Raw genomic sequence first — 55,848 nt, 5'->3', positions numbered from 1 at the left:
CCCACCACCATCGGGATACCTCATTTCTCCGGCATAGCGCGGCCCACGACTGCCGTCACGACCCCACGTAACCCACACCCTTAAAGATCTCTAGCGGTCGCCTCCCCAGCGATTGCGCTTACGTCTGTCTTCTTCGTACGTCGTTCCAGCGCCGCCGCGCGCAGGGCACTGAACTTGGCCTACAAGACAGGTCAGATCAGCTACGAGACAGCTAGAGCGGCAAGCACGCCACCTGTCGATCTCTTCCTGACAGAGATCGAGTACCGAGAAGCCACTGCACGTGATCCGTCCGGCTCTTTAGGCGCAGAGGCACACCGCTGCGCTCGTCACGAGGATGCCGACTGCCTCGAAGTAGTCGTCCGCGGTCGCCTCGTCAACAACCTGCCAAGAGAGATGCTCCTAACCGTCCGCGATCACCCTAAATCGGGCAGAACAACGAGATTCCCACACCGAAACCAGTCCGTATTCGTCGTCGCGGGGACCGAGGCAGAGCACGGCGAGGTCATCCTGTCCCCTGAGCAGGAAGCAACATTCGAGTGGTTCGATCGCAGACCTCGAAGCGACTGGATCGATATCCACAATCTGCACACGCGCAACCTTTGGGATGCCCCCGAGCTACGTCTCCCGCAACTTACTTGGGGAGAGATCATCCGTGCCGTCATGCGACGCGAGCCACTGACGTGGGCACGAGGGAACAAGATCAATCGGTCAGGCTTCCGCATCGTCTGCGAGCCTCGAACCATGCAGCGCGTCGCCGCTATCTGGGACGCAGAGATCGTCAAGCCTCCGATTGAAACAGCTGGACGTGACGAAGAAGATCGAATCGTCTTCCAGGAGCGGATTGGGACAGTTGATGGCCCCCTAGATGATTCAGTCGTCCACTACCGACTGGACTTCGACTCCACGCTTGCTCAGCTCAACCCTCCCAAGCACCTACAGCTCGCCGGCCGCGCTGCGGGAGTCTCGTACCCTTCGCAACAGGGCTGACGGTCAACCCGGCAGCTTCAGCCCCCCGGGTCGAATACGTGTCGAAGTTCCCCAGAACCGCACCGTTCAGTGCGAGTTAGGGCAGGTCAGAACAGCGATACAGCAGCTTGCGCCAAGCGCCTTCTAAGCGCTTGCTCCATTGAAATCCACAGCTAACATCAACGGTGGGGAAGGATGACGTGCCGAAGCGGTCGCAGCCGGATCGCAGAGCGACCATCGAGCCGCGTTTTGGCACACCATGCCGCAGCGTGATCGAACTCCTAAAGCGGTGCTCACCTTCCGCTCCCCTCAGGGCGAGGACGTGAAGCCGACCGACAGGTCGAGGTGGAAAGGAACGCCTGAAGTCGTCGGCGTCCAGCCCTCACGCAAGGCGCGTTCGATGGCTTGGGCAACATCGGATGGAAATACCGCCTTAGCCTCGTGTCCGATGCAGTTGCTCGGATGCGGTTGATTGGTGGCGACCACGAGCGTTGTCCCCGGAGTGTCCGCAAGCTCGACCGCGAACGTGCACGGTGTCCAGGCCAAGCCCTGGGCGTAGGTCGGCCTACGTCGCAGCCGCCAGCGATAGGCCGTGCCGTCGACAACGATGCGCCGTGCGCCCTTACGTCCCAGTGCCATGGCGGCCCCCTCAATGTGGACGATGCTAGTGACTTCCACTCGCCAGCCTTAAGACGGTGGACGTGCCAGCTCCGTGCCAGATCGTGCGGGGAACAGCGGGTATCAATCCGGCAGACGATCGGATGCCTTCCCCGCTCGCAGCAGGTCAGCCGATTACACGCCCGTGAATCACCTCAGCTTCTTAAGGTGATGTCCCTGATACGCAGAGCCTGGCACCGATTCCTGCTTTCATCTCAAGCGGTCTGGGTCTGCCGTTCGTCCGGGCTGCGGCGCTGGGGCGCCGGTCCCGGCCGAGCGGCAGACCAGTAGCCAGGGAGATTGCTCGGGCAGCAGCAGGTCTCGCACATCGTTCGTCAGGGGAACGGTGACGTACGGGGCCGGGCCAGCCGGTCGGGGGAGCATGCTCATACCGCAACCGGTCGGAGTAACTGACCCAAGCCGCTCAGGCAGCCGCCGAGTCATGACGGGCGTTGCCTGCCTGTTGCGTCAGCGCTTCGGGATGCGTCGGCGACTCTGCCGCAAGGCCCGACACGATCAGTTCCGCGAGCAGCCGCGCCGCTTCCGGGCGTACAGCGCCGAGGCGGACCAGGCCGTCACCCGAGACGTTCACGTCGGCCGTGAGGCCGGGGAAGTCCGTCTCCAGGCCGAGAGCGGTCAGTTGTGCGGCCAAGGCGCCGGCACTGCGTTGTGCCTGTGCCCAGCCGCGGACGTACGGCACACCCGGCAGCAAGTTCTCGGCGCGCTTGGCGACGACTCCCCGTCGGTCGGTCATGACGTCAGCTCCTTCTCTGCGCCGTCTTCGGCGGCTTCACCACCGTTCTCTTCGAGTTGCCGCAGTCCCGCCGCGAGCGCCAGCCGCAGCAGTTCTGCCAGCCGTTCCGCGGTGGCCGGTGAGACGCGGCCCAGCTCCACAAGGCCGTGCCCGAACGCGTTCAGGTCGGCCCGGAGGTAGGGGAAGTCCTTCTCCAGACCGGCATGCAGTAGCGCGTCCCGAAGGGCGGTCGTGGCGTTGCGTGCGGCGTACCAGTCGTCGCTGTTCAGCGGCGACCATGTGGCAGCGTCATGCTGATGTGTGGCGTCATCCCGCATCGGTCGAGGTCTCCTCGAAGATGCGGATGGCGAGGACGATCGGAGACGGGTAGCGCTCGCCGTACCGGTCCACGCGTGCGAGGAGCTCGGCGGAGGCGACCAGCATGGTGGCCAGAGCTATCGGGCGCAGCGGGTTGGCGGTAGGCCGCCGGGTCGGGGCCCGGAGCCATTGGTATCGGTCATCGCTCATGGGCATCGGGCCTGGTACGACGACCACCGAGCCGTGCCCGAGGTACCGGTACGCCGGCGGGGAGCCCTCTTCCTGCGCAAGGTAGTGCGTGAAGGTCTCCGCGTTCTGCGAGCCCAGAAAGAAGCCCACTCGTCGGGCCTTGCGATCGAGCACTACGGGACGGAATGGCATTCCTTTGCGGAGTAGTTGATCGAAGGTCTCCATGCCGAGCCTCTGCTCGACCGACACCACGTCGAAGTAGCGTCCGGCCGCCAACGCGTAGGGTGCGCGGGGATCACCCGCCCAGGTTCCCCGGCATTCGGCCGGGTCGTCTGCTGCTGCGGAGAGCCATTCGACGCCTCTTGTGGTCATCCTCTGCACGTCATCCCACCTCGGTCAGACTCGGTCGCGGCCGCAATGCCGCTCTGTGTCCAGCCTTGTGGTCAGCCCCGTGGCCAGGGCAGATGACGAGAGGTGACGGGGGATGACGCGTCACGCTTGGCCGCGTCATCCCCCGTCGTGGGTCAACCGCCGGATATGTCGGCGGACTTGCCGTACTGCTCGGTGTTCCGCGCGTACATTCAGTCACGAACGCACCAAGCCATTGGCCTCAGTAAGCCACCAGTGCACGCGCGGGAGGGAGCGGTCACGTCTTCGATACAGCCGACCAGCGTTCGCATACGTCAGGCCCGTGTGGATCGGGGCTGGAGTCAGCCGCGTTTGGTGCGCGAGCTGCGTCAGGTCGCGGCTCGTCGCGGGCACCAGCTCCCGGCGGACGCCAGTGTGAAACGGCGTATCGCAAGCTGGGAGAACGGCCACAGCGTCCCGGACGATTTCTATGGCCCGTTGCTCTGCGAGGTCTTTGGACTCAGTGCTGCCGAACTCGGACTGAGTCACGAGAGCGGGCGAGACCTGTCACTCATGGACGCCAGTTATCCGGCGAGCCCCGATGACGCGATCGAGGCAGTCGGTCAACTGTGGCGTGCCGATCTCAACCGGTATGAACCGCTCTTGCAAGCCGAGCCGTCGCAGCCCGCATGGAACGAAGCGTCCCTCCGCTGGTTGGTGGCGCCCGAGCCGACGCTTCCCCGGCGCCGCAAGGACGGGGTCCATGTCGGTCTCGGAGATGTGGCCGCGATCAAGACCACCGCGGACATGTTCGCCGAGCTGGACGACCGTTTCGGCGGAGACCACGCACGGCACGCGGCCATCCAGTACCTCAGTACGGACGTGACGCCGCTCCTACGCGGGCAGTACACCGAGCAGGTCGGCCGGACGCTGTTTTCCACGGTGGCGGAAGCCACGCTGCTTGCCGGTTGGATGTCATACGACGCCTGCCGTCATGGCTTGGCACAGCGGTACTTTCTCCAAGCCCTCCGGCTGGCCCAGGACGCCAACGACCGCCGACTCGCCGGAAGCATCCTGTCCGCCATGAGCCATCAGGCGACATTCCTCGGTCGCTACACGGAGGCCGCCACACTCGCCCGCGCGGCACTCATGGGAATCTCCCCCGTGGCCACGCCGACACTGCGCGCCCAGTTCCATGCCATGGAAGCCCGAGCCCTTGCTCGTACCGGTGACGTGCGTGCCTGCGAAGCAGCCTTGAACGCGGCCACGAAGGCCCTGGAAAGCCGGAACAGCGACGACGAGCCGGAGTGGATCAGTTACTTCGACGAGGTAGAACTCGCCGCCGAGGCCGCCCACTGCTTCCGCGATGTCCATAGCGCCCGCCAGGCCGTCGCCCATGCCGAGAACGCGATGAGCGGCAGCCACGTACGGAGCGATTTCTTCGTGACCATGGTTCTCGCCGACGCCCATCTCCACGCCGGAGACGTCGGGGAAGCGTGTCGCGTGGCGCTCGATGCTCTCGACTTGGGAGAGCAGCTCAAGTCAGCGCGATGCGTCAGCTACCTTGCCGAGTTCCGGAAGAATCTCATAGTGGCCGGCGCCGGCCAGAGCGCTGAAGCACGGGCCTTTGCCGAACAGGTCAGAGGAAACCGACTCTGGGCAGCCTCCGGCGAGCACGTCGGTTTCTGAAGCGCCGGGCGCACTTGCCCACTGCTCAGAACGCCTGCCACTCGTTACGGCCCTGCCCGGTGCGGAGAGACCGCATCCGTCGGGCGAACTCCGCGGCAGCTCGCTCGTTGGTGGCGGCCTGGTGACCGACCCACGCGACCATCATCAGTTCCCGCAGGTCAGCGAGCGTCTCGTACCCCGGCCAGTTCATCAGGTCGAAGCCGTATCGGTGCACGAATTCCGCGTACTCAGCCTTTGAGTGCCAACCGTAACGGTCGTAATAGATAGCCGTCAGGATCAGGTCCCACTCGCGCGGGGCAAGGGAGAAGCCGTCCAGGTCGATGAAGACCGCGTGGCCGTCCCGGTGGCGGAGGACATTGCCGATGTTGGCGTCCCCGTGGATCATCCCGAAGGGAAGCACGAAGTCCAGGCGGTCGTAGTCCTTCGCGAGCTTGGCCGCCCGCTCCTCCAGGAACTTCCGGTCCTCCGTCGCGATTCCGTTCAATCCTTCGAGGGACACTGCCAGCTTGGCCAGCGGGTCGAAGTACGGCAGTCCGAGCGACTCCGGCTCTTCGAGCCAGTGCAGGCGCCGCAACAGGTCGGCCAGTTCGCCGACGGTGGCGTACTCCTCGTTCTCCTGGACGCTCCCCCAGAACGTCACCACGAGGCCGCCGACGACAAGCGGTTGAGTCGCCCGCGTCGGCACGCGCGTGGCCGGGAAGTCCTGCGACTCCAGCCATCGGGACACGTTCACGGCCCGGTCCATCTCCGCGAAGACCGACGGATCACGTGCGATACGGACGATGATCGGTGCCGACGACAGGCGGTAGACCGCGTTCGATCCGAGCCGCAGCAGTTCGGCGCCGCGGGAGTCGAGTTTGGCCGTCGCGCATGCTTCCCGAAGGACGGGCGCCAAGCCCTCCGCCGTGAACTTCGTGCCGCCGCCGTCCGGTCCCCCGTCGCTGCCCGAGATCATGCTCAGACCATACGGTCCGGACCCACCGCCCGACAGGTGGCCTGCGTAATAGGGGCGTCATGATCTAGCCCAGGGCTCCGACTGGAGACGGCTTCGTCGCAGGTCAGAGGGCGAATCGCTATTCGCTCTCACCTGGGCTCCGGAGCCGTGTGCGCAGGTTCGAATCCTGCCGGGGGCACCTTGTATGAGGTGCCCGAAGACCCCGCCATCAGCGGTTTCGCTGAGGACGGGGTCTTTGCGTGTTCAGGGGTGTGCTTGGAGCTTTGCGTCGCCGCAGGTGAGCTGCGGCGAAGTTGGCGCCATGCATGAACGCTCAGGCTCGGTTCCAGGCCTGTCGGTGGCGGGCGACTGCGTACACCTGCTCTATCTGCTCGGCCGTCAGTACCCCTGAGAGCGGGGCCAGGGCCGCCACTTGCCGCTCCTCGTAGACCCGCACGCTGAGCTGCGTGGCGACCACCTTCAGGTCGGTTACGCCTACGAAGACGAGCACGGGCTCCACCGGGATGGGGAATGCGCAGTAGTGCTCCAGCACCCGTGCCACGCGCTTGGCCTCCGCCCGGCTCTTGCGTGCGTACGGGGCCGGCTTGCCGTGGTCGACCTTTACGGCGTCGTCGCCGACCCATACGGCCCGCTTACGGTGGTGCTTGGTGTTGATGCTGAAGACCCCGCCAGGGCCTATCAGCAAGTGATCTACGTCTACCTGGTTGGCCAGGGGGATGGAGTGCAGGACGCGCCAGCCGTGGCGCGACAACCGGTTCAGCTCGGCTCCGACCCGCCTCTCCCCCGCCAGCCCCTTCCGCCACGAGTCCCACTCCGTGGGGCGCCGCAGAAGCCATGAGATGACCCGCTCCACCAGGCTGGGGCCAGATGTGTCGAGCAGCTCGCGGAGAGCCGCGCCGGGAGGGTTGGCGGCCAGGTCATCGGCCGGTGTCAGCGGCGGCAGCAGCGGACGCGCTAAAGCCTCAGGTATTTCTTGTGACGGGACGGTATCGGGCACACTCTGTAGGTGGTGTGCCAGCACGGCGCGCACGTCATCGCGGAATTCGACGTGCAGGACCGTGATGTCTCCCGTTCGCAGGTCCGCCCAGCCGACCGCGGTGCCATCAGGCAAGTTCGCGTACAGGCGATCATGGCCATACCGCTTCCAGCGCGTGACCTTCAACTCCACGAGGCCCCCTCTGCTCCCGGCTCGAAGCATCGCAGCAGGTAGACGGTGAAACGAGGCGAGCCCCAGACAAGATGTCCGAGGGCTTCATCTATCTGTGCGCTAGCTCTCCTTGAGCAGTCCCTTCAGCCGCTGAGCCGCGGGGTCTCGCTCTTGACACCCGAAAGCTCTAGGCAAAACGGACGCGCCGGTAGTGCGCTCCACCGCTTCTAAGCGCCTTGGCTCTGCTCATGAAAGGATCACTCCCTCGCAAGGCTTGGGGAGGGGTTGCCATGGGAGAGGTACTGCATGTCGGAGAAGTGCTGCGCTACTCGAGCGCCAAGAACCCAACCAATCCTGTGCTCGGCGGGTACACGAACTTCCACTACGCAACCGATGCCCCTGGCCACAAGAAGGCGCTGCTCGAGGCAGGCATCAACGGGATGGCCAAAGTCTCAGTAGACGGACAGCAGCGGCGGCCAGCGATCCTGATCCGCTCCAGCCCGTGGAAGGCTGGCAGCGAACAAACCCCGTGGCACGATGTGTTCGACTTGGACAACGGGCATGTGCGGTACTTCGGCGATCACAAGGCCGGGATGACGAAGCCCCCTGGAACGACCACCGGAAACGCGACCCTTCTCGACGCTTTCAACGAGCATCAGGCACCGACCCCCGAAGGCAGGGCCAGCGCGGCCCCACTGCTGCTGTTCCGTGCTGTGTCACGTGACGGCAAGGTCAAGGGCTTCGTCGAGTTCTGCGGGCTTGGAGTCATAGAGCGAGCCGAGCGGATCGTTCAGTGGGCGGGTCACGAGCACACCACGTTCACCAACTACGTCTACGACATTGCCCTGATCGACCTGACAGCCGAGAACGATCAGGTTGATTGGGACTGGATCACGGCTCGCCGTACCTCGAAGGTCTCTGATCAGGAAGCCCTCGCCAAGGCGCCCCGTGCCTGGCGAGAGTGGGTGAAGCGAGGGCATGCAGCGCTTCCTCGAGTTCGCCGGCGCGTTGCCCGCGCGCGCATCACCAAAGTACGTGATCAACGCCCAGTGGCCGGCAGCAAGCGACACGACGACCTCCAGCTCATCTACAAGCAGTTCGACGGACGCAAACACGACTTCGAAGCCGTCGCATCGGCTGCCGCCGCTCGAGTACTGAGAGGTTCCGGGCACAACTACCGGGAGGGGTGGATCACGCGGCGCTCAGGAGACGGCGGAGCGGACTTCGTCGGGCGTATCGACCTCGGCGCGGGACTCGCCGGTACCAGCCTCGTCGTTCTGGGCCAGGCCAAGTGCATACGTCCTGACGGCCTCGTATCCGCGGAGCAGATCGCACGGGTCGTCGCACGTCTACGCCGCGGCTGGATCGGCATTTACGTCACCACGGGCGCCTTCTCAGAACCCGCTCAACTCGAGATGGTGGAAGATCAATACCCCATCGTCCTGGTCAGTGGGTTGCACTTGGCCCGCGAGTTGCGCAGCATGGCACGAGACGATCATGGAGATGACCTCGCTGCATGCTTGGATCACATCCTGTACGCACAGGGTGTGCCGATCACGAGCCGACGCCCCGAGGAAATCCTTCTGGAGTAATACTCTCTGGGTTTCGAGCACATTTCCAGGACTCGATCACTAGGGCGCCCCCTTCGTTTTGCTTTCCCGCCCTTCCCCTGCGAATCCTGCCGGGGCACCTTGTATGCGGTGACCGAAGACCTCGCCATCAGCGGTTCGCTGAGGACAGGGTCTTTGCGTATGTCGTTGGCGCCCGGCAGCCTCAGCCTTGCCTGCCCGTCGTCCGTCCGTCCGTCCGCAGTCGCGGGCGCTCAGGGTTCACTCTTTGTGACCTGCGCCTGCGTTGCAGCTTCGGGTAGGTTACGAGTTGTCCCAGGAGTGGGTGCGGTGTGAGTGTTTGCGGGACCGCCACCGCCGCGGCCGACGAGGGCAGCGGTGGCGGGTAGATCACCACCGGGCCCTGCAAGACCGCCGACCTCGGCTTCAGCACCGCTTCTGGTACGGCCGAAGGCACGCTCGTCGTCGCCCTCAAGAACACGGGGGGGGCGACGCCTGTTCGCTCAAGGGCTTCCCGGGTGTCGACCTCCGGTCCCAGGACGCCTCCGGGCCGCTCAGCGCCAAGCGCAGCCAGCTCGCCGCGCCTGCCGTCGCCCTCAAGTCCGGTGAGTCGACCCGGTTCACGCTGCACTACCCGAAGAACGACCCCAGCGGCTCCGGTGTGTACGTCAACGCCATCGAGGTCACCCCGCCCGACGAGCCTCACTCCAAGGCTCTCTCGACCGACCTCCGCCTTCTCGTCGGCGCCGACGCCGGTGACCAGGTCCGGGTCGCCCCTGTCGGCACCGGCAAGCAGTGACCCGTCCGAGGACCCATGCCCCCAGGGGCGCTCTCACGGACGCTCAGCGGTCCCCGCCTCCCGTTCTGCCATCCTCTGGAATTCGCCCAAGTCGTAGTTGGCCAGTGTCTTGTCCAGGTTCGTCAGGGCGCCCAGGTGTTCCACGAAGCCCTGGGGGTCGTATTCGATCTGCAGGGTCACTCGGCTTTCCGTGTCGCTGAGGCGGTGGAAGGTGACCACGCCCGCGTGGTGGACGCCCTCCGTCGTGCGCCACGCTATGCGTTCCCGGGGAATCACCTCGGTCAGTTCCGCCACGAACTCCTTGTCCGCCGCGGGGAGTGACACCTGCCATGCGAACGTCGACTCGTCCACGCGCTGCACGTGCTTCACGTGGCTCAGGAAGGCCGGCCAGCGTTCCACGTTCTCCCACAGAGACCAGGTCACCGCCACGGGTGCCTTGATGTCCACGGCTTCCAGCAGTGAGGACGGCATCGCGTCTCTCCCTTCGTACAGGTCGTACAGGGCTTCTCGGTTTTCGTCCGGTTACCCCAGGGGCGGGAGTTCACCGGTTCGGCTAGGTTCTCCCCTCGGTTCTCCCTGCCGTGCGCGTGCCATGCGCGTGCCATGCGCGTGCCATGCGCGTGCCGTGCGCGTCACAAAGCCGCCCGCGGCCTCCCTTCGTCCGGCATGCTGGCCAGGTCAGGCCGCCGGTCGGCGGCGGCTGCCGTACTGAAGGGAGGGCGCGCTCGTGGGCGACTGGATACGTTGCAACCACCCCGCACCCGACGCCGGGATCCGTCTGCTCTGCTACCCCCACGCGGGCGGTTCCGTCAGCGCCTATCACGGGCTCTCGGTTGCCGTGTCGGGGATCGTCGAGCCGCTGGTCGTGCAGTATCCGGGCCGGCAGGACCGGTACGGCGAGCCGTTCGCCGCGGGGGCGGACGAGATCGTCGACGCCGTGCTCGCCGAACTGCCCGGGGGGCCCGACGCCCAACCCACCGCCCTGTTCGGGCACAGCATGGGGGCGCTCCTCGCGTTCGAGACCGCGCGGCGCATGGAGGCCGCGGGGCAGCCGCCCGTGGCGCTGATCGTGTCCGGGCGCATGGCGCCCTCGCTGCCGCGCATGGCGGCGGGCAAGAAGCGGGTGAGCGACATGACCGACGCCGAGCTCGTCACGGACATGCGCAAGCTCTCCGGCACCGCCGAGGAGCTCTTCTCCTCCCCTGAGCTGCTCTCCCTCTTCCTGCCTCCGATGCGGGCCGATTATCGGATCGTGGACGAGTACGTGTACCGGAGCGGGGAGCCGCTCGGCTGTCCCGTCGTCGTACTCACCGGTGACAGCGATCCGCGGGTCACCGTCGAGGGCGCGCGGGCCTGGGAGAGCGAGACCCGGGGCGGGTTCTCCTGCCATGTCCTGGCCGGGGGGCACTTCTTCCTCGACGCGCACATGCCGTACGTCGCCGGAGTCATCGCCTCCGCGCTCCCCGGCCGTAGGGCCGTCACCGCTTTCTGACCACGGCCCCCCTCGACTCCGCCTACTCCGCCTACTCCGCCTCGAACTCCGCCAGCAGGGCGTCCAGTGAGTCCTCCGCCGCGTCCCGTTCCCTGGAACCGACGATGCGCGTCGCCAGTTCCTGGAGGGGCAGTTCCTCCAGGAACACGGTGATCGGTACGTCGATGCCGAAGTCGTCCCGCAGCCTGCCGACCAGATGGACCGCGGTGAGCGAGTCGCCGCCCGCCGCGAAGTACGTGGTGTCCGGGCCCACGGGGCCCTCCAGGCCCAGGGCCTCCGCGAGCAGCGCCACGACGCCGGCCGTCGGGTCGTCGGCGGCTGCCGTCGGGTCGTCGCCGGCTGCCGCCGAGGCCGTCGTCTCCTGCCCGTCCACCGTGTTCAGCTGGTTCGGCGTACGCGTCAAGGTCAGTGCGCCGTAGCTCTCCCCCGCGAACGGGTACGTCGGCAGGCTCACCCGGCGGCCCTCGCCCTCGCCCGGGCTCTCCGGCCACGGGACCGAGCCGCCCTTCAGCCACAGCTCCCCGAGGCCGCGCAGGCCGTCCGGGTCCGGGCCCTCGCCGCCGTCGCTCCACGCCCGGCCCTCCGCCAGCGCGGTCAGGCGGTCGGCCGCCTCCGCCGGGTCCGACGCCAGGACGTAGGCGCGTACGTCCATGGGGGTGCGGCCCGTGCGCAGGGTGTACGCGGTGTCCGCCAGGGAGGGGGCCTCCGGAGCCCGCAGCGCCTTCGCGAGGCGGGCCGCCAGCGCCCTCAGGGCCGTCTCCGTACGGGCCGACAGGGGCAGAATCTCAACGCCGAGCGGCGCCGTCGCCCTCCCGGGCAGCGAAGGCGTAGGCGTAGGCGTAGGCGCCTGCTCCAGGACCACGTGGACGTTCGTACCGCCGATGCCCAGTGAGCTCACTCCCGCGCGGCGCGGGCCCTCGGGCGGGAGCGGCCACGGGGTCGCGCGGTCCACCACGTGGAACGGTGAGGCGTCCAGGCGCAGGTCGGGATGCGGGCGCGAGACGTTGACCGTGGGGGCCAGCGTGGCGTGCTCCAGCATCAGGACCGCCTTGATGAGCGAGGCCACGCCCGCCGCCGCGTCGAGGTGACCGATGTTCGACTTGACCGAGCCGATGCCCGTGCCCGCGGGTGCGGCCGACGCGAACGCCGCCGTTGCCGCCGCCAGTTCGATGCGGTCGCCCAGTTCCGTCGCCGTGCCGTGCGTCTCCACGTACTGGGCCGCGGAGGGGGCGAGGCCCGCCGCCGACCATGCCTCGACGATCGCCGCCGTCTGCTGTTCGACGCCGGGGGCGGTGAAACCGACCTTCGTGGCGCCGTCGTTGGTCAGCGCGCTGCCGCGGATGACCGCGCGGACCGGGTCGCCGTCGGCGAGCGCGTCGGAGAGGCGGCGCAGCACGACCACGCCCACGCCGCTGCCGGGCACGGTGCCGCCCGCCCGCTCGTCGAAGGGGCGGCAGCGGCCGTCCGCCGAGAAGATGCCGCCCTCGTAGTGGACGTAGCCCTGTCTGCGGACCGTGTCGATGCTGACGCCGCCCGCGAGCGCGGTGTCGCACTCGCCGAGGAGGAGTGCCTGTGCGGCGAGGTGTACGGCGGTGAGCGAGGTCGAGCAGGCCGTCTGGACGGTCAGGCTCGGTCCCTCCAGGCCCAGGCGGTAGGAGATCCAGGGGGCGAGGAACTCGCGGTCGGTCAGGATGCGGATCTGCATCGCGCCGATGGACGCGGCGAGGCGGCGGTCCGTGTGCGCGGCCAGCATGTGCTCGGTGGGGCTGCCGCCGACGTACACGCCGGTACGGACGGGCACCGCGAGCGGGTCGTGGCCCGCGTCCTCCAGCGCCGCCCAGGCGGTCTCCAGGAGGACGCGGTGCTGGGGGTCGAGGGCGGCGGCCTCCGTGCGGTTGAAGCCGAACAGCTCGGCGTCGAAGCGGTCGGCGTCGGCGAGGTACCCCTTGGCGGGGACGTGCTCGGCGCCGCGCAGCTCCGCCGGGTCCGCGCCGTCGGCCAGGAGTTCGGCCTCGGTGAAGTCGGTGATGGTGCAGACGCCGTCGCGGAGGTTCGCCCAGTACGCGTCCAGGTCGGGGGCGCCGGGGAACCGGCCGCTCATCCCGACGACCGCGATCGCCGAGTCGTGTCCGGGATCGGCGTCGAGGCCTGCGGCCGGGGCGGACGCGGGGTCCCGGGGTGCTGAGTCCCGGGGTGCTGGGTCGGTCATCGTGACGTGCCCTTTCTGGAGCGGAGCCGTTGTGCGGCGGCGTTCTGTCGTGCGCGGCGGTCGCCGCCCCTGCGTTCGGCCGCCGTGGTGGTGGCGGCCTCGCCCGCGGTGGCGGGCGTTCCGTCCGGGGCCGGGTCCTGGGTGCGGTCCCGGGCCCGGTCGAGGTGGGCCGCGATGGCGGCCACGGTGGGGTGGCGGAACAGGTCGACCATGGTGAGGTCGGGGGCGGCGGCGTCCGCCCGGTCCCGCAAGGCGTCCAGGACGTTCAGCAGCCGTACCGAATTGCCGCCCAGGTCGAAGAAGTTGTCGTGGACGCCGACTCTGTCCAGGGTCAGGACGCGGGACCAGACCTCGGCCACGTGACGTTCCGTCGCGGTGCTCGGGGTCGTGTACGAGCGGCCCGCCTCCTGGCGTCCGGCGGCCGGTTCCGGCAGCCGGGCGCGGTCGATCTTGCCCGAGCGGTTGAGCGGCAGTTCGTCGAGGTGGACGTAGAGCTCCGGCAGCATGTAGCCGGGGAGCCGGTCGGCGAGGTGGGCGCGGAGAGCCTCGTCCGAGGGGGCCGCCCCGTCCCGGTGCACGACGTACGCGACGAGCCGCTGCTCCGCCCCGCTGCCGCGCACGGCCGCCGCGGTGACCGCGACGTCGGGGTGGCCCGCGAGGAGGGCCTCGATCTCGCCGAGTTCGATGCGGATGCCGCGCAGCTTGACCTGGGAGTCGGAGCGGCCGAGGTAGTGCCTGCGGCCCCGGGCGTCGATCCTGGCGAGGTCGCCGGTGCGGTACATGCGGGAGCCGGGCGGGCCGTACGGGTCGGCGACGAAGCGTTCGGCGGTCATGCCGGGGCGGCCGATGTAGCCGCGGGCCAGCGAGGCGCCCGCGATGTAGACCTCGCCGGTCACACCGACGGGCACCGTGCGCAGGCGGGCGTCGAGTACGTGGACGCGGGAGCCCGGCACGGGGGCGCCGATGACCACGGGCTCGCCGGGTTCGAGGTCGGCGGTGGTGGCGTAGACGGTGGCCTCGCTCGGCCCGTACGCGTTGACGATCCGGCGGCCAGGCTCGCTGAGCCGCTCGACCAGTTCGGCCGGGCAGGCCTCGCCGCCGACGGCGAGCGTACGCAGATGGGGCAGCCGCCCCGCCACGTCGGGCAGCAGCATCGCGGCGGACGGCGGCAGGAACACGTACGTGATGCGGGAGTCCCGCAGCCGGGCGGCGAGCGCGTCGCCGAGGCGCTCGTCGTCCCGCGCGATGTGCAGCTCGGCGCCCGCCACCCAGGGGAAGAACAGGTCGGAGACGGCCACGTCGAAGCCGAACGACACGAACTGGAGGACTCGGTCCTCGGCCGTGACCGGGAACGTCGGGCGCACCGCCATGGTGAGGTTGAGCAGTGCGCGGTGCTCGACCGCGACGCCTTTCGGGACGCCCGTGGAGCCGGACGTGAAGAGGACGTAGGCGAGGTCTTCGGGGGCGGGACCGGGACCGGCAGCGGGGGCCGGGGCGGAGGCCGGGGCGAGGCCTGATCCCGGCTCAGGGGTCACCGGGCCCGGCTCAGGAGCCGCGTCCGGGTCATGGACGTCCGCCCGCAGCCACCGCACCCCCAGCCGCGCCCCCAGCCCCTCCCCCTTCTCCGCCGTCTCCCCGGCCGTGACGAGCAGGCCAGTGCCGGATGCCTCGATCATGTGCGCGAGGCGGGCGTGCGGGTGGGCCTGGTCGAGCGGTACGTACGCGCCGCCCGCCCGCAGCACCGCGAGGGCCGCGATGCCCATCTCCACCGAGCGGGGCAGCAGCAGCCCGACCCGGAAGCCGGGCCGGACACCCGCCGCGCGGAGGCGGGACGCCAGCGCGTCCGCACGCTCAAGCAGCTCCCGGTAGCTGAGGCGGACGTCTCCGCAGACCAGGGCCGTGGCGTCGGGGCGGGCCGCCGCGACGTCCGCGATCAGGTCGGGCACCAGGCGGTCCGTGGGCGCCGCCTCGGCCGTGCGGTCGGCGGCCGCCACCGCGCGGCGGCGCTCGTCGTCCGGTACGGCGTCGAGAGCGGAGAGGGGCACGTCCGGGCGCGCGACGGCCGCGTCGACGAGCGTGCGGAAGTTCCGCGCCCAGCCGCGCACGGTGGCGGCCTCGAAGAGGTCGCTGCGGTAGATGAACTGGGCGGAGAGGTCACCCGCCGCGCCCCAGCGTTCGACGTGCAGGTGGAAGTCGAACTTGGCGGTGTCCAGGTCGAGTACGACGCGCTCGACGCGGGCACCGGTGAGCGCGAGGGACAGTTCGGTGTCGTCGTCGTAGGCGAAGACCAGTTGGACGACGGGGTCGTGGCTGGTGTCGCGGGCGGGGGCGAGACTGTTCACGACGGACTCGAAGGGGGCGTCCTGGTGAGGCTGCCCGGCGAGCAGCTCGGCACGGACGCGGTCGATGAGCTCGCCGTACGAGGGGTCCCCGGACAGGTCGACGCGCAGGGCCAGGGTGTTGGTCAGCATGCCGGCCATCTCCTGGAGCTCCGGCCGGTCGCGGCCGGACACCGGGAAGCCGATGACCAGGTCCTCGCGGCCGGTCAGCCGCCCGAGGAACGCGGCGTACGCGGCGAACAGCGCCATGAACGGCGTGGCCCCGCGGCCCCGGGCGACCTCGCCGAGGCGCTCCCGCGGCCCGGCTCCGAGCGGGAACCGCTCGCTGCCGCCCGCCGCCGTCCGTACCGCGGGGCGCGGCGCGTCCAGCGGCGGCGAGACGACCTCGGGGGCGCCGCGCAGCCGCCCGGCCCAGTGGGCGACGGCTTCGGAGTAGGCGCCGGCGGCCTGGCGTTCGCGCTGCCAGGCGGCGTAGTCGGGGAACTGGAGGGGGAGTTCGGGCAGGCCGCCCCCGTCGCCCGCGCCGCTCTCGTTTCCGTATGCCGTGGAGAGGTCCCGCAGGATGACGCCGAGGGACCAGCCGTCGCAGATCAGGTGGTGGGCGACGAGCAGCACGCGGTGGCTGCCGTCGTCCACGGCGTACACCGTGCACCGCAGCAGCGGTCCCGCCGCCGGGTCGAAGGGCCGTGCGGCGTCGGCCCGCATCCGCGCGTCCGCCTCGCCGGCGCGGACGTCCTTCTCGACCGTGACGTGCGCGCGCCCGCTCGCGCGGACGATCTGCGCCTGCGTGCCGTCGGCCGCGGTACGGAAGACGGTCCGCAGGGACTCGTGCCGGGTGACGACGGCGTCGAGCGCGCGGGTGAGCGCGCCGACGTCGAACGGGCCGTGCACGGCGAAGGCGGCGGGCACGTTGTACTGAGCGGTGCCCGGGTTCATGCGGTCGAGGACCAGGAGGCGGCTCTGGGCGTCGGAGACGGGGAACTCGTACTCCTCGACCTCCTCCAAGGGTGCCGCCGGAGCGGCCGGTTGCTCTGCGTCCACTGTTCTCACTCTCCCTGGAGGGGGACTCTGGGGCCCTGCGGGAGGGCGGCTTCGACGGCGGTTTCCAGCGCCTCGGCGATCTGTGCGGCGGGGGCCGGGTCGAGTACCTCCGCGTGGGCGCAGGCCAGTTCGTGGACCTCCACCGCCGCGGCGGCCCGGCGCCAGGCCGCCGCCTTGGTGCCGGTCGGGACGGCTTCCGGGTCACGGGTGGCGGCGAAGAGGGTGACCGTGCCGTCGTAGGGGGACGGGATCCAGCTCCGGCCCAGCTCCACGTGGCGGGCGATGGCCCCGGCCAGGGCGGTGAGGCGTTGCTCGCCCAGGCCGTCCAGCGCGGCGCCCTCCTCGCGGAGGATGCGCCTCGCCTCCTCCTTCACCACGGCATCGGCGAGCGGGGTGCGCGCCGTCTCCAGCGGCTTCGGCATGGCGTCCACCACGGCGAGCAGCGCGACCTCCTCGCCGGACGCCCGCAGCAGGACCGCCATCTCGTGTGCCACGGGGCCGCCGAAGGAGCGCCCTAGGAGGAGGTAGGGGCCGTGCGGCTGGACCGCCCTGACGCGAGCCAGGTAGGCGGCCGCCAGTTCCTGCACTTCCGCGGGGAGCGCGCCGCCGGTCCCCGACAGTGCCGGTGCCTGGAGGGCGTGGACGGGGCGGGACGGGTGCAGGTGCGGCAGCAGGGCTTTGTACGCCCAGCTCACGCCGAGCCCGGGGTGCACGCAGAACAGCGGGGTACGGTCGCCTCCCGCGCGCAGGGTGAGCAGCGGGGCCAGGCTGTCCTCCCCCGCGGGGGAGGAGCCGTCCAGGCGGGCGATGAGTCCGGCGGGGGTCGGCGCCGCGAAGAGCTCGGCCACGGGGACGCGTACTCCCCAGGCCGCCTCGATCCTGTCCGCCAGGCGCAGCGCGCTCAGCGAGTGTCCTCCGGACGCGAAGAAGTCCGTGTCGGGGCCGGTCTCCGCGAGGCCGAGCACCTCGCCGAACAGCGCGCACAGCTCCTTCTCGCGGACGGTGCCCGGGGCGCGCGAGGCCTGCTCGGCGACGGCCGGTTCGGGCAGTGCGGCCCGGTCGGCCTTGCCGTGGGCGGTGACCGGTACGGCGTCGACGCGCACCCAGGCGGTGGGCAGAAGGTGCGCGGGAAGCAGCCGCGCGGCAGCGGCCCGGACGCCGTCCAGCGGGTCAGCGGCTTGAACGCCGGCCCCCCGGAGCTGACCCGGGAGGCCGGTGGCATCCCGTGACCGGCTCGACGGCTCGGACGCCGAGTCCGTGGCCTCCCGCGTCCGCTCCAGGCCGCCGGAAGCCGGGACCGCGGCTGCCCGCGCCCCCTCCAGCGGGTCGCCGGAGTTCCCTCCCGCCGTCAGCACCACCCACGTCACGAGGCGGCTGCCGCCGCCCGGTGCGGGTCTCGCGGCCACTACCGCTCGGGTCACCCCGGGGCAGGACTCCAGGGCCGCCTCCACCTCCGCGGGTTCGACGCGGAAGCCGCGGATCTTCACCTGGTCGTCCGCGCGGCCCGCGAAAGTGAGGCTGCCGTCGGGGTTCCGGCGTGCCAGGTCCCCGGTGCGGTACATGCGGGCGCCGGGTTCCCCGTACGGGTCGGCGACGAAGCGTTCGGCGGTGGCCGCGGGGCGGCCGAGGTAGCCGTGGGCGAGTCCCGCTCCCGCGAGGTAGACCTCCCCCGCGCAGCCGTCGGGCACCGGGCGGAGCCGTGCGTCGAGCACGTGGGCGCGGGTGCCGTCCAGGGGCGTGCCGATCGGCAGCGGGCCGCTCGGCAGGGGGCTCGGGACGCGGTGGGCCGTGGCGAACACCGTGGCCTCGGTGGGGCCGTAGCCGTTCACCACGGCCGTGCCAGGGCAGGCGTTCCTGACGCGGCGCACGGCTTCGGGGTCCACCACGTCGCCGCCGGTCCACACCTCGCGCACGCCTCGCAGCGCCTCGGGCGCCAACTCCGCGACGGTGCGAAACAGTTCGGCCGTGAGCCACAGGGCCGTGACGCCCCGCTCGGGCAGGACGCGGGCGAGAAGGGCGGGGGTCACGGGCTCATCGGGGCAGACGACCACCGTGCCGCCGGTCAGGAGCGGGACCCACACCTCGTAGGTGGCGGCGTCGAAGGTGTGCGGGCTGTGCAGCAGCACGCGACGGTGCGGGCCGCCTCTGGGACCACTTTCCGGTACGGGACCAGCGTCCAGTACGGGATCGGCCCCCGGTACGGGTCCGGCGCCCCCGAAGCGGCTGTCCGCCGCCAGGTCCGCGATGGCCCGCTGTGGGACCACGACCCCCTTGGGCTCGCCGCTCGACCCGGAGGTGTACATCACGCAGGCCGGGGATTCGGGGTGCGCGTGGTCCCCGAGGCACGCTGCCGCTGCCGCCTCCGGCGATCCAGCGGTCAGGTCGAAGTGGCGTACGCCCGGCGGGAGTTCCGTCGTCGGCTCCCCGCGGCTCACCACGACGCTCGCCGACGCCGACTCCAGCAGCCGCCGCAACCGCTCCCCCGGCTGCGCCGGATCCAGCGGCAGCCAGCACGCCCCCGCCTTGAGTACCGCGAGCTGGGCGACGATCAGGGACGGCGAGCGGGGCAGGAGCAGGGCGACCGTGGAGCCGGGCGTGACGCCCGCCGCGACGAGCCGCCGGGCCACCACGTCCGACTCGGCGTCGAGACCCGCGTACGTGAGGACCTCGCCACCGCTCTCGACGGCGGGCGCGTCCGGGGTACGGGCGACCCGGGCGGCGAACCGCCCGGTCACCGTGGCGGGCCCGGGCACCACAGCCGCCGGGGCACCGGCCGAACGTGCGAGCAGCTCGCGGTGCTCGTCGTCCGGGAGTACGTCGATGCGGTCGACCGGCGTGGCCGGGTCGCCCGCGAGCCCCTCGAAGGCGCGGACCACGCGGGCCGTGACCGCCGCCGCGGAGAGCCCGTACCGGCAGCCCACGGCGAGCAGCATCCGCTCCCCGGCGACGACGGCCAGCGTCACGGGGTAGTGCGTGGCGTCGCGGACATCCCGTACGCGCACGGCGTACGGGTCGTCCGGCGGCTCCTCGGCGCCGCGCGGGAAGTTCTCGAAGGCGAGCACCGAGTCGAAGAGCTCCCCCGCGCCCGCACCGCCGGGCAGGCCTCGCCGTATCTCCGCGAGGCGCACGTGGTGGTACGGGACGAGCCGTGACTGCTCGTCCTGGACGCGGGCGAGGAGTTCCCCGGCGGTCTCCCCCTCGCGCAGCCGTATCCGCACCGGCAGCGTGTTGATGAAGAGGCCCACCATCTCCCCGGCGCCGGGGAGGTCGTGCGGGCGGCCCGAGACGACCCCGCCGAAGACGAGGTCACGGCCGCCGGTCAGCCGGGCGAGTACCAGGGCCCAGGCGGCCTGCGTGAGGGTGTTGAGCGTGACCCCCGCTTCGGCGGCGCGCCGGGTGAGGGCGGCGGTCAGCTCGGCGCTGAGGCGCAGCCTGCACGTGTCGGGCTCCGCGGTGTCGTCCTGGTCGCGGGGCACGAGTGGCGCCGGTCGCGCCAGGCCCGCGAGGGCGTCGCGCCAGGCCGCCTCGGCGCGGCCCTGGTCCTGGCGGCTCAGCCAGAGGGCGTAGCCGCGGTAGGGCACGGCGGGCGGCAGGGTCCGCCCGGTGACCAGCGCCGCGAGGTCGCGTTCGATGACGGGGACGGACCAGCCGTCGAGCAGGATGTGGTGGAAGGTGAGGACGAGTTCGGCCCCGTCAGCGTGGCGCAGGAACAGGGCGCGGACCAGCGGCGGGCGCGCCAGGTCGAAGCGGCGGACGCGGTCCTCGGTGAGCAGTTCGTCGGTCCTGGCCGCCGCGTCGGCCGATGGCAGCGTTGTCAGGTCGGCCTCCGTCCAGGGCAGCGTGACCGCGTGCGGGATGACCTGCACCGGGCGGTCGAGGCGTGCGTGCCGGAAGCAGGCGCGGAGGTTCGGGTGCCGCTCCAGGAGGGCGGCGAGCGCGGTGCGCAGCGCGCTCGCCGTGACCGCGGGGCCGACGCGGAACCGGGCCTGGACCAGGTACGGGTCGGGGCCCTCCGCGTCCCGTACGGCGTGGAAGAGCAGGCCCTCCTGTACGGGGGTGAGCGGCAGGACGTCCGCGATGCGCCCGCTCATCGCCCGCCCTCCGCGGGGGTCCCGAAGCTACCCGGGCCATCCAACCCGTCCAGCCCGTCCAATCCGCCCTCCAGCAGCGCGAGTTGCTCCGCCGACAGGTCCACCAGCGGGAAGTCGGACGGAGTGGCGCCGACCGGGCCGCCCTCCTTGGTCTCGCGCGCCAGCAGGGCGAGGGCCTCGCGCCATTGGCCGGCGAGTTCGCGTACCTCGTCCTTGGCGAGGACCCCCTCCGCGTACGAGAAGGTCGCCTCAAGGAGGAGCCCGTCGGGGCCGTCCTTGGCGAGGGCGTCGATCTCCAGGGCGTGGGCAAGCGGCACGGCGCCGGGGCCCCCGTCCAGGAGTTCGCCGCCCGCCGCGTCGCCCGCGGTGAGCCGGCCGAGGTAGTTGAAGCGGACGTCGGGCACCGGGAGTGCGGCCAGCTCCGCCGCCGTCCCGGGGTTGAGGTGGCGCAGGAGGCCCCAGCCGATGCCGCCGTTCGGCACCGACCTCAGCCGTTCCTTCACCGCCTTCAGCACCTCGCCCGCCGGGGTCTCCCCCGGCCGCCCGGCGTCGAGCAGGACCGGGTACTGCGTGGTGAACCAGCCGACCGTCCGGGAGATGTCCGTGGGCACGGACAGGGCCTCCCTGCCATGGCCTTCGAGGTGGACGAGCAGGCCCGTGCCCGCGCCCCGGTGGCGTACGGCCGCCGAGGCGAGCGCGGAGAGCAGCACCGCGTCGGGGCCGCAGTTGTAGGCGGCGGGCAGTGCCGTGAGCGCGGCCTCGGTGAGGTCGGCGGGCAGTTCGACGGTGAGGGTCGCGCGGCGGGCCCCGGCGCCCTGCCCCTCGGCGATCCTGGCGTCGGCGGCGTCCGCGAGGGCCGTGCGCCACCAGTCGAGTTCAGCGGTGAGCTCGGGCCGCTCGGACTCCTCGGCGAGGAGCAGCGCCCACCGGTGGAAGGAGGTGCCGGGGGCAGCCGACGCGGAGCCAGGGGCGGCCGATACAGAGCCGGAGGCAGCCGACGCGGAGGCGGAGGCGACCGATACGGCCCCGGAGGCAGCCGACGCAGAGCCGGAAGCGACCGATACGGCCCCGGAGGCAGCCGACGCAGAGCCGGAAGCGACCGATACGGCCCCGGAGGCAGCCGACGCAGAGCCGGAAGCGGCCGACGCGGAGCCGCCGCCGGGAAGCGTTTCGGTGGGCTCGGCGAGCGTGGCGGCCAGCTCCGGCCCGATCACCCGCCACGAGACCCCGTCGACCGCCAGGTGGTGCAGGGTCAGCAGGAGCAGGCCCGCACGGTCAGGACCCGCGTTCAGCCAGACCGCCCGCATCATCTCGCCGTCCTCGGGCGCGAGGCGCGTCCTGGCCGCGAGCTGCCGTGCCCTCGCCAGGGCGTCGCCGTCGGCGGGGACCTCGACGCGCACGAGTCCGGCCCCTGCCGGTACCGCCCGCGCCACCTCGGCCTGGAGGTCCGGCGCGAGGAGCCGCATCCGGAGCACCCCGTGCCGCTCCGCGAGGCCGCGCACGGCCGCCTCGACGCGCGCCGGGGCCGTGCCGGACGGCACGGGGAACACCATGGACTGCGTGAACGCCCAGGCGTCGCCGCCCTGGCCGAGCCACCACCGCATCACGGGCGTGAGCGGGAAGCGGCCGACTCCGGGGTCCGCGGCGTCCGGGCCCGCGCCGGCCGACGTGCGCGCGTGGACCGCCAGTTGGGCGGGGGTGCGCAGCGTGAACACGTCGCGCGGGGCGAGGACGAGCCCGGCCGCCGAGGCCTGTCCGGTGAGCTGGATGGCCATGATGCTGTCGCCGCCGAGCCGGAAGAAGTCGTCGTCGGCGCCCACCTCCGGGACGCCGAGTACCTGCTCGAACAGGCCGCACAGCTCCTTCTCGCGGGCGGATACGGGTGCCCGTGACGCCGTGGCGGCACGGGGTGCGGGGAGAGCCGCCCGGTCGAGCTTGCCGCTGCGGGTCAGGGGGATCTCCGTCAGCTCCACGACGTCCGACGGCACCATGTGGGCGGGCAGCCGGGTCGCCGCGTACGCGAGGAGGCCGTTGGGGTCGACGGTGTGGCCGGGGGCGGGGACCGCGTAGCCGGTGAGCTGCGGTCGACCCGCCCCGTCGGCTCGGACGGCGGCCACGGCACGGGCCACCGAGGGGTGCCCGGCGAGGACCGCGGCGATCTCGCCCGGCTCGACGCGCAGGCCGCGCAGCTTGACCTGCTCGTCGGTGCGGGCCAGGTAGTGCAGGGTGCCGTCGTCGTCGCGGTACGCCAGGTCGCCCGTGCGGTACATGCGGGAGCCGGGGGCGCCGTACGGGTCGGCGACGAAGCGCTCGGCGGTCGCGGCGGGGCGGTTCAGATAGCCGCGGGCCAGGCCCGCCGAGGCAAGGTACAGCTCGCCCGCGACGCCGGTCGGCACGGGGCGCAGCCGCTCGTCAAGGACGTGCACGGCGGTGCCCGCGACGGGGGTGCCGATGGGCGGTGCGGTGCCGTCGCCGTCGAGCGGGCCCGAGAGGGTCGCGGCGACGGTGGCCTCGGTGGGCCCGTAGGCGTTGTGGAAGCGGCGGCCGCCGACGGCCCAGCGTCTCACCAGGTCGGGCGGGCAGGCCTCCGCGCCGACCGCGAGCACGCGCAGCGCCGGGTAGGGGCCGTCGGGCACGCTCGCGAGGACGGAGGGCGGCACCATGGCGCAGGAGATCCGCCGCTCGGCGATGACCCGGCCGAGCCCGTCACCGGCGAGGGGCCCCGGCGGCGGCACGACGAGGGTGCCGCCGGGTCCGAAGGCCATGCACATCTCGGCCACGGAGATGTCGAACGCCGGTGAGCCGAGCTGGAGGACCCGCGCGCCGGCGTCCAGCGCGAAGCGCTGCACGAGGCTGTGCGTGAGCGCGGCGACCCCGGCGTGGGTGACGACGACGCCCTTGGGGGTGCCGGTGGAGCCGGAGGTGTGGATGACGTAGGCGGGCCGGTCCGGCGCGCACGGCGTGTCCCGCAGGGGCTCGCCTTCGTAGGCCCCCTGGTCGAGGACCAGGCGCGGCACGTCCGCCTCGGGCAGGACCTCCGCCGCGCCGGTGACGAGCAGCACGGGCGCCGCGTCGTCCAGCGCCGCGCGCAGGCGTTCGGCCGGGTAGTCGGGGTCGAGCGGCAGGTACGCGGCGCCCGCCCGTTGCACGGCGAGCGCGGCCACCGCGAACTCCGCGCCGCGGCCGAGGGCGAGCGCCACGGTCCGCTCCGGGCCCGCGCCACGTCGGGCGAGCAGCCCCGCGAGGCGGTCCACGCGGCCGTTCAGTGCGGCGTACGTGAGGCGCAGCCCGTCGGCTTCGACGGCGGGCGCGTCGGGGGTGCGGGCGGCGTGCCGGGCGACGGTGTCCGGCAGCGACTCGGCTGCGGGGGCGGCCGGGCCCCGCGCCAGGGCGAGCAGGCGGCCGCGTTCGGCCCCGGGGACCATGTCGAGGTCGCGCAGGAGCGCGGCCGGGTCGGCGGTGACCTGCCCGAGCAGGGCGAGGTAGCTGTCCGCCCAGCGGGTGACGGCCTCGGGCGAGAAGAGGTCCGTGCGGATCTCGAAGCTGCCGTCCATGCCGTCGCCGCTGTCGCGGACCACGCCGACGAGGTCGTGCTCGCCACCGGTGTGGATGCGCTCGGGCTCGGCGAACTCCCGTACGGCCGAGACGCTGGGCTGCTCCGTGAGGTGCATGAACACCCACTGGAACAGCGGGGAGCGGCCCGCGCTGCGTTCGGGGGCCGCGGCCGAGACGATGCGGCCCACCGGCAGGTCGGCGTTGGCCATCAGGCCGGGGAAGTCGGTGCCGAAGCGGGCGAGGACGTCCGCGAAGGAGTCGTCCCGGGCGATGCGCCAGCGGGTCGGCACGGCGTTCATCACGTACCCGATGACGTGTTCGAGGCCCTTGGCGGAGCGGTTCGCGACGGGGGTGCCGAGCACCAGGTCGTCGGCGCCGGACACGCGGTGCGCGAGGACCGCGAAGGCCGTCATCAGGACGACGTACACCGAGGCGCCGCGCTCGCGGGCCAGCGCGCGGACCGCCCGCGTGGTCTCCGCGTCGACGCGGAAGCGGATCTGGACGATGCCGTCCTCGCCGGCGTCCGGGCTGCCGTGGCCGGGCACGGTCAGCGGGCCAGGCGGCTCTGCGAGGTAGCGGCGCCAGAAGTCGAGGCGGGCGCCGAAGACCCCGGCGGCCTCCAGCTCGCCCTGCCAGGAGGCGAAGTCGGCGTACTGGATCGCCGGGCGGCTCAGCTTCGGCTCGGTGCCGTCGCGGACGGCGCGGTACGCCTCGGCGAACTCCGTCTGGAGGACGTCGAAGGACCACCAGTCGGTGATGATGTGGTGCAGGCTCAGCATCAGCGTCGTACGTGAGTCGTCGACGCGTACGAAACGGCCCCTGATCAGGCGTTCGGCGCCGAGGTCGAAGGGGCGGCGGCGGAAGGCGCGGAAGGCCTGACCGATGGTGGTGCCGGTGCCGCGCAGGTCCTCGCGCTCCAGGACGAAGGGGCCCTCGTCGGGGAAGTCGACGTGCGGGGCGTCCGCCGTGCCGGAGATCCGGGTGCGCAGGATGTCGTGGTGGCGCTGGACCAGGGTGAGCGCGGCCTCCAGGTGGGCCGGGTCGACCGGGCCGCGCGCCGCGTCGAAGTGGTAGGCGCAGCAGAGGTTGAGGGCCGGGGTGCCGGGATACAGCGACTCGTACACCCACAGGTCCCGCTGGGCGGGGCTGAGCGGCACCGCGCCCCCGGCGTCGCGCGGCGGCACGGCCGCGGGGATCTCCCCGGCCCGCCCCGCGTCGACGAGACGGCGCATCAGCCGCACCCGCTGCTCACCGCTGAGGGCACCGAAGCGTTCGGCCATGGAGGGCCGGCCGGGGGTCGGGGGCTGGTTCGGGGGCGGGGTCACAGTGCTGCCTCTTTCAGCTCGGCGAGGCGGTGCAGCCCCGCGAGTACCTCGTCGCGTCCGATGCCGAAGTCGATGAAGCAGGCCACCTCGTCGACGCCCAGGTCGCGCAGGTCGGCCAGCATCTTGGCGCAGTGGCCGGGCGAGCCGAGCAGGCTGCCCCAGGTCAGATAGCGGCGGTAGGCGAACTCGGCGAGCATCGCGTTCTGTTCGTCCGTCAGCTCCGCGCCCTCACCGGCTTTCGCGGCCCGGTTGGCGGCGGTCTGCCGCAGGTAGGAGCCGAGGTACGCCTTGAGGGGCCCGGCGGCGAGGCGGTGCACCTCGGCGTCGTCCGCGCCGACGTAGGTGTGCGCCATCAGCGTGACGCGGCCGTGCGCGTCGGTGCCCGCCTGGTCGGGGGCGGCGGCGCAGGCCGCGCGGTAGCGGGCGATCTTCTCGGCCAGCTCGTCCCTGCTCTGCCCGACGGTCGCGCCGAGCACCCCGGCGCGCAGCCGCCCGGCCGCCTCCCAGGTCTCGGGGTTGCCGGACGTGGTGATCCACAGCGGCAGCTCGCGCTGCACGGGCCGGGGCTGCGGGACGACGCGGACCGGCTGCCCGGTGCCGTCCGGGTACTCGCCGGGCTCGCCCGCCCACAGGCGCCGCAGCTCGGGGACGGTCCGCAGGGTGCGCTCCCTGCGGTCCTCGTAGTGGCCGGGGGCGAGGGTGAAGTCGGCGGAGTGCCAGCCGGTGGCGACGGAGAGGCCGACCCTGCCGTGCGAGAGGTTGTCGACGACCGCCCAGTCCTCGGCGACCTTCAGCGGATGGTGCAGGGGCAGGACGACGCTGCCCGCGCGGATGCCGATGCGCTCGGTGGCGACGGCGAGGGCGGCGCCGAGCACGGGCGGGCTGGGGAAGACCTGGCCGACCTGCTGGAAGTGGCGCTCGGGGGTCCAGATGGCGTGGAAGCCGAGGCGGTCGGCGGTACGGGCGACGGTGAGGATGTCCTCGTACGCCTGCGCGTGGCCCCCTGTCCCCGCTTCCGGAGCGGTCCCCGGCGCGGCGCCGCTGTCCGCGCCGAAGAACATCACGCTGAGGTCCACGGTCTCTCCTCCTGCTGCCTGCTGAGGTGGCTCTGCTGGTCCTGCTGCCGGGGCACGCGCGGGCGCCGGGGTATGGGGGCCGGGGCGGGCGCGGCCGTGGCGGGGGCGCGCTCCAGTTCGGCCGCGAGGGCGGCGACGGTGGGGGCGGCGAAGAGCTGCGCTGCCGTCGCGGTCCGTGCGGCGGTGGTGAGCCGGGCCGCGACACGCACCGCGCGCAGCGAGTTGCCGCCCAGGGCGAAGAAGTCGTCGGTACGGCCCACTTCGGGTACGCCGAGGACGTCGCGCCAGACGGCGGCGATCTCGCGCTCCAGCGGGGTGAGGGGTCCGCTGCCCGGCGTCTTCCCCGTCGCCGCCGCCGTTGCCGGTCCGGCGATCACGTCGCTCTCGTCCGCCGCACGCGGCGGTCCGGTGGTGATCAGCTCCGAGAGCCGTGTGTCCGGTGCGGCGGCGGCCGTCTCCAGGGCCTGGGGCAGCGCGTCCGCGAGCCACGTCACGAAGCGCTCCTCCAGGGTGTCGGAGCGGTACTCGAAGGTGAACGTCAGGCCCTCCGGGACGCCGCCTGGCCCGGTCGCCTCGGTGACGTCCACGAGGAGTTCGAAGCGGGCCTCGCCGGTGCGCACCACCTCGACCCCGGCGTCGGCCCCGGGCAGGCCGACCTCGGCGCGCGCGTTGTTCTGGAGGGCGAGGACGACGTCCGTGAACGGCTGCCTGCCGGGTGTCCGCGCCGGGTTGAGCGCGCTCACCACGTCCTCGAAGGGCACGTCCTGGTGGGCGAAGGCGCCGAGGTCGGCCTCCTTCACCCGGGCGAGCGCCTGCCGCGCGCCGGGGTCACCCGAGAGGTCGGTGCGCAGCACGAGCATGTTCACGAAGAACCCGACGGCGTCCTCGACGCCGCCGTCCCCCGCGCGCCCGGCCACCGGCGCGCCGATCGCGAGGTCCTCGCCCGCGCCCGCCCGTACGAGGGCCGCGGCGAGGGCGGTGTGCAGGGCCATGAAGAGGGTGGCGCCCTGGGCGCGGGCGGCGTCGAGCAGCCGGGCGTGGGCCCGCGCGTCCAGCCGCCGCACGACGGTGGCCGCGGCCTGGCCGGGCGTGGAGGGGCGGTCCGGGCGCCTGGGGAGGAGGGGGCCGCCGGGGGCGAGCCCGCCCAGCAGGTCCCGCCAGTACGGGATCTGTCGCGCCGCGAGGGAATTCGGGTCGGCCGGTGTGCCGATGCGGTCCGCCTGGCGGCGGGCGTGCTCGGCGTACGGGACGGGGAGGGGCGGCAGGACCGGCTGTGCCGGGGCCGGGCCGACCGGGCCCGGGCCCGCCGGGGGCGCGGTGGTGCGTGCCTGGTAGGCGTGTGTGAGGTCGCGGAAGAGCGGGGCCAAGGACCAGCCGTCCCCCGCGATGTGGTGCACCAGGACGAGGAGCGCGTGCTCGCCGGGCCGCTCGCGCACGCCGAACAGGGTCGCGCGGAGCGGCGGTTCACCCCGCAGGTCGAAGCGGTGCCGGGCGGCGTCGCGTACCGCCGCACCCAATTCGTCCTGCGGGGCGGATACTTGACGGAACGGCGGCCGGGCCTCGGCGCCGGACAGTACGCGCCGCACCGGGGCGCCGTCCACCTCGTCGAAGACGGTACGCAGGACCTCGTGCCGCTCGGCCACGTCACCCAGCGCGTCGGCGAGGGCGTCCGCGTCGACCGGGCCCCGCAGCCGCACCAGCATGGGCAGGTTGTACGCGACTCCGGCGCCGAGCCGGTCGAGGAACCAGAGGCGGTGCTGGGCGGGCGAGACGGGCAACGGGGCCGCGGCGTCCGTACGCTCGCGCGGCGGGGGTCCGGGGGCCCTGGGCGTCTTGCCCGCCTTGGCCGCCGCCTCGACGTGCGGGGCGAGCGCGGCGGGGGTGGGCGCGTCGAAGAGCGTACGCAGGTCCAGCTCGGCGCCCAGCGTGGCGCTGACGCGGCCGAGGACCCGCGCGGCCAGCAGGGAGTGGCCGCCCAGGGCGAAGAAGTCGTCGCCGGCGCCGACCTCCGTGACGTGCAGGACGTCGGCGAACAGGGCGCACAGCGCGCGGACCGTCTCGCCGTCGGCGGCGGTCGTGGCCGTGGTCCTCGGCGTCGGGGCACGTGGCGGCTCGGGGAGCGCGGCGCGGTCGAGTTTGCCGCTCGGGGTCAGCGGCAGGGCGTCCAGGACCACGAAGGCCGCGGGCACCAGGTACTCGGCGAGCTCCCGCTCCGCGTGGGCCCGGAGTCGGGCTTGCGAGGGCGGCCGGGTGCGGTCACCACGGTCGCCGCCGGGCACCACGTACGCGACGAGCTGCCGCTCCCCGTCCGCGTCGGCGCGGGCGGCCACCACGGCGGCGCGGTCGACCGCGGGGTGGCGGGTGAGCGCGGCCTCGACCTCGCCCGGCTCCACGCGGAAACCGCGGATCTTGACCTGGTCGTCGGCACGGCCGAGGTACTCGAAGACTCCGTCGGGGCGGCGGCGGGCCAGGTCGCCCGTGCGGTAGAGGCGTTCGCCGCCGGCTCCGGAGGGTGCGGCCACGAAGCGTTCGGCGGTGCGGGTGGCGTCGCAGTAGCCGCGGGCGACGCCCTCCCCGGCGGCGTACAGCTCGCCCCGCTCGCCGTCGGGGACCGGCCGCAGCTTTTCGTCGAGCACGTGGAGGCGCTTGCCGTTCAGCGGCGTGCCGATCGGCACGGGACGGCCGTCGCGGACGTCCTCCGGGGTGATCCGGTGGACGGTGAGGAAGACCATGCACTCGACGGGACCGTAGCCGTTGCTCAGCCGGAGGCCGGGCTGCCGCTCCAGGGCACGGGCCACGTGCGGGGGCGACAGCGCCTCGCCGCCGACGATCAGCTCGCGCAGCCCGGCGATGGCCTGGGGGTACTCGTCGACGATGACGTTGAAGAGTGACCCGGACAGGTACATCGACGTCACGCCGTGCGCCGCGACGAGCCGCGCGATCACGACGGGGTCGGGGCGCCGCCCCGGGTGCAGTACGCAGGTGCCGCCGCCGAGCAGCGGCCCCCACAGCTCCATCGCGAACGCGTCCCACGACACGGGCGCGCACTGGAGCCAGACCGCGCCGGGACCGAACGAGGCGAAGCCCTGACCGCTCAACGTGCCGGTCACGGCCCGGTGCGGAGCGACGATGCCCTTGGGCCGCCCGGTGGACCCGGAGGTGAACATCACACAGGCCACATCACCACCGCCCACACAGACGGCACCACGGGGCAGCGGGGCCGCCTGGGCGGCGTCTTCTACGGGGATGACGGCGGGGGTGGCCTCAACGCCGGGCAAGGCTTCGGCGTCGGCCAAGGCTTCGGTGGCGGGCAAGGCTTCGGGATCGGGCGCCGCTTTGGTCCACCACCGTGGCATCGCGTCACGCCGGGCCAGGACCGTCGTCACGCGCGCGTCCGCCGCCATGCCGCGCAGCCGGGCCGCCGGGAAGCCGGGGTCGAGCATCACGTACCCGGCCCCTGCCTTGAGCGTGCCGAGGACCGCCACGGCCAGCTCCGTGGAGCGCTCCAGGTAGACGCCCACGGTGTCCCCGCGCGTCACGCCGCGCGCCACGAGGAGACCGGCCAGCCGGGCCGCCGCCGCGTCGAGTTCGGCGTAACTCAGCCGTTCGTCCCCGTACACCAGGGCGGTCGCGCCAGGTGTCCGTACCGCCTGCTCCTCGAAGAGCTCATGCACGCACCGCGTCGTCATCCTTCTCACCGCCGCCCTTGGATTCCGGCTCGTCCGGCTCATCCGGCTCACCTGGGGTGTCGTCGATGTCCGGCAGCAGTACGTCGATGTCCCTGATCGAACGGCTCGCCAGCCCCCACAGCGCCACCGCGAGCCCCGCGACGCCCGCGAGGAAGAGCATCCCGGCCATGCCGCTGCCGGGACCGTCGCCGAACAGCGGGCCGATGAGCGCGAAGACACCGGACCCGTCGGCGGCCTGCGGCTCGAAGACGTGGTCGGCCAGCGGCCCGGAGACCGCCGTGGCGAGCGGCACGGAGATCTGCGACAGGAACATGACGGCGCCGAAGACCCGGCCCTGCCACTCGTAATCCACCTTCGTCTGCACGATGGCCTGCATGGAGGCGTTGACGAGCGTCATGAGCAGCGATCCGAGCAGCATGGCCGCGCACCAGCCGGCGACGCCGCCGACCAGGGACATGCCGAGCTGCGCGGTCAGGCACATGCCGACGATGCCGAGCATCATGCCCCGGCCCCGGTTCTTCGGCCCGCCCCAGGCGGCCATGAGCAGGCCGCCGACGACACCGCCGACACCGATCGCGCTGTTCACGGCGGCGAGCGCGCCGTTGCCCGACTTGAGGAGCACCATGGGCTGGATGACGGCGAAGCCGAAGACCATGACGAGGTTGACCGTGCAGAAGTTGACGGTCATGTCGCGCAGGCTCGGCTGCCGGAAGAGGTAGCGCAGGCCGTCGACGGCCTCCTTGGTGATCCTCGTACGGGGCGCCCCGGCACCCTCGGGGATCTTGTCGCCCCTCATGCGCACGATGCGTACGCCGATGAGCGCGAAGGCATAGCTGACCAGGTCGATGACGAGGACGGCGCCGATGCCGGAGACGGCGACCATGATGCCGCCGAGCGCGGGGCCGCAGATGCCCGCGGCGCTCCTGGCCCCGGCCAGCAGACCGTTGGCGCGCCCCAGTTGGTCCTTGCGCACCAGGAGGGGCACGGCGGCGGTGAGCGCCGGCAGCTGGAAGGCCGCGGAGATGCCGAGGAGGACGGTGGCCGGATAGACCTGCCACGGTTCGAGCCCGCCGCCGAAGAAGTGGACGAAGGCGAGGATGCCGACGGTGAGGAGTCCGCCCACGTCGGCGATCTGGAGAGCCGACCGTTTGCGGATGCGGTCGATTATCGCGCCTGCGAACGGGCTGAACAGCGCCTGTGGAAGCAGGGCGCAGAGAGACAGCGCGGTGACGGCGGTCGCCTGCTCTCCCGTGGACCAGACCTCGATAATGAAAGCGAATCTGAGAACGGCGCTTCCGACCAGTGAGACGGCCTGTCCCGACCAGACGAGCAGCAAGGGTCCCGCGTCACTGAAACGCCCTGGCTGCCCCTTTTCGCCTCCGCCTGCCATCGATTTCGCTTTTCGGCCCGCTCCGGCGCGTGCGGTCACGTCAGGAGCCGGATATCAGGCTCGCCGGACGCATGTCCGTCCAGTTTTGCTCCACATAAGCCAGCGAATCGGCCCGTGAACTCGCCTCTTGTGCCACATTCCAGCCCGCCGGCACGTCGAGGTGCGCGGGCCACAGGGTGTGCTGGTTCTCGCCATTGACGAGCACCAGATATCGGCCACCCTCATCTTCGAATGGATTCCCCGCCATTTACCTTAAACCCCCCGGTAATCCCAAAGAATCCCTTTGTGTCCGCAGGAATCCTTGCGCGGAAGACGTAATTCCATCAAGGCTTTGTGACATTGATCACAGGGTGGAGGAGGGGGAGAGTGTGTGATTTGTACGAATTAAGTTACGGGTCAAATCCGGCCCGCCCCACGCCTCACCCGTGGCAGCCCTTGTCACCGCGTCCCTCGCTTTGCAGTTTGCCGTTCCGAGTCAACCGCGGGGCGGAGTGCCCCGGGTTCTCGGCGGCATCACGCCGAGGTGCGGCGCTTGGCGGCACTCTTCTTCGCCGGAGCCGCGCCCTTTCCGGTCGCCTTCTTTCCGGATGCTTTCTTGGCGGTGGTTTTCCTGGCGGAGGCACCTTTGGCGGAGGCGTCTTCGGCCGGGGCGTCTTTGGTGGGAGCGTCTTTGGCGGCGGCCTTGCTCCCGGCGGCCGCCGTCTTGCGGGCGGTGGTCTTGCTCGCAGCCTTCCCGGCCGAGGCGGACGCCTTACCGGCAGGCGCGGAGGCAGCCGCCTTCCCCGCAGCCGCCCCCTTGGCGGAAGCCGTCTTCTTGGCGCGCCGTGCCGGAAGCCGGGTCACCTCCGCGACCGAGCCGCCCTCCCGGGTCTCCCCGGATCCACCGCCCCCGCCGCCGCCGCCCTGGGCCGAACGCGCCGCCCGGACGCTGTTCTCCAGGGCGGCCATCAGGTCGATGACCTTGCCGCCGTCCGCGTCGGCGGCGGGGGCCCGCTCCGTCGTCGTACCGCCCTGCGCCTTCACGGCGACGAGCTCCTCGACCGCCGCGCGGTAGTCGTCGTGGAGCGTGGCGATGTCGACCTCGCCGAGGGTGTCCATCAAGGCGTCCGCCAGGTCGAGTTCGGCGTCGCGGACCGTGACGCGGGCGTCGGGCGCCGCCCCTTCCGGCTGCCGGATCTCGTCGGGCCACAGCAGCCCGTGCATGGCGATCACGTCGTCGACCACGCGCAGCATGCCGAGCCGCTCGCGGCCCCGGAGCGCGTATCGCGCGAGGGCGACCTTGTTGCTCCGTTTGAGTGCCTCGCGCAGCAGCGTGTACGGCTTGGTGGCGGGCACCCCGTTGGCCGAGAGGTAGTACGCGGTGTCCATCTGGAGCGGGTCGACGCGGTCCGCGGGGACGAACGCGACGATCTCGATGGTCTTGGCCGTGGGGATCGGCAGCGCTGCCAGGTCCTCGTCCGTGATCGGGATGATCGAGCCGTCCGCGTCCTGGTAGCCCTTGCCGATCTCCGCCGACGTCACCTCGCGGTCCTCCGCCTCGCACACCTTGCGGTAGCGGATGCGGCCGCCGTCCTCCGCGTGGACCTGGCGGAAGGAGACCGAGTGGTTCTCGGTGGCGTTCACCAGCTTGATGGGGATGCTGACCAGACCGAAGGAGATCGCGCCGTTCCAGATCGACCGCACGTCCGGCACCTCTCATTCCACGTCGAGTGGTTGGTCCTGATTAACGCGGTTCATATGGGTTCTGCACGTTTTGTGCGACTCTCATCGTATGACGCCGATCACAGAGGTGGAGGGGCGAAGGCTCTCGCTCAGCAACCTGGACAAGGTCATCTATCCCGCGAGCGGCTTCACCAAGGGCGAGGTGCTGCACTACTACGCGGCCACGGCCGAGGTCCTCCTCCCCCACCTCCGCGACCGCCCCGTCTCCTTCCTGCGCTACCCCGACGGACCCGACGGGCAGAGCTTCTTCGCCAAGAACGTGCCGCCGGGCGCCCCCGACTGGCTGCCGACCGCCGAGGTGCCGCGCTCGGCCGGCAACACCCGCCAGGTCCTCGTGCAGGACCTGGCCTCGCTGATGTGGGCGGCCAACACGGTGACGGAGTTCCACACCCCGCAGTGGCGGGCCGACGCGCCCGCTCGGGCCGACCGGCTCGTGTTCGACCTGGACCCGGGCCCCCCGGCCACGATCGTGGAGTGCTGCCGGGCCGCGCTCTGGCTGCGCGACCGGCTGCGGGCCGACCGGTTCAACGTGTACGCGAAGACGTCCGGGAGCAAGGGCCTCCATCTGCTCGTACCGCTGAGACCGACGCCCTCGGAACGGGTCACCGCGTACGCGAAGGCCCTCGCCGTCGAGGCCGAGCAGGAGCTCCCGGAGCTCGTCGTGCACCGCATGACGCGCAGCCTGCGCCCGGGCAAGGTCTTCGTCGACTTCAGCCAGAACGCCGCCGCCAAGACGACCGCCACCCCCTACACGCTGCGGGCCCGCCGGGAGCCGACCGTCTCCGCGCCCGTGACCTGGGAGGAGGTCGAGGCGTGCGAGGAGCCGGGGCAGCTCCTCTTCACCGCGGGGGACATCGCGCCCCGCGTCGCCGAGCACGGCGGCGACCTGCTGGCCCCCCTCTTCGACCGCAGGCGGGCCAGGGCGCTGCCCGGGGGGAGCGCGCGGTGACCCTGCGGCAGCCCGTACGGGTCGCCCTGGCGGAAGGCGTGACCGCGCTGCCCGAGGGGGACGGCTGGGCCTACGAGCCCAAGTTCGACGGCCACCGCATGGTCGTCCTCCTGGACGAGGCGGGGCAGGTGACGCTCCAGGCCCGCTCCGGACGGAACGTCACCGCGGCCTTCCCCGACCTGGAGCGCGCCGCGGCCCGGCTGACCGCGGGCACGGTCCTCGACGGCGAGGTCGTGGTCTGGTCCGGCGGGCGCATCGACTTCGCCGCCGTGCAGCAGCGGGCGGCGGCGACCCCCATGCGCGCGGGCGTCCTCGCGCGCACCCTGCCCGCCTCGTACGCGGCCTTCGACCTTCTGGCGGAGGGCGGCGAGGACTGCCGCCGCCTGCCGTACGAGGAGCGGCGCGCACGCCTCGTACGGCTGCTCGCGCCCTGGGGGCCGCCGCTCCAGGCGGTCCCGTCCACGACCGACCGCGATCTGGCCCTGACCTGGTACGAGACGCTGCCGGCGACCGGCGTCGAGGGGCTTGTGGTGAAGCGGCTCGACGGGGCGTACCGCAGCGGCACGCGCGCGTGGCTGAAGCTGCGGCACAGCGACACCCGGGACGCCGTGGTGATCGGCTGCACCGGAAGCCCCGCGCGGCCCCAGGCCCTGGTCCTCGCCCTGCCCGGCGACGGCACCCCCGTGGTGTCCTCGCCGCTCTCCCCGGCGGTGCGCTCGGAGGCCGCCAGGGCGCTGCCGGACCCGGTGGGCGAGGGGACGGCCACGGCGGTCGGCATCGGCGACGTCACGTATGCGGCGATGCCCGAGGAGCCGGTGGTGCTGGTCGAGGTCCGGCAGAACACCACGCGGCACGCGACGGCGGTCGTGGTCCGCTTCCGCTGAGGCGGGCCCCGGCGCACGGGGCGTGTGACCGGCATCACCCTTAATCAAGTTTGACTAGTGACCCCGCGAGGCATACCTTCTCTGTCAGTAGTCAAGCTTGACCACCCCGTACGAAGGAGACCGCATGACCGTTCTGCCCGAGACCGGATACGTCCCGACCGACGAGGACCGCGCGAGCCTGGACGCCTGGTTCGCCGAGTACGACGCGCACAGCGCGAAGCGCGATGTGGAGCGCATGGCCGACCTGGCCGTCTTCCCGCTCAACCTGGTCAGCGACGACTCCGCGGGCGACGGGCGGGCGGCGCAGTGGGACCGGGAGCAGTTCGTGCGGACGATGACGCACGTGATGGGGGACGGCAGCGCGGACATCACCTTCGAGTCCACCCGCACCCCCGTCTTCCTCTCCCCCGCGATGGCCGTCGTGTTCACCGACTCGGTGATGACGACGGACGAGGGGACGCAGCGTCTGCGGTACGCGGACATCCTGATCAGGCGCGGCGGCTCCTGGGCCTTCCAGACCATGATCCAGGGCGGCTGGGGGGACAACCTGTGAGCGTGAGCGGCGGCTGAGGCGGCGCCTCAGACGCGCCGCCAGGTGTGGCGGTCCCTGGCCAGGGCGTGCAGGGCCTCCACATCGGCCGGTTTCAGCTGGCCGCCGAGGCGGGCGAGGGAGGTCAGGTCGCCCTCCCGCAGCACCCGCATATCACGTGGCGGCGCCGCCACGTCCAGATCGGCGGTGCCCGTGCCCGCGAGCGCCAGGACGGGGCGGACCTCGGCCGTCAGCGCGAAGGAGGCGCGGCCCGCGTCGGAGCGGAGCGTGCGCAGCAGCGGGGCGGGCTCGCCCCGGCCGACGGTGACCATCGGGTCGGCGATGCGCACCCGGCGCCTGCGCACGGCGAGGGTGGCCACGCAGAACAGGCCGCCGGGGCCGATCAGCAGGTGGTGGATGCGGGCGCCGCCGGGCAGCGGCACCGAGTGCAGTACCCGCCAGCCCGCCCCTTCCAGCTCGTCGAGCGCCTCGCCGACCGCCCGCTCGGCGGTGAGCGCGCGGTGGCGGGCGTCGGAGCGCAGCTTGCGTGCGGGCAGGGCCTCGCGTTCCAGGGCGATGTGCAGCGCCTCGCCGGGGCGGTTGGGGGCGAGGTCGTCGTCCGGGTGGAGCGCGAGCCCGGCCATCTCGGCGGGGGTCGGCAGCGGCGGCGGGCCGGCCGTGACGTGGCCGGTCAGGAAGGGCGCGAGGGCCCGCAGGACGTCCTCTTCGCGGTCCGCGCCGATGAGGTTGACGCGGGACGAGTCACGGTCGTACCACGCCACGCTCCTGCCGTCCGCGCCAAGGACGTACAACCGCTCCTGCCCGTGCCGCCAGGCCGGTACGACGCGCAGTCCGCTCATGCCGCATCACCCCCGACCATGGGAACAGGCCGTGCGCCGCCGGGGCAAGAACCCGGCGGCGCACAGACGGAGTTGAGGCGTGTTCGCGCCGGGCCCGGCCGGGCGGGCGGTGCGCCGCTCCCGCCGCGGGAGGGCCGGCAGGTGGACAAGAGGGACTTCACCCCCAATAAGGTGTATGCGGCGAGCGCGTGACCCGCGTCGCGGCCGCTCACCCGCGGCGGCCGACGGCGGGCGGGCACCGCTCTGACACCATCGGCCTCTACGCCGGCCGGATGACGTGACGACAGGCCTGGTGCCACGAAAGGCCGCGCCGCGCGGCAGGCAGGAGTGCAGTGAACCGCAGCAGGACCGCGCTCGCCGCCGCCCTCGTCACCGCCGCCGTCCTGCTGGCCGGCGGCTGCGGCGATCCGGGCGATCTGCGCGGCGCCGGTCCCACGCCCACCGCCCAGGGCCCCACGCCCCTCTGGCCCGACCTGCCGCCGCCGTCCGCCCCCGCCGAGGACTACGGCGCCATAGAGGCGGTGAAGGTCAAGGGCATCGAGGTGCCCGGCGGCGACCTGCGCAAGGCGGACCCGGTGGACGTCGTCCGCGCGGACTTCGAGCAGAACCCGGGGACGTACGAGAACTCCGACACCGCGTACCGGAAGACCCTCGACCGGCTGGCGGACTGCGCCGCGGAGAGTTCCGGTACCCGGGAGCGGTGCCCGGTGCTCAAGGCGTACTACCGGGATCTGACCGGCGACGACAAGGACGACCTGATCGTCGGCGTCTCGATGCCCGACGACAATCTCGACGTCCGGGTGTACGCCGAGGAGGAGCGGCGGCTCACGCAGATCATGGAGATGAGCGACGCCGTGCTCGGGGTCGAGCTGGCCGGGCGTGACCTGATCATCCGCGCCGTCTCCAGCCTCGCGGGGTACGAGTACCACACGGTCTGGTCCTGGGACGCCCACCAGAAGGCGATGCTGCCGACGAGCGACGAGATCGTGCGGGCCCCGGAAGCGCCCCGCGCGCGGACGCCGCGCCCCTCCCCTTCCGTGAGCCCCGGCGCCACGCCGTCCGGGAGTGGCGGACGATGAGCCACCGGCAGCCGCGCGGGCCGCGGTTCCCCGCCTGGACGGCGTCGCTCACCTGGAAGGCCGCCGTCTTCATCACCGTCATGTGCTGTGCGCTCGCGGCGCTGCTCGGCGCGCTCGTGCACGTCTCGGTGACCGACCAGACCGTCGGCCAGGCGCGTGAGCGCGCGCTCTCGCGCCTCGAAGAGGTCACCGAGCGGTACGAGGCGGGCGACCGGCTCGGGCCCGGCGCGGGCATCGACCCGGCGGGGCTGCCGGAGCGGCTGCGGGACCTCGCGGTGGACGGCGACCGCGGCACGATGGTCGCCTCCCACGAGTCGCGGCCGACCGTGTGGGCCGCCGGGCCCGCGGACGGTGGCCGGGCGCTGGCCGTCCAGGTGGACTACGCGCAGGGCGCCCGCACCATCGACGGCCTCGACCGGGCGATCCTCGGCTCCTCCGTCCTGGCGATCGGCGCGACGCTGCTGGTCGGCGCGTTCGCCGTGACCCGCGTGACCCGGCGGCTGCATCTGACGGCGCAGGTCGCCAGGAAGATCAGCGGCGGGGATCTGGACGCCCGCGTCAACGACCTGCGCACCAAGGTGCCCGCACGCCGCCAGGACGAGGTCGCCGCGGTCGCCGGGGCGCTCGACACCATGGCCTCCTCGCTCCAGGGCAAACTCCTGAGCGAGCAGCGGTTCACCGCCGACGTGGCCCATGAGCTGCGTACGCCGCTGACCGGGCTGCACGCCGCGGCGGAGCTGCTGCCGCCGGGGCGGCCCACCGAGCTGGTGCGGGACCGGGTGGCCGCCCTGCGCACCCTGACCGAGGACCTCCTCGAAATCTCCCGGCTCGACGCGAGGAGCGAGCAGGTGGACCTCGACGCGCACCGGCTCGCTCCACTGGCGGAACGTGTGGTGCGGGGTTCCGGCGAGGGGGCGGAGCTGGTCGTCGTCCGTGACGTCACCGTGGAGACCGACCGGCGGCGCCTTGAGCGGGTCCTCGGCAATCTCGTCGCCAACGCCCGCAAACACGGACGGGCGCCGGTGCTCGTCTCGGTCGACGGGCCCGTGGTCACCGTGCGGGACCACGGCGACGGCTATCCGGACTACCTCGTGGAGCACGGCCCGCAGCGCTTCAGGACCGAGGGCACGACCCAGGGGCACGGCCTCGGTCTAACCATCGCGCTCGGCCAGGCCGGGGTCCTCGGCGCCCGGCTGACCTTCGCCAACGCGGCGGACGGCGGCGCCATCGCGACACTGCGGCTGCCCTACGAGGAGTCGGCCGCCGGGACGGGGGCCACCGAGGCGGGGGCCGCCGGGACGGGGGCCACCGAGGCGGGGGCCGCCGGGACGGGGGACGCCACGCCGGGCGGTCGGGGCGGTTCCGACGAGGACGGGCGTGACGGCGCGGCGTGAGCCTTTGCGCACACTCCGTGCCGCTTTTACTGTGAGTTGCGGCTTATGGGCAGTTTCCGAAGCCGCTCCCACCCGCGGCTCACGCGCACGCGCCGAAGGCCGCCCCGTTCGCTCCCCTCGGAGGAGAACCCATGCCCCTGCGGACCACTGCCACCCGGCTCGGCATACTCGTCGCCGGCGGCGCCCTCACCGCCCTCACCCTCACCGGACCCGCCGTCGCCGGACCCGCCGTCGCCGCGGACGGCGCCGACAGCAAGGCGCCCGTCTACAAGGGCCGCGTCATCGCCAAGTCCGGCCTCCTGCTCCGCAACGCCCCCAACCGCGGCAGCCGCGTGATCCGCAGCGTGCCGTACGGCAAGGTGGTCACCATCTTCTGCAAGACGCGGGGTGAGCGGGTGGGCAACAACAAGCTCTGGTACCTGCTCACCGACGGCACGTGGGCGTGGGGTTCCGCGCACTACATCGCCAACATCGGCAAGGTGCCGCGCTGGTGCTGACGCCACCTCGCCCCATCCGGCCGACATAGCCGACATAAGCGGACTTCAGGGCTTGTCGCTTGCTACGTTCCCGGCATGACCGGAACACGAGCGGGCCCCGCACCCCCCACGGTGCCCGCCGTCCGCGTCCCCCGGCGCCGCGGCACCGAGCTCGCCCTGCTCGTCCTCGCCGTCCTGCTCTGCGTGTACGGCTACTGCGGTGTCGGCCTGGCCAGGCAGGGCTCCGTCCCACCCGGCGCCGTCGGTTACGGCGCCGGGCTCGGGGTGCTCGCCCTCCTCGCGCACATCGCCGTACGGCTCCGCGCCCCGTACGCCGATCCGCTGCCGCTGCCCATCGCGGTGCTGCTCAACGGGCTCGGCCTGGTGCTGATCTACCGCCTGGACCTTCAGACGCCGCACGACGAGGCCGCGCCCGCCCAGCTCGTCTGGTCCACCGTCGGCGTCGCGCTCTTCATCACCGTCGTGCTCCTGCTGCGCGACCACAGGACGCTCCAGCGCTACGCCTATCTCTCCGTCGTCGCCGCGCTGGCCCTGATGATCGTGCCGATCTTCTTCCCCGCCGTGAACGGCGCCCGGATCTGGATCAGGTTCGGCGGGCTCTCCATCCAGCCGGGCGAGTTCGCCAAGGTCCTGCTCGCCGTCTTCTTCGCCAGCTACCTGGCGGCCAACCGCAGCGCGCTGGCCTACACCGGCCGCACCGTCCGGCGGTTCACCCGCCTCCAGCTCCCCACCGGACGCGTCCTCGGGCCCGTCGTCGCGGTCTGGCTGCTGAGCGTCGGCGTCCTCGTACTCGAACGCGACCTCGGCACCTCGCTGCTCTTCTTCGGGCTCTTCGTGACCCTGCTGTACGTCGCCACGGGCCGCATCGGCTGGATCGCGGTCTGCCTGCTGCTCGCGGCGCTCGGCGCGTACGCCGTCGGCTCGCTCGAACCGCATGTGCACGGCCGCGTCCAGGACTGGCTGGACCCCTTCGCCTCCATCGAGGCGGGCGCGGGGCCCAACCAGCTGGCGCAGTCGCTCTTCGCCTTCGCGGCCGGCGGGATGCTCGGCACCGGGCTCGGGCTCGGCCACTCCGTCCTCATCGGCTTCGCCGCGAAGTCCGACTTCATCCTCGCCACGGCCGGCGAGGAGCTGGGGCTCGTGGGCCTCTGCGCGGTCTTCGCGCTCTACGCCCTGCTCGTCGAGCGCGGCTACCGCGCCGCTCTGGACCTGCGCGAACCCTTCGGGCGGCTGCTTGCGACCGGGCTCGCCTCGATCATCGCGCTCCAGGTCTTCGTCATCGCGGGCGGCGTGATGGGCCTCATCCCGCTCACCGGCATGGCGATGCCGTTCCTCGCGCAAGGTGGTTCGTCGGTCGTCACCAACTGGATCATCGTGGCGCTGCTCATCCGGGTCAGCGACTCGGCCCGCCGCCAGCTCGTGGCCCGGGAGGGCCGGTGACCCGGTACATCCGGCACGCCGCCGTGTTCTGCGCGCTGCTGCTCGTCGCCCTGCTGGTCAACGCCGTCCGCGTCCAGCTCGTCGATGCCGGGTCCCTGGACGACAACCCCGCCAACCGCCGCGTGCCCATCGTGCGCTTCGGTGAGCCGCGCGGCGACATCCTGGTCGACGGGGCCCCCGTCACCGGCTCCAAGGACACCGGGGAGCAGCTCCGCTACGAACGTACGTACAAGTACGGCCCGCTGTACGCTCCCGTGACCGGCTTCGCCTCGCAGGTCTACGGCACGTCCCTCCTGGAGGACGCCGAGGACGCCCTCCTCTCCGGCACCGATCCGATGCTCGCCCCGCTGCCGTTCTGGAACGACCTGACGCGCGCGCGGAGTCCGGGCGGCAAGGTGGAGACCACCATCAGGGCGGCGGTGCAGCGGGCCGCCTACTCCGGTCTGGGCGGCAGGCGGGGCGCGGTCGCCGCGCTCGAACCGGCGACCGGGAAGATCCTCGCCCTGGTCAGCGCCCCGTCGTACGACCCGGAGCGGCTCTCGGGGAACGGCGGGTCGGTGGCGGACGCCTGGGCGGAGCTGAACCAGGCCCGCGAGAAGCCGATGCTGAACCGCGCGATCCACCGGACCTATCCGCCGGGGTCGACGTTCAAGGTGGTCACGGCCGCCGCCGCGCTCGACTCGGGCACCGTGACGGATCTCGACGAGCCGACCAGGTCCCCGGACCCGTACACCCTGCCCGGCACCCGTACGCGGCTCACGAACGAGGTGGACGGCTGCACCGACGCCTCGCTGCGCCAGGCCTTCCAGTGGTCGTGCAACACGGTCTTCGCCAGGCTCGGGGTGGCCACGGGGCTGGAGTCGATGGTGCGCACCGCCCGGAACTTCGGCTTCAACGACGCGGGGCTTCGCATCCCCTCCGCCGTGGCGCGCAGCAACTTCGACACCTCCCTGGACAAGGCGCAGCTCGCGCTCTCCGCCATCGGGCAGTACGACACCCGGGCGACGCCGCTCCAGATGGCGATGGTCTCGGCGGCCGTCGCGAACGGCGGCTCGGTCAGGGCGCCGCACCTGGTGGAGCGGACGACCACGGACGACGGCGACGTGGTCGCCGCCACGGGGCACCGGACCCTGCGCCAGGCGATGCACCCGGCGACCGCGATGCGGCTGCGGGAGATGATGACGGACGTCGTCGAGAAGGGCACGGGGAAGAACGCCGCCATCCCCGGAGTGACCGTCGGCGGCAAGACGGGGACGGCGCAGCACGGCGTCGACAACAACGGGACGCCGTACGCCTGGTTCGTCTCCTGGGCGCAGGCCCCGGATGACCCGGAGCCCTCGGTGGCGGTGGCCGTGGTGATCGAGGACGCGGCGGCGGACCGCGGGGACATCAGCGGCGGCGGCAGCGCGGCGCCGATCGCCAGGGCCGTGATGGAGGCGGCCCTGGGGCCGGGAGCGGAAGCGGGCCGCGGGCCCGCCCCCGGCTGACCGGCGCGCCGCTATTCCTGGCCGCCCGCGGCGATGGTCTCCCCGACCTCCGTCACGCGCGCGTGCTCCTCGGCCGCGAAGCGTTCCGCGTCCAGCTTCTCGGCGATCTCCTCGTCCTGGAGCATGAGCTGGTCGAGATTGTGGTCGCCCATCTCGAAGACGCCCATGTCCACGTACGCCTCCTGGAGACGCTTGCCCCACAGGCCGATGTCCTTGACGCAGGGCACGATGCGGCTGAAGAGCAGTTGCCTGAACAGCGCGAGGAACTCTGACTGCTCGCTGTACTCCTCGGCCTGCGCCTTGGGGATGCCGAAGTTCTCCAGGACCTCGACGCCGCGCAGCCGGTCGCGCATCAGGTAGCAGCCCTCGATGACGAAGTCCTCGCGCTCGCGCAGCTCCGCGTCCGTGAGCTCCTTGTAGTAATCGCGCAGAGCCATCCGCCCGAAGGCGACGTGCCGGGCCTCGTCCTGCATCACGTACGCGAGGATCTGCCGGGGCAGCGGCTTGGTCGTGGTGTCGCGGATCATGCCGAACGCGGCGAGCGCGAGGCCCTCGATGAGGACCTGCATGCCGAGGTAGGGCATGTCCCAGCGGGAGTCGCGGAGGGTGTCGCCGAGCAGCGACTTGAGGTTGTCGTTGACGGGGTAGAGCAGCCCCATCTTCTCGTGCAGGAAGCGGCCGTAGATCTCGGCGTGCCGCGCCTCGTCCATGGTCTGGGTCGCGGAGTAGAACTTCGCGTCCAGGTCGGGGGCCGACTCCACGATGCGCGCCGCGCACACCATGGCGCCCTGTTCGCCGTGGAGGAACTGGCTGAACTGCCAGGACGTGTAGTGCTTGCGCAGCTCCCCCTTGTCCCGTTCGGTCATCTTCGCCCAGTGCGGGGTGCCGTAGAGCGACATCGACTCGTCGGGGGTGCCGAGGGGGTCGAGCGGGTCGACCTCCAGGTCCCAGTCGATGCGCGTGGCACCGTCCCACTGCTTGTCCTTCCCCTTCTGGTAGAGGGCCAGGAGACGATCGCGCCCTTCGTCGTACTCCCAGCTGAGACGGGCCGAACCGGCCGACGGAATCTGCCAGTTGGGCTCCCCGATAGGCATGGTGTAGAGCTCATGGGTCGACATACAGGCAGGCTCACACGCTCCTGGACAAGGGGTCAACAAGTGGCGCGCGAGGGATTGACGCCCTTACTGACAAGCAGTCTCATAAGAGGTGACCGCCGGTAACCCCACTTTCGGCGCCTCACCCCCGACGACAAGGCAGGTACCAGCATGTCGACCGTGCCGGAAGACGTTTCGCTCCAGGGGCTGCGGGACGCGCTCGGCCTGCTCAAGGACAGGGAGCAGGTGGCCGTCCGGCTCCTGGAGTCGTCCGCCAGGAACTCCTTCGACCCCGACAGGGACCTCGACTGGGAAGCCCCGCTCGAAGAGGGCAAGTGGTTCTGGCCGCCGGAGCTCGTCTCGCTCTACGACACCCCGATGTGGAAGCGGATGTCCGAGGAGCAGCGCCTCGACCTCGCCCGGCACGAGGCCGCCTCCCTCACCTCGCTGGGCATCTGGTTCGAGATCATCCTGATGCAGCTCCTCGTCCGGCACATCTACGACAAGTCGGTGACCAGCGCGCACGTGCGCTACGCGCTGACCGAGATCGCCGACGAGTGCCGCCACTCGATGATGTTCGCGCGCGTGATCGAGAAGAGCGGGACGCCGACGTACCCCGTCACCCGCCTCCACCACAACCTGGCGCGCGTCCTGAAGACCGTCTCCACGACGCCCGGCTCCTTCGCCTGCACGCTCCTCGGCGAGGAGATCCTCGACTGGATGCAGCGGCTCACCTTCCCCGACGAGCGCGTCCAGACGCTGGTGCGCGGTGTGACCCGTATCCATGTGGTCGAGGAGGCCCGTCATGTGCGGTACGCGCGTGAGGAGCTGCGGCGGCAGATGGTGACCGCGCCGCGCTGGGAGCGTGCGCTGACGCGGGTCAGCTGCGGGGAGGCGGCGCGGGTCTTCTCCATCGCGTTCGTGAACCCGGAGGTCTACACGAACGTCGGCCTGGACCGGGCGGAGGCCGTCGCGCAGGTCCGGGCGAGTGGGCACCGCAGGGAGGTCATGCAGACCGGGGCCAAGCGGCTCACGGACTTCCTGGACGACATAGGGGTGCTTCGGGGGGTCGGGCGGCGGCTCTGGAGGTCTTCGGGGCTGCTGGCGTAGCTCCACGGTCCCGCGCCCCTATGGGGTGCCCCGCCCGGTTACGCTGCGAGGCATGACCTCGCCGGCCACCACCCCCGCGTACCGCCGCCTGAGCGTCGAAGCGCGGCGGCGGCAGCTCCTGGAGTCCGCCCTGTCCCTCTTCGCGCACCGCGCGCCCGAAGACGTGAACCTCGATGACGTCGCGGAGGAGGCCGGAGTCTCCCGGCCGCTCGTCTACCGCTACTTCCCCGGCGGCAAGCAGCAGTTGTACGAGGCCGCGCTGCGCTCCGCGGCCGACGAGCTTGAGCAGTGCTTCGCCGAGCCCCCGACGGGCCCGCTCACCCAGCGGCTCTCGCGGGCGCTCGACAGGTACCTCGCCTTCGTGGACCAGCACGACGCCGGGTTCAGCGCGCTGCTCCAGGGCGGCAGCGTGGTGGAGACCTCACGGACCACCGCCATCGTGGACGGCGTCCGCAGGGCCGCCGCCGAGCACATCCTGGCCCACCTGGACGTGCCGGAGCCGGGCCCCTCGCTGCGGATGACCGTACGGATGTGGATCACCGCGGTCGAGGCGGCCTCGCTGATCTGGCTCGACGGGGAGAAGCAGCCGCCGCTGGACGAGCTGCGGGACATGCTGGTCGAGCAGTTCATGGCGGTGCTCGTCACGACGGCGGGACGCGACCCGCAGACGGCCGATGTCGTGCGGTGGGCGCTCGCCAAGGAGACGCCCGAGGGCCCCGTGGGCGGGCTCGCCCGGCGGGTGCTCCCCGTGGTCGCCGACGCGGCCCACCTGCTGTGAGGGCCCGCGCCGCCCGTGGTGTGACACTGGTGGCGTGAAGAGCGAAGAGACCCCCTTCGTGGGCGGCCCCCTGGACGGCCGGGTGCTCCCGGTGCTGCTCGGGCCGACCGGGCACCCGCCGAAGGTGTACCGCGTGCCCGTCCCCGACGACGCGGGCGGCCCGCCGACCGTCCTGGTCTACCGCAGGGCGCCCGCACAATCCGGCCGGCGCCTCTCGCTGACCGCGCGGTGGCGGTACGAGTACGACGAGAGCGGCGACAGGGGCGGCGGCCTGAAGTGGCCGTGGACCAAGCCCTCCGGGCCTCCTGGCCCCGAGCGTCCCGCCGCAAGCTGACACGCCGTCACCCACTGGACGGGTGACTTCATTGCGCCGACCGGACACCTTCCGGAGGCGGACCGCGGAAGTCGGGCCGATGCTCGCGGTGCGCGGCGGAAGGGCCGCCCGCGCACCGGAGGTGATGAGGTGTCAGGCAAGCTGCCGCGCTGGGTCTGCACGGGTGCCGTGGTCGGCGCCCTGATCACGGCCGCTCCCCCGGTCCAGGCGCTCCCGGCGCCGGCTCCGGACCCCGAAGACCGTTCCGTGCCCGCACTCCTGATGGACCTTCAGCGCCTCTACCGCAAAGCGGAGGACGCCACGGAGAAGTACAACGCCACCGCGGAGAAGCTGAAGAAGAAGCGCGCCCACGCCGCCGGCCTGCGCGCGCGGCTCGCCGAGGCGCGCGCGTCGCTCAGGGACAGCAGGGGCGACGCGGGCCGCCTCGCCCGCCAGCAGTACCAGAACGCCTCGGCCACCGACGTCTCCTCCTACCTCCGCCTGCTGCTCGCCCGCGACCCGCAGCACGCCCTCGCCCAGGGCCATGTGGTCGGCCGGGTCGCCGCCGACCGGGCCGCGACCGTGGAGCGCATGACCGGCGGCGCGAAAAAGGCGGACGCGCTGGCCGCGTCGGCGAAGCGGGCCGTGGACGAGCAGGCCGCTCTCGCCGCCCGGCGGAACAAGCAGCGGAACACGGTCGTCCGGCAGCTGAAGGAGGTCGAGGAGCTGCTCGCCTCGCTGACCGGCGACCAGCTCGCGTCGCTGCGCAAGGCCGAGGACGCGGGCGCGAAGAACAGCCAGAAGCGGTTCATCGCCACCCGCGCGCTCGGCGGCAGCCCCGCCAAGCGGGCACCCTCGCTGCGGGGCCACAAAGCCCTCACGTTCGCGGTGAAGCAGATCGGGCGGCCCTACAAGTGGGGCGCCGAGGGCCCCGAGGCGTACGACTGCTCGGGGCTGACCTCACGGGCCTGGCAGCGCGCGGGCCGCGACATCCCGCGCACCAGCCAGGAGCAGTGGAAGCGGCTGCGCCGCATCCCGCTGAACGAGCTGCGCCCCGGTGACCTCGTCATCTACTTCCCCAAGGCCACGCATGTCGCGATCTACCTCGGCGACGGCAAGGTCGTCCAGGCGCCCCGGCCCGGCGCCCGGATCAAGGTCTCGCCCATCGCCGCCAACCCCGTGCTCGGCGCGGTGCGGCCTGACCCCGGGGGCCGGGCCATGCGCGGCTACACCCCGCCGAAGCTGCCCAAGGGCGCCGCGTCGGGCAGCGACCTGGGATACCGCGACCGTCAGGCGCCGGCCGCCACGGCCTCCAGGTAGGCGGCGGCCTTCGCCGGGTCGTAGAAGTAGTCCTCGAAGTCCGCCGGGTCGTTGAAGCCGTTCGCGAAGCGGTCGGCCACCGGCTGGAGCTGGCCGCCCGCGCCGAGGATGTTCAGGACGTGCTCGGGCGGGGCGCCCAGCATCGCGTTCGTCCACTTGGTGACCGACCGGGCGGTCTCCCAGTAGCGGTCGAACGCCGACTGCATCCACGCCTCGTCGAAGGGCTTGTCACCGTGCTCGACGATGGAGGAGATGTACGAGGCGGCACACTTGGACGCCGAGTTGGAGCCCTGGCCCGTGATCGGGTCGTTGGCGACGACGACGTCCGCGACGCCGAGGACCAGACCGCCGCCGGGCAGCCGCCCGACCGGCTTGCGGACCGTCGGCGTGTACCGCCCGGCGAGCGTGCCGCCCGCGTCGGTCAGCTCGACCTTGGTGGCGCGCGCGTACTCCCAGGGCACGTACTTCTCCAGGAGTTCGAGCGTCAGCGCCAGGTGCTCCGAGGGGTCCTTGACGCCCTGGAAGACGTCCAGGGGGCCGCCGGGTACGCCCTCCCAGAAGAGGATGTCGGCGCGGCCCGTGTGGGTGACGGTCGGCATCACGAAGAGCTCGCCGACGCCGGGCACGAGGTTGCAGCGCACCGCGTCGAACTCGGGGTGCTCGGGGCGCGGGCCGAGACCGTGCACGTAGGCGACGGCGAGGGCGCGCTGCGGCTCGCTGAACGGGGAGCGGGCGGCGTCACGCTCGAACATCGAGACCAGCTCGCCCTTGCCCGCCGAGACGAGCACCAGGTCGTAGGTGCGCGCGAAGTAGTCGAGGTCGGATACCGCGGCGCCGTGGATGACGAGCTGGCCGCCGCGCTGCGCGAAGGTCTCCATCCAGCCGGCCATCTTCACGCGCTGGTCGACGGACTGCGCGTACCCGTCGAGCTTGCCGACCCAGTCGATGACGCGAGCGGTATCGGGGCCGGCGACGGAGACGCCGACGCCCTCGATCCGCGGGGCCTGCGACTCCCAGAAGTTCGCCTGGATGTCCCGCTCGTGCTGGAGCGCGGTGTGGAACATGCACTGGGTCGACATGACCCGCCCGGACCGGATCTCGTCCGCCGTCCGGTTGGACATCAGGGTGACCTCGTACCCCTGGGCCTGGAGTCCGAGGGCGATCTGGAGCCCGGACTGACCGGCTCCCACGACAAGTATCTTCCGCATGAGGGCACTACTCCTACGTACGTTCACAAAAGGCTGGGGTGAGGCTGTGGGGGGGTGTCGTCACTCGGGAGCGACGTCCAGCGCGTGGCCGACCAGGGCGAGCAGCGCCTCGATCGCCGAGATCCGCTGGCGCGCGTCCATGATCAGTACGGGTATGTGCGGCGGCACGGTCAGCGCCTCGCGCACATCGGCGGCCTCGAACTCCTGGCTGCCGTCGAAGTGGTTCACGGCCACGATGTACGGCAGGCCACAGCTCTCGAAGTAGTCGAGGGCCGGGAAGCAGTCGGACAGCCTGCGGGTGTCGGCGAGGACCACGGCGCCGATCGCGCCGCGCATCAGGTCGTCCCACATGAACCAGAAGCGCTGCTGTCCGGGCGTGCCGAAGAGGTAGAGCACCAGGTCGTCGTTGAGCGTGATGCGGCCGAAGTCCATGGCCACCGTGGTGGTCGTCTTCTCCGGTGTGTCGCTCAGGTCGTCGGTGCCGACGCTCGCCTGCGTCATCAGCGCCTCCGTCTGGAGGGGCGTGATCTCGGAGACGGCGGTCACCAGCGTCGTCTTGCCGACGCCGAAGCCGCCCGCCACCACGATCTTCGTGGCGATCGGGGCGCGTGACGTGTCCGTCTGCCAGGGCTGCAGCTGACCCTCGTCCTCGAGGAGTTCAGAGACGGCGGAGTCCACTCAGCACCCTTTCCAGCAGTGCGCGGTCGGGCCGGCCCGGGCCGTGGCCCGTTCCGTACACCCGGATCTTTCCCTGGTCGGCGAGGTCGCTCAGAAGTACGCGGACCACGCCGAGCGGCATCTTGAGGAGTGCCGCGATCTCCGCGACCGTGCGCATGCGGCGGCAGATCTCGACGATCGCCTGTATCTCCGGCATGACACGGGACGTGCCCTTGGTCAGTTCGAGGCGCTCGTCGGGGGCCTCGATGGCCGCGTTGCTCGCCACGAAGGTCTCGACGAGCAGGACGTGCCCGAAGCGGGTCCGTCCGCCGGTCAGCGAGTAGGGCCGCACGCGGGCGGGCTTTCGTGCGCCGCCGCGCTGGGGCAGCTTCGGCGCCGCACGGCCGCCGCTCCCGCCGCTCATCGGGCGTTCTCCAGCGACTGGCGCAGCTCGCTGCGGAGTTCGGGGGTGAGGACGTGTCCGGCGCGGCCGACGAAGAGGGCCATGTGGTACGCGACGACGCTCATGTCGCAGTCCGGGGTGGCGTGCACCCCGAGCAGCGAACCGTCGCTGACCGACATGACGAAGAGGCTGCCCTCCTCCATCGCGACCACGGTCTGCTTGACCGGGCCGCCGTCCATCAGCTTGGCGGCGCCCACGGTGAGGGAGCCGAGTCCGGACACGATGGTGGCGAGGTCGGCGCTGGACCCCTTGGGGCCCTTGGGGGCCGCCGAGGGGCGTTCGGCGTTCTGCCCGGGGTCGGAGGAGAGCAGCAGGAGTCCGTCGGACGAGACCACCGCGACGGAGAGGATCCCGGGCACCTCCTCCACGAGGTTCGTCAGCAGCCAGTGCAGATTGCGGGCTTCACGGCTCAGGCCGTACTGCCCGGGTCCTGTCCTGCCGCCGGACGTGGCGGGTGCGGCGGATTCGGCGGGTGCGACGGAAGAACTGGGCGTGCGCATGGGCGCAGTCAACTGCTTGCCTCCTCGACTGAGTCCCCCATTACGTCTACGTCTGCGGCCTTTACGTTCTTTTCGTTACCTTGCGACGGTTCGTCGCGCTGCGCCGGGTCTGACGTGGTCGGTGTCTCGGCCGGCTCCTCCCCCGCGATCTCGGCCTCCACGTCCCGCCGGCCGCTCTCCGCGCCCTGGTGGAAGCCGCCGAGGCGGCGGCGGAGCGCCGAGGCGTCCACGGAGCCGCCGCGCGGCCTCGGCACGGTGGCCGCGGGCGCGGTGATCTTCGGCGTGCGCTTGGGCAGGCCCTTGTCGGTGACGCGCTCCCACTTGGGCGGCCTGGGGGCCGCCTCGGGGTCGGGTTCCGGTGTCGGCTCGGGTTCCGGTGTCGGCTCTTGCTGCGGGTCCGCTTCAGGTGCGCGGGGCGGCGCGAGCTCCATGGTCGTCTCGGACGAGGGCGCGGGCGCGGCTTCGGCCTCGGGCTCGGGCTCGGGCTCGGGCTCGCTCGCGTCAACCTGCGGCTCGGGCTTCGGGAGTGCCGTCTCCAGGGTCCGCTCGGCCGCCGCGATCAGCGGGTCGCCGCCGTCCTCCGAAACGGCGGTCAGCCGGCCCGGGATGACGTTGGAGTTGGCCTCGGCCTCCGAGCCCGGCAGATGAACGACGCTCTCCCCGGCCGCGCCCGGGGTGACCACCCCGCCGGGCGCCCCCGCCAGGTCCGGCGCCGCGGCGAGGATCGACTTGGGCAGCACCACGACCGCCGCCGTGCCGCCCTGCTTCTGCTCCCGCAGCCGCACCCGGGCCCCGTGCCGCGCGGCGAGCCGCGCCACGACGTAGAGGCCGAGCCCGAGGCCGTCACCGCTCTCCTGGTCGTACGCGTCGTCCGGGTCGAAGTCGGTGAGGCGGGCGTTGAGCTCGCGCATGCGGTCCTCGGCGACGCCGATGCCCTCGTCCTGCACGGAGAGCATGACCTCGCCGTTCTCCAGGAGCCAGCCGGAGACCTCGACGGGGGCGTCCGGCGGCGAGAACGAGGTCGCGTTCTCCAGGAGCTCGGCGGTGAGATGGCTGATGTCGTCCGCGGCGAAGCCGGCGATGTGGGCGTGCGGCGGCAGCGTGGCGATGCGGACGCGTTCGTACCGCTCGATCTCGGAGACGGCGGCCCGCACCACGTCGACCAGCGGGACGGCGCCGGGGTTCTGGTGGCCGTGCTCGGCGCCCGCGAGGACCAGGAGGTTCTCGCTGTGGCGGCGCATGACCGTGGCGAGGTGGTCGAGCTTGAAGAGCGTCGAGAGACGCTCCGGGTCCTGCTCGCGGTCCTCCAGGTTCTCGATGACGGCGAGCTGGCGCTCGACCAGGCCCAGGGTGCGCAGGGCCAGGTTCACGAACGTGCCGTGGATGGACTGGCGTACGCGGTCCAGGTGCGTGGAGGCCTCGGCCAGCTCGGCACGGAGGGCGTCGCGCTCGTCGGCCATGGTCCGGCGCTTGCCGATGAGGTGCTTGCGGTCGGCTTCGAGCGTGGTCAGACGCTCGGTGAGCGCGGCGGCGTGGCCGTGCAGGGCGTTGACGGAGCGTACGACCTGGGCGAACTCGTCGTCGCGGCCGGTGAAACGAATCGGCTCCTGGGGCGCGGGCTCGGTGGCGAGACGGGCCGAGCCCAGGCGCAGGACGGCGAGCGGCCGGGTCAGCGAGCGGGCCATGGCCATGGAGACGCCGACGGCGGCGAGCAGGCAGACGCCGATGAGCGCGACCCGGATCTCCAGGGCCGTGACGTCGTCGTCGCGGAGCTGGGCGAGGTGCTTGGTGCGCTCGACGCCGAGCGCGGACTCGGTGCCGCGCATCAGCTCGATGCGGGCGGAGAGGGCCGCGTCGAGCTTCTTGGGGTCGTAGGCCAGCTCGGCGTCGGAGAGCGTCGGCTGGTCGGTGAGGCGCTTGAGGTACTTCTCGGCGGCGCCGACGTCGGAGCCCGTGACCGTCGACTCGTACGTGGCGCGGGCGGGGTCGTCCGCGGTGTCCGAGAAGTCGGCGAGCGCCGCCAGTTCACGGGTACGGGCCTGCTGGGCGGCGGCGCTGAGCCCTTCGCGGCGCTTCGCGGCCTCCGGCGACTCCTCGGTGACGGTGCTCGGCAGCCCCGTCACCGGGTCGACGCCCGGCGTGGTGGAGGCCGGCCGCGGCACGGCGAGGGCGGCCAGGAGCAGGCCGCGGGCGGCGGCGGCCTGCTCGACGGCGTGGTCGAGGTCGACGAGGGCGAAGGCCCCTTCGTTGGCCTCGGGCGGCAGCCGCTCGGCCAGGTCGCGGGTGAAGCCGTGCAGTTCGGTGATGACCTTCGTGTACGCCTCGTGGGCGTCGAGGGCGCTGCTCTTGCCGGTGAGCGCGGCCCGTCGGACGGCGGCGATGTCGGCGAGGTCGCCGCGGAGCCCGGTGGGGGCGTCGGCCTCCCGGAGCTCGTCGATCTGCCGGTCCACGCGGGCGCTGCGGCTCTCGGAGAGACCCCTGCCCTGCGGGCGGCCCGCGGCGATGAAGGACGTGACCTCGTCGCGCTCGTCGGCGAGCGAGTGGCCGAGGGAGACCGCCTGCTGCGTCTGCTCGGCGAGGGTCACCAGGCTCTGCGTGTCGTTCAGCCGGTCGGAGGCGGCGATGACGGCGGGGGCGCCCGCCCCTGCGATCGCGGCGGCCACGACCGCCACGGCGACGATCAGCCGGTTGCGTACGCGGGCGGTGGGCCGCTCGGTGGCGGCGGGGGCGCCGCCGGCGGGCGTCCTGGGTGTGGGGGCCGACGCGGGCGAAGGCTCGGCGGCAGGGGCCTCCGTCACCTCGTCCGTCTCCGTCACGGGGTCCGTGACGGTGCGCTCCGGCGCTTGCTCGGTCGGGTTGGTCGCGTCCGGCGTGGTCCCTTCCGGGGCCGTCTGCTTGCCTTTGCGCCGAGGCCGCATCTTCTGCACCGGTGCTCGCATTCTTGTTCTCGGCTGACCTGGGCCCGGATGACGGTATGTCAACACGAGTGCGCCCCAGGTACGGCTCCAGACCATTCCAGTGCCATTGGGTGGCGGACGCGCATCGTCTGCCTGGCCACCCGAAGGAGTGAACATCGGCGAGGAGTTGGCGGGCAAGTCCTCACTGGGCCGCCACCGGGCCCGTTCGGGGCGCCGGTTGGACGTTGCCGGACGCCTTTGGCAGTATTCGCCGCCACACGTCGGCGGAGTTGATCATTCCGGCCCAATTCCGGCGCGTGACCTGCTGGTACAGGCCAAATCGGCGCGCTTCACCGCCCCCGAGGGGGCTGATGAATGCCTCATGCAGACTGGCTGAATGCGTATCGAACTCGCCACTGAGCCCGGAGACCCCGCACGCCCCAACGAGGACTACGCGTCGGTCACGCTTCCCGCGTCCGGACAGGGTGGTTCGCTCGTTCTCCTGGACGGCGTGACGCCGCCGGAGGGTGCGGTGGGCTGTCCGCATTCCGTCCCCTGGTTCACCGCCCGGCTGGGCGGCGCGCTGGGTGAACTGTCCGCTTCGCGACGAGATATGACGCTCCCTGAGGTGCTGGCCGAGGCCATCACGCGTACCGCCGAAGCGCACGGTTCAACCTGTGACCTTTCTCACCCGCGCACCCCACAGGCGACGGTGGTGCTCATGCGTTGGGACGCCGAGCGCGTCGAACATCTGGTCCTCTCCGACTCGGCGCTGCTGCTCGCGGGGCCCGACGGCGGGGTGACCGCGGTCCTGGACCGCCGCCTCGCGGAACTGCCGCCCGCGGTGCGGGCGCTGCGCGACCAGGTGCGCGCCCTGCCGCGCGGCTCGGCCGAGCGCGAGGTGGCGGGACGCGCGTACGGGGCGGCGGTCGAGGCCCTGCGCAACGCCGAGGACGGCTTCTACACCGCCGCGGCCGACCCCTCGGCGGCCCTGCGCGCCGTCACCGGCGAGGCGCCGCGGACGGAGGTCACGGCGGTGGCGGCGCTGACCGACGGGGCGTCGCGCTGGGTGGAGACGTTCCGCGAGGGCGACTGGGCCGACTGTCTCGCGCTCGTCCGCAAGGAGGGCCCGCAGCACCTGATCGACCGGGTCAGGGAGCTGGAGCTCGCCGACCCCGACCGCCTCGCCTTCCCGCGCGGCAAGCGCCACGACGACGCGGCGGTCGTCTACGCGGAGCTCTGACCCGCGGCCTTCGCCCGGCCCCCTCAGCCCTCGGCGCTGCTGTTGAGCTGGCCGAGCAGCCGGGCCAGCTCGGCGACCTCGGCGCGGTCCCAGTCCTGGAGCCGGCGCACGTACTGGGCGCGGCGGGCGGCGCGGACCGTGCGGAAGCGGGTGCGGCCTTCGCGGGTGAGCCGGATCAGCCAGGCGCGGCCGTCCGCCGGGTCGGGCTCGCGGGAGACGAGGCCGAGCTCCTCCATGGCCCGGAGCTGGCGGCTCATGGTCGCCTTGCCGACGCCGATGTACGCGGCCAGTTCGGTGGCCCGCTGCGGCCCCCCGTCGTCCAGGCAGACGAGCAGGCCGTACGCGGCGGGCTCCAGGTCGGGGTGGACCTGGCGCGCCATCTCACCGGACGAGGCCCGCGCCCGGCGCATCAGGAGCGTCAACTCCCGCTCCAGGGAGAGGAACTCACGGTCCGCCCCCGGCTCGGCGGCTGCGCCGTCCCCGCCCCGCACGCCCTCTTCTGCAGCACTCATGTCCCGCTTTCCCGATTCTGAAAGTTTCCGCCGGAAGGCTTCCCCGCCGCGGTCGCGGCGACAGCGGCCTGACCAGTATTTCGCAAGGTCGGAACGGTGCCGCTCCGGCGCCTCCGTCACAGGAGTGGACCAACGGCAGCGGCTTGCCCCTCTTCCCCGGCGGCGGTCTACGTGCGTAGCTTTTCAAGTGACATGTTCACACCACGGCAGTCGCCGTGGCATGTCGACAGGTCCCCACCGAGCACCACCGAGGCCATCGGAGGCACGCACATGCCCGTGCACAGACCCGGATCGGCCCGCCGCTCGCGCTTGTCGCCGGCGGGGGTTCTCCTCGCAGCACTCTCCGCGCTCTCCCTCCTCCTCACGCTCCCCACACCGGCCCAGGCGGACGACGTCCCGCCGCGCGGCTCCGCCCGCCTCGGCCAGGGCGTCATCGAGCACGACGGCCAGGGCGGCCGCCCCTCCGGCGGTGAGGCCACCCAGACCGAGGGCGTCGACGTCAGCAGCCACCAGGGCAACGTCGCCTGGCAGACCCTCTGGAACAGCGGGGTGAAGTGGGCCTACGTCAAGGCCACCGAGGGCACGTACTACAAGAACCCCTACTTCGCCCAGCAGTACAACGGCTCGTACAACGTGGGCATGATCCGCGGCGCGTACCACTTCGCGACGCCGGACACCACGAGCGGTGCCGCGCAGGCGAACTACTTCGTGGACAACGGCGGCGGCTGGTCCCGTGACGGCAAGACGCTGCCGGGCGCCCTGGACATCGAGTGGAACCCGTACGGGGCGGCCTGCTTCGGCAAGTCGCAGTCGGGGATGGTGAGCTGGATCCGCGACTTCCTGACCACGTACAAGGCGCGCACCGGGCGCGACGCGGTGATCTACACCGCGACGAGCTGGTGGAAGCAGTGCACCGGCAACTACAGCGGCTTCGGCGCGAGCAACCCGCTGTGGATCGCCCGCTACAACACCAGCCCGGGTGAACTCCCGGCCGGCTGGGGCTTCCACACCATGTGGCAGTACACCTCGTCGGGGCCGACGGTCGGCGACCACAACAAGTTCAACGGCGCCCTCGACCGGGTCCGGGCGCTCGCCAACGGCTGAGCACACGGCGGTGGGGGGGGGGGGGGGGGGGGGGGGGGGGGGGGGGGAGCGGGGGGGGGGGGGGGGGGGGGGGGGGGGGGGGGGGTGGGAGGGGGGGGGGGGGGGGGGGGGGGGGGGGGGGGGGGAAGAGGGGGGGGGGGGGGGGGGGGGGGGGGGAGGGGGGAGGGGGGGGGGGGGGGGGAGGGGGGGGGAAAAGGGGGGGGGGGGGGGCGGTTTCCCCGCGCCGGTGCCG

General features: G+C 72.3%; 43 protein-coding genes. 19 read left to right on the top strand and 24 right to left on the bottom strand.

The window, feature by feature from the left end:
* Nucleotides 1-174 precede the first annotated feature (174 nt).
* The gene (locus tag ACZ6JY_RS39605; RefSeq protein WP_469204289.1) at nucleotides 175-987 is read left to right on the top strand and encodes a hypothetical protein; all 813 of its coding nucleotides are present in this window, start codon (nucleotides 175-177) and stop codon (nucleotides 985-987) included.
* Between the two features lie 288 nt (nucleotides 988-1,275).
* On the opposite strand, the gene ACZ6JY_RS39600 is transcribed toward ACZ6JY_RS39605, so the two are convergent.
* From ACZ6JY_RS39600 to ACZ6JY_RS39585, 4 genes are all read right to left on the bottom strand, one after another.
* Nucleotides 1,276-1,605 carry a hypothetical protein gene (locus ACZ6JY_RS39600; RefSeq protein WP_469204288.1) on the bottom strand — a complete coding sequence of 110 codons (330 nt, stop codon included), beginning with the start codon at nucleotides 1,603-1,605 and terminating at the stop codon, nucleotides 1,276-1,278.
* Nucleotides 1,606-2,047: 442 nt separating this feature from the next.
* On the bottom strand, nucleotides 2,048-2,377 hold the full coding sequence (locus ACZ6JY_RS39595; RefSeq protein WP_469204287.1) for a hypothetical protein: 330 nt from the start codon (nucleotides 2,375-2,377) through the stop codon (nucleotides 2,048-2,050).
* Entirely contained in the window at nucleotides 2,374-2,694 is a 321-nt protein-coding gene (locus ACZ6JY_RS39590; protein WP_469204286.1) for a hypothetical protein, read from the bottom strand. Before ACZ6JY_RS39590 ends, ACZ6JY_RS39595 begins: the two co-directional genes overlap by 4 nt.
* Nucleotides 2,684-3,235, bottom strand: a complete 552-nt coding sequence (locus tag ACZ6JY_RS39585) for a bifunctional DNA primase/polymerase (protein ID WP_469204292.1) — start codon at nucleotides 3,233-3,235, stop codon at nucleotides 2,684-2,686. The genes ACZ6JY_RS39590 and ACZ6JY_RS39585 overlap by 11 nt, the downstream gene beginning before the upstream one ends.
* A gap of 351 nt (nucleotides 3,236-3,586) precedes the next feature.
* Here ACZ6JY_RS39585 and ACZ6JY_RS39580 point away from each other — a divergent pair, with 351 nt between their 5' ends.
* The gene (locus tag ACZ6JY_RS39580) at nucleotides 3,587-4,900 is read left to right on the top strand and encodes a hypothetical protein (protein WP_469204291.1); all 1,314 of its coding nucleotides are present in this window, start codon (nucleotides 3,587-3,589) and stop codon (nucleotides 4,898-4,900) included.
* A gap of 25 nt (nucleotides 4,901-4,925) precedes the next feature.
* Here the strand turns inward: ACZ6JY_RS39580 and ACZ6JY_RS39575 are convergent, their stop codons facing one another.
* Together ACZ6JY_RS39575 and ACZ6JY_RS39570 are read right to left on the bottom strand one after the other, a co-directional pair.
* A complete protein-coding gene (locus ACZ6JY_RS39575) occupies nucleotides 4,926-5,855 on the bottom strand; it encodes a phosphotransferase family protein (protein ID WP_469204285.1) in 930 nt (309 codons plus the stop codon).
* 313 nt (nucleotides 5,856-6,168) lie between these two features.
* Entirely contained in the window at nucleotides 6,169-7,053 is an 885-nt protein-coding gene (locus ACZ6JY_RS39570) for a nuclease-related domain-containing protein (RefSeq protein WP_469204284.1), read from the bottom strand.
* A 239-nt stretch (nucleotides 7,054-7,292) separates the two neighbouring features.
* Between ACZ6JY_RS39570 and ACZ6JY_RS39565 the strand changes: the two genes are divergently transcribed.
* Both ACZ6JY_RS39565 and ACZ6JY_RS39560 read left to right on the top strand, forming a co-directional pair.
* The gene (locus tag ACZ6JY_RS39565; protein ID WP_469204282.1) at nucleotides 7,293-8,594 is read left to right on the top strand and encodes a restriction endonuclease; all 1,302 of its coding nucleotides are present in this window, start codon (nucleotides 7,293-7,295) and stop codon (nucleotides 8,592-8,594) included.
* A gap of 316 nt (nucleotides 8,595-8,910) precedes the next feature.
* Nucleotides 8,911-9,369: a DUF4232 domain-containing protein gene (locus ACZ6JY_RS39560; protein WP_469204280.1), complete on the top strand. Its 459-nt coding sequence runs from the start codon at nucleotides 8,911-8,913 to the stop codon at nucleotides 9,367-9,369.
* Nucleotides 9,370-9,402: 33 nt separating this feature from the next.
* Here ACZ6JY_RS39560 and ACZ6JY_RS39555 read toward each other — a convergent pair whose 3' ends face one another.
* Nucleotides 9,403-9,840, bottom strand: a complete 438-nt coding sequence (locus ACZ6JY_RS39555; protein ID WP_469204278.1) for an SRPBCC family protein — start codon at nucleotides 9,838-9,840, stop codon at nucleotides 9,403-9,405.
* Between the two features lie 256 nt (nucleotides 9,841-10,096).
* Between ACZ6JY_RS39555 and ACZ6JY_RS39550 the strand changes: the two genes are divergently transcribed.
* Nucleotides 10,097-10,861: a thioesterase II family protein gene (locus tag ACZ6JY_RS39550; protein ID WP_469204275.1), complete on the top strand. Its 765-nt coding sequence runs from the start codon at nucleotides 10,097-10,099 to the stop codon at nucleotides 10,859-10,861.
* A 31-nt stretch (nucleotides 10,862-10,892) separates the two neighbouring features.
* Here the strand turns inward: ACZ6JY_RS39550 and ACZ6JY_RS39545 are convergent, their stop codons facing one another.
* The 9 genes from ACZ6JY_RS39545 to ku form a co-directional block, all read right to left on the bottom strand.
* A complete protein-coding gene (locus tag ACZ6JY_RS39545) occupies nucleotides 10,893-13,070 on the bottom strand; it encodes a beta-ketoacyl synthase N-terminal-like domain-containing protein (protein ID WP_469204273.1) in 2,178 nt (725 codons plus the stop codon).
* The gene (locus tag ACZ6JY_RS39540; RefSeq protein ID WP_469204271.1) at nucleotides 13,067-16,450 is read right to left on the bottom strand and encodes a non-ribosomal peptide synthetase; all 3,384 of its coding nucleotides are present in this window, start codon (nucleotides 16,448-16,450) and stop codon (nucleotides 13,067-13,069) included. Before ACZ6JY_RS39540 ends, ACZ6JY_RS39545 begins: the two co-directional genes overlap by 4 nt.
* A 5-nt stretch (nucleotides 16,451-16,455) precedes the next feature.
* Nucleotides 16,456-20,541 carry a non-ribosomal peptide synthetase gene (locus tag ACZ6JY_RS39535; RefSeq protein WP_469204269.1) on the bottom strand — a complete coding sequence of 1,362 codons (4,086 nt, stop codon included), beginning with the start codon at nucleotides 20,539-20,541 and terminating at the stop codon, nucleotides 16,456-16,458.
* Entirely contained in the window at nucleotides 20,538-25,421 is a 4,884-nt protein-coding gene (locus ACZ6JY_RS39530; protein ID WP_469204267.1) for an amino acid adenylation domain-containing protein, read from the bottom strand. Before ACZ6JY_RS39530 ends, ACZ6JY_RS39535 begins: the two co-directional genes overlap by 4 nt.
* Nucleotides 25,418-26,497, bottom strand: a complete 1,080-nt coding sequence (locus ACZ6JY_RS39525; RefSeq protein WP_469204265.1) for a MupA/Atu3671 family FMN-dependent luciferase-like monooxygenase — start codon at nucleotides 26,495-26,497, stop codon at nucleotides 25,418-25,420. The genes ACZ6JY_RS39530 and ACZ6JY_RS39525 overlap by 4 nt, the downstream gene beginning before the upstream one ends.
* Nucleotides 26,482-30,171 carry an amino acid adenylation domain-containing protein gene (locus tag ACZ6JY_RS39520; protein WP_469204263.1) on the bottom strand — a complete coding sequence of 1,230 codons (3,690 nt, stop codon included), beginning with the start codon at nucleotides 30,169-30,171 and terminating at the stop codon, nucleotides 26,482-26,484. The genes ACZ6JY_RS39525 and ACZ6JY_RS39520 overlap by 16 nt, the downstream gene beginning before the upstream one ends.
* Nucleotides 30,164-31,522: an MFS transporter gene (locus ACZ6JY_RS39515; protein ID WP_469204261.1), complete on the bottom strand. Its 1,359-nt coding sequence runs from the start codon at nucleotides 31,520-31,522 to the stop codon at nucleotides 30,164-30,166. Before ACZ6JY_RS39515 ends, ACZ6JY_RS39520 begins: the two co-directional genes overlap by 8 nt.
* Nucleotides 31,523-31,616: 94 nt before the next feature.
* The gene (locus tag ACZ6JY_RS39510) at nucleotides 31,617-31,823 is read right to left on the bottom strand and encodes an MbtH family protein (RefSeq protein WP_469204259.1); all 207 of its coding nucleotides are present in this window, start codon (nucleotides 31,821-31,823) and stop codon (nucleotides 31,617-31,619) included.
* 266 nt (nucleotides 31,824-32,089) lie between these two features.
* The gene (gene ku, locus ACZ6JY_RS39505; RefSeq protein WP_469204257.1) at nucleotides 32,090-33,259 is read right to left on the bottom strand and encodes a non-homologous end joining protein Ku; all 1,170 of its coding nucleotides are present in this window, start codon (nucleotides 33,257-33,259) and stop codon (nucleotides 32,090-32,092) included.
* A gap of 88 nt (nucleotides 33,260-33,347) precedes the next feature.
* On the opposite strand from ku, the gene ligD reads away from it, so the two are divergent.
* From ligD to ACZ6JY_RS39490, 3 genes are all read left to right on the top strand, one after another.
* A complete protein-coding gene (gene ligD, locus ACZ6JY_RS39500) occupies nucleotides 33,348-34,247 on the top strand; it encodes a non-homologous end-joining DNA ligase (RefSeq protein ID WP_469204255.1) in 900 nt (299 codons plus the stop codon).
* Nucleotides 34,244-35,131, top strand: coding sequence for an ATP-dependent DNA ligase (locus ACZ6JY_RS39495; RefSeq protein WP_469204253.1), 888 nt, complete (start codon nucleotides 34,244-34,246; stop codon nucleotides 35,129-35,131). The genes ligD and ACZ6JY_RS39495 overlap by 4 nt, the downstream gene beginning before the upstream one ends.
* 124 nt (nucleotides 35,132-35,255) lie before the next feature.
* A complete protein-coding gene (locus tag ACZ6JY_RS39490) occupies nucleotides 35,256-35,684 on the top strand; it encodes a nuclear transport factor 2 family protein (RefSeq protein WP_469204251.1) in 429 nt (142 codons plus the stop codon).
* 26 nt (nucleotides 35,685-35,710) lie between these two features.
* On the opposite strand, the gene ACZ6JY_RS39485 is transcribed toward ACZ6JY_RS39490, so the two are convergent.
* The gene (locus ACZ6JY_RS39485; protein WP_469204249.1) at nucleotides 35,711-36,520 is read right to left on the bottom strand and encodes a nuclease-related domain-containing protein; all 810 of its coding nucleotides are present in this window, start codon (nucleotides 36,518-36,520) and stop codon (nucleotides 35,711-35,713) included.
* A 332-nt stretch (nucleotides 36,521-36,852) separates the two neighbouring features.
* On the opposite strand from ACZ6JY_RS39485, the gene ACZ6JY_RS39480 reads away from it, so the two are divergent.
* The 5 genes from ACZ6JY_RS39480 to ACZ6JY_RS39460 all read left to right on the top strand — a co-directional run bounded on the left by ACZ6JY_RS39480 (nucleotide 36,853) and on the right by ACZ6JY_RS39460 (nucleotide 42,417).
* A complete protein-coding gene (locus tag ACZ6JY_RS39480) occupies nucleotides 36,853-37,599 on the top strand; it encodes a hypothetical protein (protein ID WP_469204247.1) in 747 nt (248 codons plus the stop codon).
* Complete coding sequence (locus tag ACZ6JY_RS39475; RefSeq protein WP_469204245.1) at nucleotides 37,596-38,993, top strand: ATP-binding protein; 1,398 nt, start codon at nucleotides 37,596-37,598, stop codon at nucleotides 38,991-38,993. Before ACZ6JY_RS39480 ends, ACZ6JY_RS39475 begins: the two co-directional genes overlap by 4 nt.
* Nucleotides 38,994-39,124: 131 nt before the next feature.
* Nucleotides 39,125-39,490, top strand: a complete 366-nt coding sequence (locus ACZ6JY_RS39470) for an SH3 domain-containing protein (protein WP_469204243.1) — start codon at nucleotides 39,125-39,127, stop codon at nucleotides 39,488-39,490.
* A gap of 75 nt (nucleotides 39,491-39,565) precedes the next feature.
* On the top strand, nucleotides 39,566-40,930 hold the full coding sequence (locus tag ACZ6JY_RS39465; RefSeq protein WP_469204241.1) for an FtsW/RodA/SpoVE family cell cycle protein: 1,365 nt from the start codon (nucleotides 39,566-39,568) through the stop codon (nucleotides 40,928-40,930).
* Complete coding sequence (locus ACZ6JY_RS39460) at nucleotides 40,927-42,417, top strand: peptidoglycan D,D-transpeptidase FtsI family protein (RefSeq protein ID WP_469204239.1); 1,491 nt, start codon at nucleotides 40,927-40,929, stop codon at nucleotides 42,415-42,417. Before ACZ6JY_RS39465 ends, ACZ6JY_RS39460 begins: the two co-directional genes overlap by 4 nt.
* Before the next feature lie 11 nt (nucleotides 42,418-42,428).
* Here ACZ6JY_RS39460 and ACZ6JY_RS39455 read toward each other — a convergent pair whose 3' ends face one another.
* Nucleotides 42,429-43,535, bottom strand: coding sequence for a ferritin-like domain-containing protein (locus ACZ6JY_RS39455; protein ID WP_469204237.1), 1,107 nt, complete (start codon nucleotides 43,533-43,535; stop codon nucleotides 42,429-42,431).
* A gap of 147 nt (nucleotides 43,536-43,682) precedes the next feature.
* On the opposite strand from ACZ6JY_RS39455, the gene ACZ6JY_RS39450 reads away from it, so the two are divergent.
* The 4 genes from ACZ6JY_RS39450 to ACZ6JY_RS39435 all read left to right on the top strand — a co-directional run bounded on the left by ACZ6JY_RS39450 (nucleotide 43,683) and on the right by ACZ6JY_RS39435 (nucleotide 47,032).
* Entirely contained in the window at nucleotides 43,683-44,621 is a 939-nt protein-coding gene (locus ACZ6JY_RS39450; protein ID WP_469204235.1) for an AurF N-oxygenase family protein, read from the top strand.
* Nucleotides 44,622-44,673: 52 nt separating this feature from the next.
* Nucleotides 44,674-45,399, top strand: a complete 726-nt coding sequence (locus tag ACZ6JY_RS39445) for a TetR/AcrR family transcriptional regulator (protein WP_469204233.1) — start codon at nucleotides 44,674-44,676, stop codon at nucleotides 45,397-45,399.
* Nucleotides 45,400-45,433: 34 nt separating this feature from the next.
* Nucleotides 45,434-45,733, top strand: a complete 300-nt coding sequence (locus tag ACZ6JY_RS39440) for a hypothetical protein (RefSeq protein WP_469204231.1) — start codon at nucleotides 45,434-45,436, stop codon at nucleotides 45,731-45,733.
* 129 nt (nucleotides 45,734-45,862) lie between these two features.
* Nucleotides 45,863-47,032 (top strand): C40 family peptidase, encoded by a 1,170-nt coding sequence (locus ACZ6JY_RS39435; RefSeq protein ID WP_469204229.1) that lies wholly within the window; start codon nucleotides 45,863-45,865, stop codon nucleotides 47,030-47,032.
* Here ACZ6JY_RS39435 and ACZ6JY_RS39430 read toward each other — a convergent pair.
* Genes ACZ6JY_RS39430 through ACZ6JY_RS39410 form a run of 5 tightly spaced genes read right to left on the bottom strand, consistent with a single transcriptional unit; the run spans nucleotide 47,002 to nucleotide 52,778 of the window.
* Nucleotides 47,002-48,240 carry a styrene monooxygenase/indole monooxygenase family protein gene (locus ACZ6JY_RS39430; RefSeq protein ID WP_469204227.1) on the bottom strand — a complete coding sequence of 413 codons (1,239 nt, stop codon included), beginning with the start codon at nucleotides 48,238-48,240 and terminating at the stop codon, nucleotides 47,002-47,004. The two genes, ACZ6JY_RS39435 and ACZ6JY_RS39430, sit on opposite strands and share 31 nt — an antisense overlap.
* 60 nt (nucleotides 48,241-48,300) lie before the next feature.
* Nucleotides 48,301-48,918, bottom strand: coding sequence for a GTP-binding protein (locus ACZ6JY_RS39425; RefSeq protein WP_469204225.1), 618 nt, complete (start codon nucleotides 48,916-48,918; stop codon nucleotides 48,301-48,303).
* Nucleotides 48,899-49,321: a DUF742 domain-containing protein gene (locus ACZ6JY_RS39420; RefSeq protein ID WP_469204223.1), complete on the bottom strand. Its 423-nt coding sequence runs from the start codon at nucleotides 49,319-49,321 to the stop codon at nucleotides 48,899-48,901. Before ACZ6JY_RS39420 ends, ACZ6JY_RS39425 begins: the two co-directional genes overlap by 20 nt.
* A complete protein-coding gene (locus ACZ6JY_RS39415) occupies nucleotides 49,318-49,860 on the bottom strand; it encodes a roadblock/LC7 domain-containing protein (RefSeq protein WP_469204221.1) in 543 nt (180 codons plus the stop codon). The genes ACZ6JY_RS39420 and ACZ6JY_RS39415 overlap by 4 nt, the downstream gene beginning before the upstream one ends.
* An 8-nt stretch (nucleotides 49,861-49,868) precedes the next feature.
* Nucleotides 49,869-52,778: a sensor histidine kinase gene (locus ACZ6JY_RS39410; RefSeq protein ID WP_469204290.1), complete on the bottom strand. Its 2,910-nt coding sequence runs from the start codon at nucleotides 52,776-52,778 to the stop codon at nucleotides 49,869-49,871.
* A 376-nt stretch (nucleotides 52,779-53,154) separates the two neighbouring features.
* Between ACZ6JY_RS39410 and ACZ6JY_RS39405 the strand changes: the two genes are divergently transcribed.
* Nucleotides 53,155-54,000, top strand: coding sequence for a hypothetical protein (locus tag ACZ6JY_RS39405; RefSeq protein ID WP_469204219.1), 846 nt, complete (start codon nucleotides 53,155-53,157; stop codon nucleotides 53,998-54,000).
* Between the two features lie 23 nt (nucleotides 54,001-54,023).
* Here ACZ6JY_RS39405 and ACZ6JY_RS39400 read toward each other — a convergent pair whose 3' ends face one another.
* Entirely contained in the window at nucleotides 54,024-54,512 is a 489-nt protein-coding gene (locus tag ACZ6JY_RS39400) for a MarR family winged helix-turn-helix transcriptional regulator (RefSeq protein WP_469204217.1), read from the bottom strand.
* Between the two features lie 270 nt (nucleotides 54,513-54,782).
* On the opposite strand from ACZ6JY_RS39400, the gene ACZ6JY_RS39395 reads away from it, so the two are divergent.
* Nucleotides 54,783-55,616 carry a lysozyme gene (locus ACZ6JY_RS39395; RefSeq protein ID WP_469204215.1) on the top strand — a complete coding sequence of 278 codons (834 nt, stop codon included), beginning with the start codon at nucleotides 54,783-54,785 and terminating at the stop codon, nucleotides 55,614-55,616.
* The last annotated feature ends 232 nt before the right edge of the window (nucleotides 55,617-55,848 follow it).

Source organism: Streptomyces sp. NPDC046335, from assembly GCF_055587985.1.
This window is presented reverse-complemented; position numbering and strand designations above follow the sequence as displayed.

Excerpts from the sequence above, each read along its gene's own strand:
- ACZ6JY_RS39600 (WP_469204288.1), bottom strand. The coding sequence starts at position 1,605 with ATGGCACTGGGACGTAAGGGCGCACGGCGCATCGTTGTCGACGGCACG.
- ACZ6JY_RS39595 (WP_469204287.1), bottom strand. The coding sequence starts at position 2,377 with ATGACCGACCGACGGGGAGTCGTCGCCAAGCGCGCCGAGAACTTGCTG.
- ACZ6JY_RS39590 (WP_469204286.1), bottom strand. The coding sequence starts at position 2,694 with ATGCGGGATGACGCCACACATCAGCATGACGCTGCCACATGGTCGCCG.
- ACZ6JY_RS39585 (WP_469204292.1), bottom strand. The coding sequence starts at position 3,235 with ATGACCACAAGAGGCGTCGAATGGCTCTCCGCAGCAGCAGACGACCCG.
- ACZ6JY_RS39575 (WP_469204285.1), bottom strand. The coding sequence starts at position 5,855 with ATGATCTCGGGCAGCGACGGGGGACCGGACGGCGGCGGCACGAAGTTC.
- ACZ6JY_RS39570 (WP_469204284.1), bottom strand. The coding sequence starts at position 7,053 with ATGCTTCGAGCCGGGAGCAGAGGGGGCCTCGTGGAGTTGAAGGTCACG.
- ACZ6JY_RS39565 (WP_469204282.1), top strand. The coding sequence starts at position 7,293 with ATGGGAGAGGTACTGCATGTCGGAGAAGTGCTGCGCTACTCGAGCGCC.
- ACZ6JY_RS39555 (WP_469204278.1), bottom strand. The coding sequence starts at position 9,840 with ATGCCGTCCTCACTGCTGGAAGCCGTGGACATCAAGGCACCCGTGGCG.
- ACZ6JY_RS39545 (WP_469204273.1), bottom strand. The coding sequence starts at position 13,070 with ATGACCGACCCAGCACCCCGGGACTCAGCACCCCGGGACCCCGCGTCC.
- ACZ6JY_RS39535 (WP_469204269.1), bottom strand. The coding sequence starts at position 20,541 with ATGAGCGGGCGCATCGCGGACGTCCTGCCGCTCACCCCCGTACAGGAG.
- ACZ6JY_RS39510 (WP_469204259.1), bottom strand. The coding sequence starts at position 31,823 with ATGGCGGGGAATCCATTCGAAGATGAGGGTGGCCGATATCTGGTGCTC.
- ligD (WP_469204255.1), top strand. The coding sequence starts at position 33,348 with ATGACGCCGATCACAGAGGTGGAGGGGCGAAGGCTCTCGCTCAGCAAC.
- ACZ6JY_RS39490 (WP_469204251.1), top strand. The coding sequence starts at position 35,256 with ATGACCGTTCTGCCCGAGACCGGATACGTCCCGACCGACGAGGACCGC.
- ACZ6JY_RS39485 (WP_469204249.1), bottom strand. The coding sequence starts at position 36,520 with ATGAGCGGACTGCGCGTCGTACCGGCCTGGCGGCACGGGCAGGAGCGG.
- ACZ6JY_RS39475 (WP_469204245.1), top strand. The coding sequence starts at position 37,596 with ATGAGCCACCGGCAGCCGCGCGGGCCGCGGTTCCCCGCCTGGACGGCG.
- ACZ6JY_RS39470 (WP_469204243.1), top strand. The coding sequence starts at position 39,125 with ATGCCCCTGCGGACCACTGCCACCCGGCTCGGCATACTCGTCGCCGGC.
- ACZ6JY_RS39465 (WP_469204241.1), top strand. The coding sequence starts at position 39,566 with ATGACCGGAACACGAGCGGGCCCCGCACCCCCCACGGTGCCCGCCGTC.
- ACZ6JY_RS39455 (WP_469204237.1), bottom strand. The coding sequence starts at position 43,535 with ATGTCGACCCATGAGCTCTACACCATGCCTATCGGGGAGCCCAACTGG.
- ACZ6JY_RS39450 (WP_469204235.1), top strand. The coding sequence starts at position 43,683 with ATGTCGACCGTGCCGGAAGACGTTTCGCTCCAGGGGCTGCGGGACGCG.
- ACZ6JY_RS39445 (WP_469204233.1), top strand. The coding sequence starts at position 44,674 with ATGACCTCGCCGGCCACCACCCCCGCGTACCGCCGCCTGAGCGTCGAA.
- ACZ6JY_RS39430 (WP_469204227.1), bottom strand. The coding sequence starts at position 48,240 with ATGCGGAAGATACTTGTCGTGGGAGCCGGTCAGTCCGGGCTCCAGATC.
- ACZ6JY_RS39420 (WP_469204223.1), bottom strand. The coding sequence starts at position 49,321 with ATGAGCGGCGGGAGCGGCGGCCGTGCGGCGCCGAAGCTGCCCCAGCGC.
- ACZ6JY_RS39415 (WP_469204221.1), bottom strand. The coding sequence starts at position 49,860 with ATGCGCACGCCCAGTTCTTCCGTCGCACCCGCCGAATCCGCCGCACCC.
- ACZ6JY_RS39410 (WP_469204290.1), bottom strand. The coding sequence starts at position 52,778 with ATGCGGCCTCGGCGCAAAGGCAAGCAGACGGCCCCGGAAGGGACCACG.
- ACZ6JY_RS39405 (WP_469204219.1), top strand. The coding sequence starts at position 53,155 with ATGCGTATCGAACTCGCCACTGAGCCCGGAGACCCCGCACGCCCCAAC.
- ACZ6JY_RS39400 (WP_469204217.1), bottom strand. The coding sequence starts at position 54,512 with ATGAGTGCTGCAGAAGAGGGCGTGCGGGGCGGGGACGGCGCAGCCGCC.
- ACZ6JY_RS39395 (WP_469204215.1), top strand. The coding sequence starts at position 54,783 with ATGCCCGTGCACAGACCCGGATCGGCCCGCCGCTCGCGCTTGTCGCCG.